Source organism: Parabacteroides sp. AF14-59, assembly GCF_003479515.1.
GTDB classification, from domain to species: Bacteria; Bacteroidota; Bacteroidia; order Bacteroidales; family Tannerellaceae; genus Parabacteroides; species Parabacteroides faecis.
The window spans coordinates 1-57,492 of sequence record NZ_QUHH01000031.1 but is presented as its reverse complement, the minus strand read 5'-3'; the positions used below and the strand labels follow the sequence as shown (position 1 = coordinate 57,492).

At 44.8% G+C, this 57,492-nt stretch carries 61 protein-coding genes and 1 pseudogene (1 of these 62 only partly in view); 19 read left to right on the top strand and 43 right to left on the bottom strand.

What is annotated here, in order from left to right; all coding sequences use genetic code 11:
- From DWW23_RS23505 to DWW23_RS23465, 9 genes are all read right to left on the bottom strand, one after another.
- Positions 1-2,224, bottom strand: the 5' portion of a protein-coding gene (locus tag DWW23_RS23505; RefSeq protein ID WP_122356791.1) for a hypothetical protein. It extends 1,817 nt beyond the left edge of the window; 2,224 of the gene's 4,041 nt are visible here — the first part of the coding sequence; the start codon lies at positions 2,222-2,224; the stop codon falls past the left edge of the window.
- Between the two features lies 1 nt (position 2,225).
- A complete protein-coding gene (locus DWW23_RS23500) occupies positions 2,226-2,366 on the bottom strand; it encodes a hypothetical protein (RefSeq protein ID WP_222941164.1) in 141 nt (46 codons plus the stop codon).
- Between the two features lie 83 nt (positions 2,367-2,449).
- A complete protein-coding gene (locus DWW23_RS23495; RefSeq protein ID WP_122356787.1) occupies positions 2,450-2,923 on the bottom strand; it encodes a hypothetical protein in 474 nt (157 codons plus the stop codon).
- A gap of 3 nt (positions 2,924-2,926) precedes the next feature.
- Positions 2,927-3,421, bottom strand: a complete 495-nt coding sequence (locus DWW23_RS23490; protein ID WP_122356785.1) for a hypothetical protein — start codon at positions 3,419-3,421, stop codon at positions 2,927-2,929.
- A gap of 1 nt (position 3,422) precedes the next feature.
- Positions 3,423-3,764 carry a hypothetical protein gene (locus DWW23_RS23485; RefSeq protein WP_147382645.1) on the bottom strand — a complete coding sequence of 114 codons (342 nt, stop codon included), beginning with the start codon at positions 3,762-3,764 and terminating at the stop codon, positions 3,423-3,425.
- On the bottom strand, positions 3,700-4,113 hold the full coding sequence (locus DWW23_RS23480) for a hypothetical protein (RefSeq protein WP_122356781.1): 414 nt from the start codon (positions 4,111-4,113) through the stop codon (positions 3,700-3,702). The genes DWW23_RS23485 and DWW23_RS23480 overlap by 65 nt, the downstream gene beginning before the upstream one ends.
- Before the next feature lie 14 nt (positions 4,114-4,127).
- Positions 4,128-4,532: a structural protein P5 gene (locus tag DWW23_RS23475; RefSeq protein WP_122356779.1), complete on the bottom strand. Its 405-nt coding sequence runs from the start codon at positions 4,530-4,532 to the stop codon at positions 4,128-4,130.
- A 2-nt stretch (positions 4,533-4,534) separates the two neighbouring features.
- Positions 4,535-5,755, bottom strand: coding sequence for a hypothetical protein (locus DWW23_RS23470; protein WP_187576761.1), 1,221 nt, complete (start codon positions 5,753-5,755; stop codon positions 4,535-4,537).
- 21 nt (positions 5,756-5,776) lie between these two features.
- Positions 5,777-6,826: a head maturation protease, ClpP-related gene (locus DWW23_RS23465; RefSeq protein WP_122356777.1), complete on the bottom strand. Its 1,050-nt coding sequence runs from the start codon at positions 6,824-6,826 to the stop codon at positions 5,777-5,779.
- A gap of 248 nt (positions 6,827-7,074) precedes the next feature.
- Here DWW23_RS23465 and DWW23_RS23460 point away from each other — a divergent pair, with 248 nt between their 5' ends.
- The 5 genes from DWW23_RS23460 to DWW23_RS23440 are packed head-to-tail and all read left to right on the top strand — an operon-like array spanning position 7,075 to position 12,463.
- Positions 7,075-7,479, top strand: coding sequence for a helix-turn-helix domain-containing protein (locus DWW23_RS23460; RefSeq protein WP_222941163.1), 405 nt, complete (start codon positions 7,075-7,077; stop codon positions 7,477-7,479).
- A gap of 1 nt (position 7,480) precedes the next feature.
- Positions 7,481-9,049: a hypothetical protein gene (locus DWW23_RS23455; RefSeq protein ID WP_122356773.1), complete on the top strand. Its 1,569-nt coding sequence runs from the start codon at positions 7,481-7,483 to the stop codon at positions 9,047-9,049.
- A 23-nt stretch (positions 9,050-9,072) separates the two neighbouring features.
- Positions 9,073-9,504, top strand: coding sequence for a phage protein Gp36 family protein (locus DWW23_RS23450; RefSeq protein ID WP_122356825.1), 432 nt, complete (start codon positions 9,073-9,075; stop codon positions 9,502-9,504).
- A gap of 2 nt (positions 9,505-9,506) precedes the next feature.
- On the top strand, positions 9,507-10,865 hold the full coding sequence (locus DWW23_RS23445) for a DUF935 family protein (RefSeq protein WP_122356771.1): 1,359 nt from the start codon (positions 9,507-9,509) through the stop codon (positions 10,863-10,865).
- Positions 10,865-12,463 (top strand): phage minor head protein, encoded by a 1,599-nt coding sequence (locus tag DWW23_RS23440; protein WP_122356769.1) that lies wholly within the window; start codon positions 10,865-10,867, stop codon positions 12,461-12,463. The genes DWW23_RS23445 and DWW23_RS23440 overlap by 1 nt, the downstream gene beginning before the upstream one ends.
- On the opposite strand, the gene DWW23_RS23435 is transcribed toward DWW23_RS23440, so the two are convergent.
- The gene (locus DWW23_RS23435; protein WP_122356767.1) at positions 12,460-12,702 is read right to left on the bottom strand and encodes a hypothetical protein; all 243 of its coding nucleotides are present in this window, start codon (positions 12,700-12,702) and stop codon (positions 12,460-12,462) included. The genes DWW23_RS23440 and DWW23_RS23435 overlap by 4 nt on opposite strands.
- A 51-nt stretch (positions 12,703-12,753) precedes the next feature.
- Between DWW23_RS23435 and DWW23_RS23430 the strand changes: the two genes are divergently transcribed.
- The 3 genes from DWW23_RS23430 to DWW23_RS23420 are packed head-to-tail and all read left to right on the top strand — an operon-like array spanning position 12,754 to position 14,094.
- Complete coding sequence (locus tag DWW23_RS23430; protein ID WP_122356765.1) at positions 12,754-13,011, top strand: hypothetical protein; 258 nt, start codon at positions 12,754-12,756, stop codon at positions 13,009-13,011.
- Between the two features lie 31 nt (positions 13,012-13,042).
- Positions 13,043-13,648, top strand: a complete 606-nt coding sequence (locus tag DWW23_RS23425) for a hypothetical protein (protein ID WP_122356763.1) — start codon at positions 13,043-13,045, stop codon at positions 13,646-13,648.
- A 2-nt stretch (positions 13,649-13,650) separates the two neighbouring features.
- On the top strand, positions 13,651-14,094 hold the full coding sequence (locus DWW23_RS23420) for a hypothetical protein (protein WP_122356761.1): 444 nt from the start codon (positions 13,651-13,653) through the stop codon (positions 14,092-14,094).
- Here DWW23_RS23420 and DWW23_RS23415 read toward each other — a convergent pair.
- From DWW23_RS23415 to DWW23_RS23325, 19 genes and pseudogenes are all read right to left on the bottom strand, one after another.
- Complete coding sequence (locus DWW23_RS23415; RefSeq protein WP_122356823.1) at positions 14,084-14,353, bottom strand: transposase; 270 nt, start codon at positions 14,351-14,353, stop codon at positions 14,084-14,086. The two genes, DWW23_RS23420 and DWW23_RS23415, sit on opposite strands and share 11 nt — an antisense overlap.
- Before the next feature lie 114 nt (positions 14,354-14,467).
- The gene (locus tag DWW23_RS23410; protein WP_147382644.1) at positions 14,468-14,938 is read right to left on the bottom strand and encodes a hypothetical protein; all 471 of its coding nucleotides are present in this window, start codon (positions 14,936-14,938) and stop codon (positions 14,468-14,470) included.
- 8 nt (positions 14,939-14,946) lie between these two features.
- Positions 14,947-15,591: a DUF3164 family protein gene (locus DWW23_RS23405; protein ID WP_122356757.1), complete on the bottom strand. Its 645-nt coding sequence runs from the start codon at positions 15,589-15,591 to the stop codon at positions 14,947-14,949.
- 22 nt (positions 15,592-15,613) lie between these two features.
- The gene (locus tag DWW23_RS23400; protein WP_122356755.1) at positions 15,614-15,817 is read right to left on the bottom strand and encodes a hypothetical protein; all 204 of its coding nucleotides are present in this window, start codon (positions 15,815-15,817) and stop codon (positions 15,614-15,616) included.
- Positions 15,818-15,835: 18 nt separating this feature from the next.
- Positions 15,836-16,720: a hypothetical protein gene (locus tag DWW23_RS23395; protein ID WP_158583236.1), complete on the bottom strand. Its 885-nt coding sequence runs from the start codon at positions 16,718-16,720 to the stop codon at positions 15,836-15,838.
- Between the two features lie 17 nt (positions 16,721-16,737).
- Complete coding sequence (locus DWW23_RS23390) at positions 16,738-16,956, bottom strand: hypothetical protein (protein ID WP_122356751.1); 219 nt, start codon at positions 16,954-16,956, stop codon at positions 16,738-16,740.
- 20 nt (positions 16,957-16,976) lie between these two features.
- Positions 16,977-17,342, bottom strand: coding sequence for a hypothetical protein (locus DWW23_RS23385; protein ID WP_122356749.1), 366 nt, complete (start codon positions 17,340-17,342; stop codon positions 16,977-16,979).
- Between the two features lie 496 nt (positions 17,343-17,838).
- Positions 17,839-18,252: pseudogene (locus DWW23_RS23375) on the bottom strand (hypothetical protein); the annotation flags it as partial.
- A 24-nt stretch (positions 18,253-18,276) separates the two neighbouring features.
- Positions 18,277-18,498, bottom strand: a complete 222-nt coding sequence (locus tag DWW23_RS23370; protein ID WP_122356747.1) for a hypothetical protein — start codon at positions 18,496-18,498, stop codon at positions 18,277-18,279.
- Entirely contained in the window at positions 18,495-18,716 is a 222-nt protein-coding gene (locus DWW23_RS23365; RefSeq protein ID WP_122356745.1) for a hypothetical protein, read from the bottom strand. Before DWW23_RS23365 ends, DWW23_RS23370 begins: the two co-directional genes overlap by 4 nt.
- A gap of 150 nt (positions 18,717-18,866) precedes the next feature.
- On the bottom strand, positions 18,867-19,316 hold the full coding sequence (locus tag DWW23_RS23360; RefSeq protein ID WP_187576760.1) for a hypothetical protein: 450 nt from the start codon (positions 19,314-19,316) through the stop codon (positions 18,867-18,869).
- A gap of 50 nt (positions 19,317-19,366) precedes the next feature.
- Positions 19,367-19,642: a hypothetical protein gene (locus DWW23_RS23355; RefSeq protein WP_122356742.1), complete on the bottom strand. Its 276-nt coding sequence runs from the start codon at positions 19,640-19,642 to the stop codon at positions 19,367-19,369.
- A gap of 4 nt (positions 19,643-19,646) precedes the next feature.
- On the bottom strand, positions 19,647-19,898 hold the full coding sequence (locus tag DWW23_RS26410; protein ID WP_147382643.1) for a hypothetical protein: 252 nt from the start codon (positions 19,896-19,898) through the stop codon (positions 19,647-19,649).
- 2 nt (positions 19,899-19,900) lie between these two features.
- Positions 19,901-20,158, bottom strand: a complete 258-nt coding sequence (locus tag DWW23_RS23350) for a hypothetical protein (protein WP_122356740.1) — start codon at positions 20,156-20,158, stop codon at positions 19,901-19,903.
- 29 nt (positions 20,159-20,187) lie between these two features.
- Positions 20,188-20,844 carry a hypothetical protein gene (locus DWW23_RS23345; RefSeq protein WP_370449328.1) on the bottom strand — a complete coding sequence of 219 codons (657 nt, stop codon included), beginning with the start codon at positions 20,842-20,844 and terminating at the stop codon, positions 20,188-20,190.
- A gap of 57 nt (positions 20,845-20,901) precedes the next feature.
- Positions 20,902-21,777 carry an ATP-binding protein gene (locus DWW23_RS23340; RefSeq protein ID WP_122356738.1) on the bottom strand — a complete coding sequence of 292 codons (876 nt, stop codon included), beginning with the start codon at positions 21,775-21,777 and terminating at the stop codon, positions 20,902-20,904.
- A 19-nt stretch (positions 21,778-21,796) separates the two neighbouring features.
- Positions 21,797-23,842, bottom strand: coding sequence for a DDE-type integrase/transposase/recombinase (locus DWW23_RS23335; protein WP_122356736.1), 2,046 nt, complete (start codon positions 23,840-23,842; stop codon positions 21,797-21,799).
- A gap of 21 nt (positions 23,843-23,863) precedes the next feature.
- A complete protein-coding gene (locus DWW23_RS26405) occupies positions 23,864-24,229 on the bottom strand; it encodes a hypothetical protein (protein WP_147382642.1) in 366 nt (121 codons plus the stop codon).
- The gene (locus DWW23_RS23325; RefSeq protein ID WP_122356732.1) at positions 24,226-24,639 is read right to left on the bottom strand and encodes a hypothetical protein; all 414 of its coding nucleotides are present in this window, start codon (positions 24,637-24,639) and stop codon (positions 24,226-24,228) included. The genes DWW23_RS26405 and DWW23_RS23325 overlap by 4 nt, the downstream gene beginning before the upstream one ends.
- A 160-nt stretch (positions 24,640-24,799) precedes the next feature.
- Here DWW23_RS23325 and DWW23_RS23320 point away from each other — a divergent pair, with 160 nt between their 5' ends.
- Positions 24,800-25,282 (top strand): transcriptional regulator, encoded by a 483-nt coding sequence (locus tag DWW23_RS23320; RefSeq protein ID WP_122356730.1) that lies wholly within the window; start codon positions 24,800-24,802, stop codon positions 25,280-25,282.
- 818 nt (positions 25,283-26,100) lie between these two features.
- Here DWW23_RS23320 and DWW23_RS26465 read toward each other — a convergent pair.
- Positions 26,101-26,271: a hypothetical protein gene (locus DWW23_RS26465; RefSeq protein WP_158583235.1), complete on the bottom strand. Its 171-nt coding sequence runs from the start codon at positions 26,269-26,271 to the stop codon at positions 26,101-26,103.
- A gap of 226 nt (positions 26,272-26,497) precedes the next feature.
- Between DWW23_RS26465 and DWW23_RS23310 the strand changes: the two genes are divergently transcribed.
- A complete protein-coding gene (locus DWW23_RS23310; protein ID WP_122356726.1) occupies positions 26,498-27,787 on the top strand; it encodes a serine dehydratase subunit alpha family protein in 1,290 nt (429 codons plus the stop codon).
- 78 nt (positions 27,788-27,865) lie between these two features.
- On the opposite strand, the gene DWW23_RS23305 is transcribed toward DWW23_RS23310, so the two are convergent.
- The 8 genes from DWW23_RS23305 to DWW23_RS23270 all read right to left on the bottom strand — a co-directional run bounded on the left by DWW23_RS23305 (position 27,866) and on the right by DWW23_RS23270 (position 41,131).
- Positions 27,866-29,497, bottom strand: coding sequence for a sialidase family protein (locus DWW23_RS23305; protein WP_122356724.1), 1,632 nt, complete (start codon positions 29,495-29,497; stop codon positions 27,866-27,868).
- A gap of 7 nt (positions 29,498-29,504) precedes the next feature.
- Positions 29,505-30,941: a sulfatase gene (locus DWW23_RS23300; protein WP_122356722.1), complete on the bottom strand. Its 1,437-nt coding sequence runs from the start codon at positions 30,939-30,941 to the stop codon at positions 29,505-29,507.
- Positions 30,942-30,948: 7 nt separating this feature from the next.
- The gene (locus DWW23_RS23295) at positions 30,949-32,076 is read right to left on the bottom strand and encodes an exo-alpha-sialidase (RefSeq protein ID WP_122356720.1); all 1,128 of its coding nucleotides are present in this window, start codon (positions 32,074-32,076) and stop codon (positions 30,949-30,951) included.
- Positions 32,077-32,153: 77 nt separating this feature from the next.
- Entirely contained in the window at positions 32,154-33,608 is a 1,455-nt protein-coding gene (locus DWW23_RS23290) for a RagB/SusD family nutrient uptake outer membrane protein (RefSeq protein WP_122356718.1), read from the bottom strand.
- A gap of 37 nt (positions 33,609-33,645) precedes the next feature.
- Positions 33,646-36,810: a TonB-dependent receptor gene (locus DWW23_RS23285; RefSeq protein WP_122356716.1), complete on the bottom strand. Its 3,165-nt coding sequence runs from the start codon at positions 36,808-36,810 to the stop codon at positions 33,646-33,648.
- 84 nt (positions 36,811-36,894) lie between these two features.
- Positions 36,895-37,806: a dihydrodipicolinate synthase family protein gene (locus tag DWW23_RS23280; protein ID WP_122356714.1), complete on the bottom strand. Its 912-nt coding sequence runs from the start codon at positions 37,804-37,806 to the stop codon at positions 36,895-36,897.
- A 4-nt stretch (positions 37,807-37,810) separates the two neighbouring features.
- Positions 37,811-40,300, bottom strand: a complete 2,490-nt coding sequence (locus DWW23_RS23275) for a sodium/solute symporter (RefSeq protein ID WP_233564433.1) — start codon at positions 40,298-40,300, stop codon at positions 37,811-37,813.
- A 117-nt stretch (positions 40,301-40,417) separates the two neighbouring features.
- On the bottom strand, positions 40,418-41,131 hold the full coding sequence (locus tag DWW23_RS23270; RefSeq protein ID WP_122356710.1) for a FadR/GntR family transcriptional regulator: 714 nt from the start codon (positions 41,129-41,131) through the stop codon (positions 40,418-40,420).
- Positions 41,132-41,547: 416 nt separating this feature from the next.
- On the opposite strand from DWW23_RS23270, the gene DWW23_RS23265 reads away from it, so the two are divergent.
- From DWW23_RS23265 to DWW23_RS23245, 5 genes are all read left to right on the top strand, one after another.
- Complete coding sequence (locus DWW23_RS23265; protein ID WP_122356708.1) at positions 41,548-43,092, top strand: acyl-CoA carboxylase subunit beta; 1,545 nt, start codon at positions 41,548-41,550, stop codon at positions 43,090-43,092.
- A 13-nt stretch (positions 43,093-43,105) separates the two neighbouring features.
- Positions 43,106-44,617: an acetyl-CoA carboxylase biotin carboxylase subunit gene (gene accC / locus DWW23_RS23260; RefSeq protein ID WP_075557578.1), complete on the top strand. Its 1,512-nt coding sequence runs from the start codon at positions 43,106-43,108 to the stop codon at positions 44,615-44,617.
- 15 nt (positions 44,618-44,632) lie between these two features.
- A complete protein-coding gene (locus tag DWW23_RS23255) occupies positions 44,633-45,157 on the top strand; it encodes an acetyl-CoA carboxylase biotin carboxyl carrier protein subunit (protein WP_122356705.1) in 525 nt (174 codons plus the stop codon).
- 96 nt (positions 45,158-45,253) lie between these two features.
- A complete protein-coding gene (locus DWW23_RS23250; protein ID WP_122356703.1) occupies positions 45,254-45,439 on the top strand; it encodes a CDGSH iron-sulfur domain-containing protein in 186 nt (61 codons plus the stop codon).
- A 213-nt stretch (positions 45,440-45,652) separates the two neighbouring features.
- Complete coding sequence (locus DWW23_RS23245) at positions 45,653-46,765, top strand: DUF4925 domain-containing protein (protein ID WP_122356701.1); 1,113 nt, start codon at positions 45,653-45,655, stop codon at positions 46,763-46,765.
- A 129-nt stretch (positions 46,766-46,894) separates the two neighbouring features.
- Here the strand turns inward: DWW23_RS23245 and DWW23_RS23240 are convergent, their stop codons facing one another.
- Positions 46,895-47,719: a DUF6261 family protein gene (locus DWW23_RS23240; RefSeq protein WP_147382641.1), complete on the bottom strand. Its 825-nt coding sequence runs from the start codon at positions 47,717-47,719 to the stop codon at positions 46,895-46,897.
- A 636-nt stretch (positions 47,720-48,355) separates the two neighbouring features.
- On the opposite strand from DWW23_RS23240, the gene DWW23_RS23235 reads away from it, so the two are divergent.
- Both DWW23_RS23235 and DWW23_RS23230 read left to right on the top strand, forming a co-directional pair.
- Entirely contained in the window at positions 48,356-49,360 is a 1,005-nt protein-coding gene (locus DWW23_RS23235; protein WP_122356697.1) for a hypothetical protein, read from the top strand.
- A 165-nt stretch (positions 49,361-49,525) separates the two neighbouring features.
- Entirely contained in the window at positions 49,526-50,995 is a 1,470-nt protein-coding gene (locus DWW23_RS23230) for a PCMD domain-containing protein (protein WP_233564432.1), read from the top strand.
- A 122-nt stretch (positions 50,996-51,117) separates the two neighbouring features.
- On the opposite strand, the gene DWW23_RS23225 is transcribed toward DWW23_RS23230, so the two are convergent.
- The 4 genes from DWW23_RS23225 to DWW23_RS23210 all read right to left on the bottom strand — a co-directional run bounded on the left by DWW23_RS23225 (position 51,118) and on the right by DWW23_RS23210 (position 56,032).
- Positions 51,118-52,203: an LptF/LptG family permease gene (locus DWW23_RS23225; RefSeq protein WP_122356693.1), complete on the bottom strand. Its 1,086-nt coding sequence runs from the start codon at positions 52,201-52,203 to the stop codon at positions 51,118-51,120.
- Positions 52,204-52,297: 94 nt separating this feature from the next.
- Positions 52,298-53,428: a tRNA guanosine(34) transglycosylase Tgt gene (gene tgt, locus DWW23_RS23220; RefSeq protein WP_122356691.1), complete on the bottom strand. Its 1,131-nt coding sequence runs from the start codon at positions 53,426-53,428 to the stop codon at positions 52,298-52,300.
- A gap of 40 nt (positions 53,429-53,468) precedes the next feature.
- On the bottom strand, positions 53,469-55,082 hold the full coding sequence (locus DWW23_RS23215; RefSeq protein ID WP_122356689.1) for a 4Fe-4S binding protein: 1,614 nt from the start codon (positions 55,080-55,082) through the stop codon (positions 53,469-53,471).
- On the bottom strand, positions 55,082-56,032 hold the full coding sequence (locus DWW23_RS23210; protein ID WP_255419624.1) for a DUF362 domain-containing protein: 951 nt from the start codon (positions 56,030-56,032) through the stop codon (positions 55,082-55,084). The genes DWW23_RS23215 and DWW23_RS23210 overlap by 1 nt, the downstream gene beginning before the upstream one ends.
- A 79-nt stretch (positions 56,033-56,111) precedes the next feature.
- On the opposite strand from DWW23_RS23210, the gene DWW23_RS23205 reads away from it, so the two are divergent.
- Positions 56,112-56,909, top strand: coding sequence for a hypothetical protein (locus DWW23_RS23205; RefSeq protein WP_122356685.1), 798 nt, complete (start codon positions 56,112-56,114; stop codon positions 56,907-56,909).
- A gap of 14 nt (positions 56,910-56,923) precedes the next feature.
- The gene (locus DWW23_RS23200) at positions 56,924-57,331 is read left to right on the top strand and encodes a secondary thiamine-phosphate synthase enzyme YjbQ (protein ID WP_122356683.1); all 408 of its coding nucleotides are present in this window, start codon (positions 56,924-56,926) and stop codon (positions 57,329-57,331) included.
- Positions 57,332-57,492: the final 161 nt, after the last annotated feature.

Sequence of the window (57,492 nt, the reverse complement as noted above, 5' to 3'; positions counted from 1 at the left end):
GGAGCATCTCACCGGCAGAACCGTCAGCATCTACACCGACACTGATAACGATACCTTTGGTGTCGGCGGCCAGCAGATCATCGGCACCATTCAGGACGTTATCAACGTATTCCTGCAGCTCTTTTTCTGAAAGCACGGTACCATCGGGCAATATCGGCGTGACAAGTATCTCCGTTTTCTTTCCGGAGGCATCCTCAATGCCATACTGGCTACTGAATACGGTAGCGATACCTTCACCGGCATCTTTCCAACCTGCTTCTACTAATTTGGCTGCGTCGATCTGGGGACGGGCGAGCAGGTCTACATTCCCGTTACCGAAAGCGGCGGTCATCTCATCGCCTATTTTTTTCAACCGGGCGGCAGAAGTTTGCGCCTGCAATTTGGCAATATCATCCTGGCTCTTTTTCTCAATATCCAGACGCTGCTGGGCGAAGTTGCGGTAGGGTTCCAGAAGTTTCTTTAAACTGTCCTCCCTGTCCTTCCGTTCCTTCTTATCCAGTTCCTCCAGTTCCCGGTCATACAACTGGGCGGCTTTCACCCGCTGGACACCGGCCTGGGCAGAGATAATCTGTTTTTCTTCGGGCTTGACTTTTACGCCGGCCTTTTTCAGCTTTTCATAGATGGCCAGGCGTTCCTTTTCTTCTTTGTCAATCCGTTGTTTCTCCAGTTCGAATTCATGCGCAGCCTGGGCACGCTGTTTGTCGTATCCGTCCTTTCGTAGAGCCAGGGTTTGCTCTTCTATTTTCATACGGGCTTTGACCTCCAGCTCGGCCAGATTATTGGCCGGTTTCTCCTTCGGGTCTTTCGGATCAGGCACGAAGTCGCCCAGTTTCGACTTTTTCTTCAGAGCGGCCAGTTCGTCCTGGAGCTTGGAGGCTTCATCCAGGTACGCTTGCTTTTCCTCTTTGGCAGCCTTGACGGCTTCCTCTTTTTTCCACTTACCGTTATTACTGTTTTTATAACCTTTATTGGAAGAGAAAAAACGGTCTACTTTACCTCCATATCCCCACCAGGTATCGTACTCTGCCTCCGGAGTGGCTTCGGCTTTATTAACCTTTTCATCTGCTTCGACGGCTTTATTCACGAGGCTCTGGGCTTTCGCCTGGAGGAACAGCATTTGAATATAGTCCTCACCCTTTTGCTGCAGCACGTCGTACCATTCACCTACCGTTTTGTAATAGCCGAACGTTTCGCCGTACTTACGATTTAACTCTTCAACCTTTACCTTTTCCTGCTCTTTGGTGCCATTAAAATCTTTTAGGGCACGTTTGGTATTATCAATCTCCACACGGGCTTTCAGCATCTCAGCACGGCCGTTCTTCTCAATTTCGACACGTTCGGCCGCTTTGGCGGCTGCTTTGGCCTGGGCATCGGAGTATTTGTCCCAGGCAATGATAAGACCGGTAACAACGACGGAAAGCCCCAGGGTAAGGGTTGCCATCAGCGCTTGTGCGGCAACGGTCGATATGCCCAGGGAAGCAGCTAACCGGGTATTGGCGGCCGTGAGCATGTTTTTCATTTTCACGACAGTCACCAGGCGAAATGCGGAGTCCTTATTCAGGGCATTCATCACCTGCTGGAGTCCCATCGTGATGGCCATGACGCTTTGCACCTTCGTCTGTATTTTGATCAGGTCTTCATTTTCGGAGGCAAAAACGCCCATCACGCCAGTAGCGACAGTAAAGCCGCCGGCCAGACCGTTCACGCCGGAGATGACTCCCTGCAAATTGGCGTCATCGTTGGCCAGGATGTTCGTTTGCGTCCGGAGATCACCGATCGTATCAGCCAGGTTGGCGGCTGCGGCTGCCATCTTCTGGTATTCCGGTGTGGTCTCTTTTCCTTCCAACCGCATTTTCGCCATCGCATCCTGCATTTCACGGAGCTGCATGGATAGACGTTTACCGGAGGCACGGGTCTGCTCGTATTCTTTCTCCACTCCCTGGAGCGCCGCTTTCTCTTCGTCCAGGCACTTTTTACAAGCGTTGATCTCAGCCAGCATTTCAGCCTGACCGGCTCCCGGCGCCATCTTGGCATATTGTTTTTCTAAATTCTTTAAATCCTGCTCTACCTGGTTGATGACAGACTTCTGCTCGGTGATTTTCGCTTTCACCTGGTCAGCGGTCTGGGCTACTTTATCACCCATAGACGTGGCTGCCTGGCCGGCTTTATCCAGTCCGTCAGTCAGTTTGTCTCGCATGATGAATTCTATCTCAACAGGTTTCATATTACTTTTTTAATCGTGATTGAAAATAGCCCAGGGCACCGCTGCCTTGACCTTTTTTATTATTCTCTTTATTTTTACCGCTGACATAACGAACGGCATCGGCCGACATCATGACCAGGGTTTGATAGTTTACTTTCCACATTATATAATATAAACTCCATCCGGTAGCAGTAGCAATCTGCCAGATGACACCAAAGGGGCTATGGGAGCCGACAACCCGGCCACTTAACTCCCCTTTCCTTTTTGGCTCAGTTTCGGCCGGAGCGGATTCGCTATTTCGGCTGATCTGATAATATTCATAAAATCCTTTGTCCCCAGCAGGGTGATAAAACGGAGGTTGGCACCCTGAATAAAAGCGTCAGGAACAAACCAACGGATAAACCAGGCCATAAAGGGCGAAAGGAACCAACCGGAAAAGGCGCCCCGGCAAATGGTTAGTGCTATCATCTTACTAACCCGTGCCCCATGTTTAGCCAGGAAAACCATTTCTTCGTGTTTGTTGAAGGCTTTCATTTCTTCGTAGGTGAACCCGATCTTCAGGTAGTGCCGGGCAATCCTTATCTGATTGCCCAGGCACGGCCGTTTCATTGTCATGCGTAAGGCGAAGCGCTTGCCGGTAAAAGGTATTCTGACCGCTTTTAAGGGTAGGGAAACACCTATATCCAGCAGCGCTTCCGCTGCTTCCAGTTCCACATTCATATTTTAAGCGCCTCCTTCAGCCGGAATGTCATCGATGGTGAATGGATCGCTACCATCGGCCGGTTCCGCAATACCCAGTTCGCACTTGATTTTAGACACGCTGGTCAGGTTCAGGTTCCCACTGATATACGCCGACAACATGCAGTTCGGGATCGTAACACGCTGTCCGGAGTCCGTATCAATAGTTACTTCGCCGGTAATGGTAACCAGCTTACTGGGAGCTGCCCAGCCGGTTGTCTTTTCACCCGTCTTTTTGAGGGTACCGCCCATTGTAGCCTGCAGGTTCTCGTAGTTGAATTCGATCAGATCAAATGTGGGTTTTACGGTACCGTTGCTCTTTGGAATGATTTTTACCGGATAGCCCTTTTTTTGGGCGGCTCTGATTTCGGTAGTCTCACCTTTGGCTCCACCCCAATCGAACGACTCATCTTCGATATAGCCCAACGACTTACCATTGAATTTAAACTCGTCCAGGCCGTACATGAATTTTTTTTCCATCTTATTTTCTCTTTAAAATGATTAGTATAATGATTGATAATACACCGGAAACAAAACCGATTGAACACCATTTGAACGCTGTTTGAACACCGTTCTTTTTCACTTCGGTGAGCTGCTTGTCTGTGTCACTCCGGATGCGGGTCAATTCCTTTTCGTAACGTTCGCACTGAAGCTGCAGGCTATCGCAGGATGCTGCCACGTAGAGGGTGTCATTCCGGGCGGTAACCTTTACCCCGGCCTGTCCTTCCTTTCCGGTAAAGGATGCGCCGGGAGGCAAGCTATGGAGGCTCTGCGTCGGTATCTTCAGCTCTACCCTCGATGCCGGTACCGGGATGTTGATCATCTGTCGGATTTCTTTCAGAAGCACGCTGTCTCGGACGACTCTGGTGTTTTCGGTCATTTTCTTCGTACTTCCGCAGCTCACCACGAATAGGGCAATCAGCGTAATGCTTACAAGTGCTGACCATCGACATAGCTCTCTCCAGACGGGAGATCGCACGGTATAATTTTCTATTTTCATTCTGTAACGATTCTAACGTGGTTTGTAAGTCCTCACTGGTGGACTTATAATAATCAAAAATTTCCTTTTTTTGCCTGGCCTTATTCACCTTCCTGTTTACAAGCCATGTGCCCAGTGAGAACAGGCAGCCGGAAGAAATAAAAGCGATCAGGAGTTCAAGCCATGTGTACATGATACTTTTCCCTTTCATTGTTTAATTAATAAATCCCAGCCGGCATTCACATCTGCCATGTTGGCCGGCACTCCGTTTTCGACTCTGCTCATGGCGGCAGCAATCCGGCACATAATATTCCGGTTATACACATCCACTACCTGGTCGGGCTGTACACCGGCACCGGCACAGACTGCCCGGATGTAATTGTCCGTATGGTTCTCGCAGGGAGGCGCCCAGCGGTTGATCATCTGACTCACTGTTTTGCATCCGTTCAACCGGGAATAGTTCTGCAACAGCTTCAGCATGGCACGGTAACCGTAAGCCATGCTGGTGAACTGCTTGAAGGCCGGATCAGTGGAGGGGACTTTCTCCCCTTGCCACTTGGTCGGACTTTTACGGATGTTGCCCGGATTGTTATTATTCAGTCCCCTGCTCATAATCAGTTACCGTCCTCCTCGTCGATGTGCTGAAGAACTTCTGCCGCTACACTGCCGGCATCCGGGTCGCTACTGAACCAGGCTTTCCCGTCAAAGTACAGATCAACCGTTTTGCCGCCGCCGATCATCACGTCACCGATCGTGATTGTTTTGTCCGCAGATTTATTTACGACTCTCAGGTGCGCTCCCAGGACAGCAGCGTCACCGGTGATGTTCCAGGAAGCATCGGCCGCCGGGGTGGCTTCAATAGCTGAAGAATAGGCGCTCACCGTCACAGTGGTACCGGTCAATTTCGCCGCCTTATTCTCACGAGTATCCATCAGGACAACCTCTTCACCGAAAGCGATGTTTGTATCGGCGGTCATCAACATCTTGAAGAAATAAAGCTCGCCGGCATTTTCCAGTTTGTCGATCTGGATCACGTCCATGTCGTCCTGAAGGTTTACGGCACCCCAGGTATTGGAGTCGATGTCCATCGTGGCGATAGTACCGATGATAACTCCGTCAGGCCATTGTGATAACGGCACAATGGTGGTGTTTTTGAAACGCTGGGCGTTTTGGTCTGTCCAGTTGGCGCCTTTTGCGGTCTGGGCGGTCAGTTCGTTATCATAGGTATCCGCATCGTTCACGCTCATGATATATTTGAAACGGGGATCATTACGGAGAACCTCCGGAGTAGCCTGGCGGATAGCCTGCATCTTTTTAATCATGCTGGTCTCTTTCGTTTTTACACGGATCACCTCCGGATCGGCAAGCATACGGGTGAGGATACCGTTAAACAGGTGGTCATCGTCATCACCGTACACACCGTTGATGAAGTGTCCGCCCAGTTCGAAGTTCACCACTTTGCCCATCTCATTCAGCAGTTCATTCTGCCCTTCAGGCGGAAGTTCCAGGAACACCAGGTTTCCTTTAGGCTGCCATTTACGCCAGATTTTCTGGAAGGTACGGGGATTAAACGTGGTAAAGGCCATGAAGTCCATCGGGATCAGTTCCTTTTCGTCATACTTGAAATCGCCTTTGGAGTCGGACAACTTCGGCATTTCTTTGCGCTTCTGCAACATCTTACCCGTTTTCATGCGGGGAATGGAGAATTTCTTCGTCACTTCCGGCTCCAGGCGGATCAGTCCTTTCTGGACGAGTTCATTACCGGTTGATGCTTTGGTGAGCAGCTTTTCCAGTACCTCACCGTCGTAATTGGTATTTACAATAATAATTGCCATATAAACATTTGTTTTTAGGGGTTACACTTCGTATCCGTTCTGCTTACGGATTTTGCTCATCTCTGCATCCCAGGGACTGGAACCGGAACCATCGGCAGGCTTACGCAGGTTGTTCATGACACGACGCTTTGCCGGCAGCGCTTTCAATGCCGCCTCGGCGTTTGTACGGTCGGATTTCAGTAAAGCCTTATAAGTGGCTTTCTGAGGTTCGGTAATGCGGCCTTCATCGAATGCGGTGGTTACAAGGGCTTCGATTTCCGCCTCTGCATCAGCGGCCGCTTTGTCCTCATACACTTTATTCTTTGCCTTCAGGGTGGTGACCTCGGTAACAAGGCCGGGAACTTTGTCCGCTTCTGTCTCCAGGTGAGTGATCTGGCGGAGTACGTCATCATCCGTCGCACAGTTCTGGAACGCCGGACGCTTTCTCAAATCATCTAAGTTCATTTGATTTTCATTTTGTGACTGGCTTTGCAGTCGGTTATTAAAAATGGTATATATCTGATCCGGCGTTGAGTCTTCCGGAACGGTTTCTTCCATGTCGTAGATGCCGTCAATCAACCCGGCATCAAGAGCCTGCTGGGCAGTCAGCCAATGGTCGGAGCCATCAAAGTACGCCGCTTTGATTTCTTCCACGCTCTTTTTACAACGGGCAGCGAGCATTTCGGCCAGGGTACTCTCCAGGGAGTCAATCTGGTTAATGACTTCGGCCAGTTCTTTCTTATTTCCGTAGGCACCTCCCTGGATACTATGTAGCATCAGTCTGGAAAAGCGGCTCATAAAAACCGGCTTCCCGCACAAAGCTATGGCAGAGGCAATGCTGGCGGCAATACCATCCACATACAGCGTTATATCCGATTTGCTGTTACGGAATGCGTTAAAGATGGCAATGCCGCTATACACGTCACCGCCGTTGCTGTTTATCCTGGCGTCTATCTTCTGATATAATGCCTCCATCTCCATCAACTCCCGGACAACGTCACCGCTGCGTACTTTGTCGTAATCACCGATATCGCCGTACAAGAGAATACAGCAGTCCGTCTTACCCGGTATCATATTAAAAAATTTGCTCATGCCTTATCGTTTTTAAGTGGTCATTTGCGGCAGTTTCCCTGCCCGATTACTGCGCAAATTTGAGCTAACTTTTACCGTTATGCAAATCGCAAAAGCATGATAAAACTTTAAAAATGAATGATATGAACATAGAGTTGCATGATGCGTATCCCGTTTTTTTTCTCCCCTTTATTATGACAATTTTGCCCTAAAAAAGAAGCTGAATATGGCAGAATTATCGAATAAGCAAAAAAAAGGAATGGGCAAAATTGCTCTTCATAAAGGAGAACCTTACACAGGCGGAAATAGCCGAACGTGTAGGGATTTCACGTATCACCATTAACAAGTGGATCAATACGGAAAACTGGGAACACCTGAAGGCGTCTATCACCATAACAAGGGAGGAACAGCTAAAAAGTTTGTACCGTCAACTGGCAGAGCTGAACACGGTTATCGGTGACAGGCCGAAGGGAGAACGCTACCCGACCACACCGGAGTCGGATACCATTTCTAAACTCGCCAATGCCATAAAAAAAATGGAAACGGAGGCCGGACTGGCTGATATCACGTCCGTATTCAGCGAATTTTTAAAATGGCTCAGAACTTTCGATCCGGAGCAGGCAAAACAAATCTGCCCGGTTCTGGATGCCTTTGTAAAATCTAAATTATCCTGATATGGCAAAAAAGAAACTCACACCTAAAGACCGGCAGGCGCTGGACGTATGGAATGAACTTGTTGCCTCCATCAAGGAAAGCTCGGACATTGATCCATCCGATTCGGTTGCTGAAATTGAGGCACGGAAAAAGCGGCTTGAAGCGGATGACGAAGCATGGTTCCAGTATTACTTCGCTCAATATTACACCTGTGAACCGGCCGATTTCCATAAGAAGGCTACCGCCCGGTTGATGTCGCACAGTCGTTGGTATGAAGTGCGTGCATGGTCACGGGAGCTTGCCAAATCGGCACGGAGTATGATGGAGATAATCAAACTGGCTCTGACCGGCAAAGTCAGAAACGTACTGCTTATCTCAAACTCGGCGGATAATGCCGAACGCCTGCTGCTGCCGTTCATGGCCAACTTCGAAGAGAACCAGCGTATCATTCAGGACTACGGGATACAGAAGAAACCGGGAAACTGGGAGACAGGAGAATTCACCTGTATGTGCGGATGCTCCTTCAGGGCTATCGGTGCCGGACAATCACCCCGTGGTACACGTAATAAGAACTTCCGACCGGACTTTATTCTCATTGATGATATTGATACGGATGAAGAATGCCGTAACCCGGAACGAATAAAGATTAAATGGAAGTGGCTGGAGGAAGCATTGATACCGACAATGTCCGTATCAGGTAACTACCGCATACTGTTTAACGGGAACATCATCGCTGCCGAGTGCTGCATCACCAGGGCTATCGCAAAAGCAAAAGAATTAAAGTCCAAAGGTATCGGACACGTTGATATCATCAATATACGGGACAAGAACGGCGTGTCCGTATGGCCGCAAAAGAACTCGGAGGAAGATATAGACCTGTTTCTTTCGCTTGTTTGCGCCTCGGCCGCACAAAAGGAATTCTTCAATAATCCGGTTTCGGAAGGGGAGGTATTTAAAGAGATCACTTACGGCAAAGTGCCTTCCCTGAAAAGATTTAAATTCCTGGTAGTATATGGTGACCCGGCACCGGGAGAGAATAAGACTAAAAAAAGCTCTACAAAAACCATCTGGCTCTGCGGGATGCTGGATGGCACCTTGTACGTGATAAAGGGATTCCTTGACCGGGGACTGAACAGCGGGTTTATAGATTGGTACTTCATATTGAATAAATATGTGGCAGGACGGACTACGGTCTATAACTACATAGAGAACAACTCCCTGCAAGACCCTTTTTTCCGGCAGGTATTTATGCCTTTGGTTGACCAGAAAAGGAAGGAAAGAAATGCGTCATTAAACATCACTCCCGATGAAGAAAAGAAAACGGATAAGGCGACCCGTATCGAGGCGAACCTGGAGCCTCTGAACAGGGAGGGATACCTGATCCTGAACATTGACGAAAAAGAGAACCCGCACATGAAACGCCTGGATGACCAGTTCCGGCTTTTCGACCTCTCCCTGAAATTCCCAGCAGACGGGCCGGACTGCATCGAAGGGGCAAAGCGGGTAATTGAACGGAAGATGGAACAACTCACGCCGGCCGTTGCAATACCGGTAAAAGCACTACGGAAATTCAACAAATACCGCCGATAATACTCACTTTTAAATATATGACAATGGGCAAATTCATTTCAAAAACAGACTTTGACGCCACCGTACATAGGGATATTCTGGAAGCCATTACACGCCAGGACGAGACGGTGGTTGAAATTTGTACGGAGAGGGCGATCAGCGAGATGCGCTGCTACCTCTCCGGACGCTACAACTGCGATGCGGTGTTCTCCGCTACCGGTACGGAGCGTAACCAGCTCGTACTGATGATGTGTACGGATATAACGGTGTATCACCTGTTCTGTATCCATAATCCGCAGAAACTCTCCCAGATGCGTAAAGACCGTTACGAACGTGCGGTAGAATGGCTAAAGGCCGTCCGCAGGGGAGATATCTCCGTCGATGGACTTCCGCCGGCCGAACGGACTCCAGAAGAAGCGGTGGCCTGTTCTCCATACCAGATGCGCAGTAATCCAAAACGTATAAATCACTTTTAATCATGGGAAAGAGTAAGAAGAAATTCAATAAAATAACCGTCCAGGGTAATGTCGGAAGGCAACCGGAAAAGGCCGGTACAAAAACCATCATACTGACCCAGGCACGTCGGGGGAGCATTGATGTAGGCGATTACATGACTGCTATCAGGGCGGCGGAGAATGTGGACTTCCCGTCCTGGTCTAAGCTGTATGACATCTACGATGACGTACTGACTGACGGGCATCTCTCCGCCGTTATCCAGAAAAGGAAATCGCCGATCCTGAACACGCCGATCGAATTCAAACGTAACGGCAAAGTTGATGAAAAAATCGGGGAGCAGTTACGCTCGCCCTGGTTTCGTAGTTTCCTCTCCGACCTGCTGGATACCGTTCAGTACGGAACATCCACAATGCAGTTCTTTCGGGATGGGGAGTGGATCGGCTACGACCTGATACCCAGAAAGCACGTAAATCCGGTAAAGCGTATCATCCTGCGCCGGCAAACGGATATCACCGGGGACAGCTTCGACGATTACGCCGACCTGGTGTCGATTGGTAATCCTCGTGACCTGGGATTATTGGCGAAGGCAGCTCTTTATGTGATTTACAAACGAAATGCGATGGCTGACTGGGCACAATTCATTGAGTTGTATGGTCATCCCTTAAAGGAGGGAATATATGACGGCTGGGATGAAGAGTCACGCAGGAAAATGACGGATGACCTGTTCAATATGGGCGGGTCGGCAGTCATCATGCACCCGAAGGGCACGGAAATAAAGATACATGATGCCGGCAGTAAAGCGGCCAGTAGCGATCTTTACAAGTCATTCCTGCAGTTCTGTAATGACGAAATCAGTAAGTTGGAACTGGGTAACACGCTGACCACCGAGGCCGGCGATAAGGGCACTCAGGCACTGGGTACCGTGCATCAGAATGTGGAGGACAAGATTGAAAGAAGCGACCGGGAAATGGTGTTAAACGTGCTGAACTACGAATTGACGGATGTCTTCACGAACCTGGGAATGAACACCACCGGCGGGGAGTTCTCTTTTGTGGTACCGCAAAATAAGGACTTGTCGGCACGTATCCTGATTGATACGCAGTTGAAAAACATGGGGTTGCCTATTTCGGACGATTATCTTTATGAAACCTACGGAATTGAAAAGCCGAAGAATTACGAGGAACTGAAGAGCAAAAAAAACATGCAGCCGGGCGATCCGTCTGAAAAGCCGGAGGACGGACAGGAGAAAAAAGAAGCGGAAGAGGATGACAGCGCCCAGGAGAAGATAGACAAGAAAAAAGAAAACTTCTTCAAAAATTTGTTTTCCGGTTTTTTTCCGGACGCCCCCAAAGGAGACCAGGGGGCAGCTTTAGAGTTTTAATGAACGATCTGTACCGGGATGCCAGGAAGGTTAAACCGGTTGAGAGCAGCTTTACCTTTGATGATGAAGCCCTAAAAAAAGCCCTGAAGCGCATATATGAAAAGGACGTGAACCCGATGGGCGACATTGAAGAGAATTTATTCAATGCGGTATTTGATACAATGTCATCGGCTGTGGATAAAGGGTTCGGGGTTCCGGATGCGACTGATCCGGACATAGACTTTTATAAGGCTCTCAAAAGTGATGCCGCCGTGTTCTCCGCATTCAAGACACACCGGTGGCAGAACGACATCGCCCGGCAGATGCTCGATGAAAAAGGGAACCTGAAAAGTTTCGATCAGTTTAAGAAGGATGTGGCCAGCCTGGTAGACCCGCAGCATAAGGACGCCTGGCTCAAAACGGAATATGACACGGCCATACTCCGGGCACGCCAGGCAGCGGAATGGAAACAGTTCGAACGGGAAAAGGATATACTTCCGAACCTGCGCTGGATAGAGAGTACCAGTATCCATCCCGGAGCGGATCACCGCCAGTTCTGGGGGGTGATACGTCCGATCGACGATCCCTTCTGGAACCGTCACCGGCCGGGTGACCGCTGGAACTGCAAGTGTGGCCTGTCTGCTACGGATGAACCGGAAACGCCTGAAGCAAATCTTCCGGCAGGTGGGGCTGATGATAAACCGGCATCCGGTCTGGGTGGTAATCCGGGAAAGACGGGGAAGCTCTTCAGCCGTGATCATCCCTATGTTACCGGGGCATACAAAGGAGCAAAAGAGGCGGTTGAAAACTTCATCCGGGAAATGGAAAAGAAGATGGTATCACCCCAAATGCCGAAGGCTCTCCGGACGGATGGCGAGTACCTGAAGGATAAGAAGATCGTGTTTAAAAAGAAATTCTTCGACCTGATAGACAATACTCCAGGTAAGGATGTACGCTTTCAAATTGATAAAAACGGCAAGGGATCGTATTATATGCCGGACACGACGCATGTACAGGAAGGGCGTAAGGTGGTCTCTGTACCGGAACCGATGCGGCGCATGGTGCATATTGCCGAAAATGCAAGGAACCAGGCGAGCGACTGGCACCGGGAGAGTGTGGTCTATCACGAATTCGGGCACGCCATCGATGCGCAGCGCAACATGTATAAGAGCCGGGAACTTCTGGAGTTGATGGAAAGGCAAAGGAATTTTATGAATGAAAGGCAGACCTACATGGTTCGGAAAGAAACGTATAATCCTGCCACGAACCGGTATGATAAAGTACTCACAAAAGTAAGGATGTCACGTATTGCCTATGCTGACGAACGCCTGAAGGATTTACAGCGAAAACTATACCGGATGGATATCAAAACATTCACCCGGCGGGGTATTACTAAAAGCGATGTAATGGAGCAGATCGGGTCTGCCAGGGATACCATAAAGGCTCTTAACGTGAAGTATGGCTTCGGTCATGACACCGCATATTTCAAAATACCGGGAATGGCGGAGAAGGAATTTATAGCGCACTGCTTTGAAAACACGTTTGTCGGGAATAAGGTCTTTGAAAAGTGCCTGCCGGAATTATATGCAGAGATGGTGGAATATATAAAAGGACTTTAGGCAATGGTAACCTCGAAAGGACAATCAAGAACACCGGCGGCCTGCAGGGCGTCGTCATATCGCAGCACGATACGTTTACCCTCACGCTCGCATTGTTCAAGCATAGGGAAAAGCGCATCATTGAGTTCCATATATGCCGAAAGCACCGTGTTACGGTACTCCTGGTCTTCGCCGTCGAACGCATAATGTTCGAACAGAGCATCACCAGACATACGGGATGTGTCGATTTTCTGCTGCATATCTATTGATTTTTCGCAAATATACAATAATTATTTTATAAACAAACGCTTATGAACTTAGAAACATTAAAAAAGGGCAATACGATCCAGGAGAACATTGTCTATCTGACTAAAAAACTGGCTCTGTTGACAGAGGCCATTAACGGGATCACTGAGGAAGATACGCTTTATACGGATATCAGGTCAAGTGCGTGGAATGAAAAAATTATCATCGGTGATTTGGTGCCGGGCAAGGAAATATTAATCCTGTACCGGGATAGGGTCAGGAAGAAAATAGATTCCCTGGAGACGGAATTCGCAGCTCTTTAATACCGTTCAAACACTATTCAAACGCTGTTAAATGGAGATAAAAGATTTCGTCAGGCAAATAAAGGAAAAGCGCAGGGAACTGGATGAACTGATGCGCCGGAAGATGCCGGTACATGCCGGGCGGCTGGCTAAAGACCACTACCAGGAGAACTTCCGTAAAGGAGGGTATGTCAATGGTGGCCTGAAGAAATGGAAGCAGGCCAGGCGGCTCTCTTCCGGAGGAAAGGATGCCGGCAGCAATTACGGCACGCTACTCAGTTCCCGGAACCTGTTGTACGGCTCAATCAAGTATATACCATCGGCCGGAAAGGTGAAGGTCTGCAATGACCTGGTATATGCGCCGGCGCATAATTGGGGAGAAACATTGCATCCGACGGTTACGGCCAAAATGCGGCGCTTTGCATGGGCGAAGTATTACCAGGCCGGCGGAGGCAAGAAGAAGGGCACAGAGGGCACGAAAAACGGCGAGGAAGCCGACCCGCCGGAGGCTGTCAATTGGAAGAGGTTAGCGCTTACCAAAAAGACAAAACTCTCCATTAAAATGCCGAAACGCCAGTTCCTGGGAGAAAGCAAGGAACTGGATGAAAAGATCGCTAACAAAACAGAAACGGAAATCCGTAAAATTTTAAATTCTTAAAAATGGAAGATGTATTTTTATCAATCCAGGAAAGGATTGCGGAAAGCCTGCCGGAACTTTCACTCGTGGACGAGGATTACGGCCAGTTGATTACTGACGAGGACACATATCCGGTTACCTTCCCGTGTGTGCTGATGGGAGACATTGAAGCTGACTGGGAGAATATTGGTGCCGGCGTGCAAAAAGGCGTCTGCAGTATTACCGTGAAGTTGGCTATCGACTGCTACGATGATACGCATTATACCTCCGGAACGGCAGACAAGATCCGGGAGCGTCTGGCGCTGAACAAACGATTATATAAAATGCTTCAGGGGTTCAGGAATTCCAGGGAGATGAGTGCGCTGATCAGGACGAAAAGCACGGATTACTCGCTACCGCACCAGGTGAAGGTTTACGAGACCACATTCCGCTTTACCTACCATGATGACAGTGCGGCTATTCGTTAGTAAAAAGGGTAAGTTGTTCAGCCGTAAGACGGGGTTTCTTTACTCTGGGTACAGGCTGGACAACGATATCCGTAAGTTTCCGGCAGTTGTTCCGGATGATGGCCATGATACGTTCCTCGGAAATGAAAAATTCCTGCTCGGACAATACCTTCAGGGCATCATCGAAACGCAGGCGTTGCACTTCCGTCCAGTAGTAGTACCGGCGGAGTAACTTTTCGTCCCGTTTTGCTATCAATTCTTTATTCCTTCCTTTTGGCATCTGGCTGTAAATCTTATACAAAAGTATGTTTTTTATGTGAGAAAGCTGAATGATGCCCATTAAAAAAGCCTGTAAACATCAAATTTACAGGCTCTTATTAACCGGGTTAAGTTACTACATCGTAAGCGGCTCACATTTATCATCCCTCCCTACTACAAACGGCCTTACTTTTGTGACAACATGGCTACTTACTTTTACTTTACCGGTTCCCTTACAAAACCGGCACTCACATGGAGGCTGGCTTTTGTCCGTCCGATTGTACTGGAGACCGGTACCGCCGCAGCTCCGGCAGATCGTAATGTGAGGCGCCACCCTCCGGATCACCGTCCGGACTTCCGGGTCGGTCATTTCTGCCTGCTTATCCAGGTACCGCTGTTTCATTTGGCCGATGACGCAGTATTTATACGTCTTAGCAAATCGTTTCTCAGGGACTGTCCCTCTGTTTTCTACCATATCGGCAACAAACAGGAGCGTTTCTTCACCCCATCGCCTGGCGTTGGCAAGCTGCTCCGGGGTTTCACAAGAGTCCAGCACCCGAAGGATGGGTGCCAGTTTCTCGTTAAACATTTTTTCAATCTGTACCATACGCAACATTACATAGCCGCCAGGGAAAGCGGAAGTTTCACTTCGTTGCCCTTTTCATCCTTCAGGGTTACTTCGATGAACTGGCAAGATGGAATCGGACGATACGCCGCTTCTATAATACTAATGCCGTCCAGGAACATCTCATTCTGCTTTTTGGCTGCCAGCTTTTTCAACTCCAGCACTTTGCTCGCCTTCAGGTTGCCTTTGCGGTCTTTGGCCAGCAAACCCATCACCGTGTCGATCAGGTCGGCGGAGTCTTCGTCTTTCGCCAGGGAGTTCAGGTACTCCTTAACCTTCGCAATACCGTTATTAACCGTATCATCCCAGCCTTCGTTAATGCGGTTTCCCAGAGTGATGGACATCAAACCATCCTGAGTGGTAAAGGTGTTGCTGCGACGATCGGCTTTCGTCTTGAAAAGATCATCTTTCATGTCGATCAACGTGTCGGCAGCCTCAAAAACGGCTTGCTTGATCAGTACCATCTGGCTGCTCAGGTTCTGTAACTTTTTCACATTACTGACTACAAATTTATCCACGAGTTCTTTGTAGGTTTCACGGTCTTCCTGAATTTTCAGTTTCGCTGCTTTGTCCTCTGCTTCAAGTCTGGCACGGAGTTCAGCTTTTTCTTTGTCTGTCAATTTTTCGTAATCCATAATCTTTGTTTTTAAATGGTTATTAATCTTTTGTCACTTTGTATCCATTTTCTCTGAGATATATTGCTACATACTCATCGTTACCGACATCCTTAAGAACATCAAAAAGGTAAGATTCTACATATTTGGCAACTGCATCAGCATTTGCGTAATCAATATTTTGCGAAATAAACTTCGCTTTCTCTGTTCTTCCTAAACCTCTAAAGGCTTCTTCTATTTTGCTCATATTTTCTTGTTTCGATTATTATAATGTACCTACAAACTCACGTAATTGGTTACGATAAACCTCTCTCTCTTTCTCTTCCTGATCGTTTAATTCGGAATAAAGGTCATGGTCGAAAAGTTCATCAATTGCATCCCGACACATCTTTTGTAGTTTCTCAGGTTTAACCGCATCTAACTCTACTTGACCTAATCCATCCCAATTGGCGGTGCGACTATCTGTTTCTTTAGCCGGTGCCGATGGCAGTTTCCATTCAATTACCTGATGTTCCATTAAAGCAATTCGACGCACTTCAATACTTTCGCAACCAAGACGGCGAATGTTCTCTTCAATAGCACGAGGGATATCTTCACCGGATGGATCGTAGTCTCCGAAATAGATTATTACAGGTATCTTCCCTCGTAACTCAGCTTCTTTAAAACGCTGTGACGCTTCGTTTAAGAATGTTAGTGACGGATAACCTTTGCAAGCTCCAAGTGCGACATAGCTACGTGTACATGGACTTTGGAATACCCCTTGAAGGGCTTTCTTTTCGATGAATACTTCTGGGTAATAAAGCTGATTCTCCCATCGGTTTTTATAGTAGATATCCATCCAGTTCTTTATCGCCTCTTTGCCTTCTTCGATTGAGGAGTAGAGGTCTGTTTCCTCATACTTCGTTTTTCCAACCATTGTACGGTCAAGGTCGGAAAACGTATCAAAGTCTACCAATCCAGCCCAGCGTGCGTCAATCATGGCAGATACAACACGTTTATAGTGCTTAATGCTATTTGTCATTCCAATTGATACAAGTTGGTAATGAAGACCACGAAGAGTCAGTACTCCTTTCTCATAACGACTAACAATTTCTATGGCATTGTCCGTTATCCACTTTCGTGTAAATTTATCTTTCGTTATTTTACTCATTCCCCAATAGTTATTAGTTAATCCCAAAATCCTATCTGTATCAATTCGTCGCCATTCTTAACAGCTATAATGCCTTTGCCTTCCTCCGTCTTTTTGAAATTATAATCATCATCTAATATCCGGAGGAACACTTTCCCGTAATCAGAGAATTGAGAATGCTGCTCATCATTGAGAGCAACGGCTTTCACCGTTATTCCATTCTTATCCACATATTTAAAAATTACACCTTTGCTCATTTTTATTCAGATTTAAATTATTATTCATCGTCGAAATCTTCATGATGCAAATTATATCCAGCCAGAACAGCCTTCTTTAATTCTTCCCGGAGATCGCAGTTTTCAGACCCAGACGAAAGCATCCGGTCGGCTATTTCGTATGCACGTTCTTCCAAAGTTTTTTCACCAACTTTGGAATATTGGATGGTCATGCGTGTATTATATTTCTCGCCTTCGCAATCCATAGTTTGACTTAAAGCTATTTCTGCAGCATTCATCCGGATAGCTTCTTCTGATAGCGTCATAAGGATAAATTGCATCAACGTAAACCTTTCTTTACCACCCTCTTTCGCTGCATTATTTAAGAACTTGCAGACCACTTGGTCTTCTTCTTTTGTCAATTTCATAAATTCATTTTTTACTTTATAGAATATTACTAAAAACCGGTCTTTCCCGGCTGTCAGCCTTAGCTATGCGATAACTTCAACACTGGTGTAGGCATACACAAGACACCCTCTTAATGCGGGCAATGGTGTCCTTAACCCGCCCCGTTCCTTTCATTTGTCAAATGTTCCTTTTTGCTTTCACTATCACGTCGAACAACGTGTCATATACAGCGTCATCCGGATCGAAATAAGGAAGGGCATCTTCGCAGGCGTCGAGCAGTTCTGGAGCAGCCGCTATCAATGCTGCATTTTCCTTCTGAATTTCGGTTCCTCTTTCATGACCACCGACCGGCATGGGGACGATGGCGACCGGGCGTTCTATGGCGTCATCCACTTTTATCATGATGGCGCCATCCGGGAATACCGGAGTATATGTTTCCACGCCTTTCCACTTCTCTATTTTATACTCAGCCGTTTTCCCTTCAGCAATTGCCTGTTCCTTTTCAAATGTTTCCAGAAACAAACAGATTTCACCGGCAGTGGAAAAAACACCGTCAAACAGTTTGTACATCAACTCTGGTTCCTCCTGCCATATTTGGTAAGCTATCACCTTTTTGCCGGCACCTTTCATCCAGCCAGCTTCTGCATGTGCAGAGCGTCCGCAGGGAAGCATCAGGACGCACACGTCAGCCCACTGCATAGCGTCAAAGTCCGATTTGAACCCGGCTTCAGCGATAGGATGCGTGAGAGCTTGTTTGTACTGATCCACTCCCCACTGCTGCCAGTCCTCATCTATATCCGACCACTGGAACCCAGTGTGTCCGGCCGGGTGTCTAAAGTCATATACCTCATGTCCCCGTTCCCGAAGAAAGCGGACAATGTCCGGCTGGTATTCGTTTCTCCAGCTACTTGCTACATAAATCTTTGCCATAATCACTTTTTTTAATTGTTAAAATCACTTTTGATATAATTTGCACCCGGTTCTTTCCTTCGCCTTCAGTAAAAAATCAGCAGCCTCGTTACTGTCTATCGTTATCCTTATCGCCGTCAGTCCTGCCGTTTTAGGCTTTTGAACCTGGAAAGAGCAGGGCTTATCGTAATACGTCCACCAGTAGAAGAACTCCGCCATCAGCGAGTCATCAATGCTGACAATGAAATTTACCGGGTCTCTTTTCACGGCTCCTTTGTTGCTTTAATCGCCTCCAGCAACATGGAGTCAGCCATGAAAACATGTTCCCGTAAAAGGTCGATCCGGGAACTCTGAAGGGAGTCCATGAACTGCAAATATTCTACTTCGGACTCCAAGGCACCGACCCTTGCACCTTGCTTAAAACCGAAAACAGCCATTACAGCACACATCACAATGAAAGCCAAAACTTTAAAACCTTTTTTCATACTATTCTTTTTTATCTGTTATTAAAATCAATCCTATGCCTCCGCATCGGGAACAGGCCACCAGGATCGGATCATCTGTCTTTATTATTTCACTCCACCAGTCCAGGATCAGTCCCCTGCCATTGCAGCAGGGGCAGATACACAACCTCATCAGTTTAGTGACGTACTCGGAAACGTTAGAAGGCTCGCCAGCAGCTCCGCTGAAATGTCTGGTTCTGGCTCCGGTTGTTTTACCGGTACCGGCTTTTCTTTTGCCTTACGGGCGATAGCTTTCAATTTAGGCACCAACGCTTCCAGCTCCGGGATAGTCAGTTTCCTGAATACTTTACCAGCGATACGTGCGTTGGAACAATAGGCATCCACCCGATCCCAGTCCGTTGTATCCACCCCGATTACCTGAAGCCAGTGTAGTACTTTTGAACGGTAACCTTTAATCCGGGCGGTGAACTCTGCCTCACCGGTACTGCCGTCAATCGTTTGCTGCATAGAGGCGCACATCGCATCATATTCACTTTGCTTCATCTCCCGCACAGAAGAACTTCGGTTCCCGGTATATGTAAGTACCAGTTGTTCCTTCAGTCCGTCTTGGTAACCGGGCATACGTTTTAATAGCGTGTAAAAACGTGTAAAATTGGTAACCTTAGTCATTGTTATTCCTCCTTGTTACATTCATTTATAATCGCTTTTGCCAGTTTCACGGCTTCACTGGCTATCACCTCCCGTGCAGCATCAGCATCACGGTTTGTCCGGTTGTCAATGTTTGACATCATAGGAGCATTCGACACCATCGCCTGGGCGATACGCACGGACATATACTCCAATTTTGTCAGTCCTTCATAGTCCAGAAGTTCCTCACCAATGATAATCGGTTCCCCTCCAGTCATGTCTTCATTACTTCGTCTAAAAAATCCTTCGTCTGGGTTCATACGTTTACTTTTTATCAGTTTGTTTACTATTATCCGGAGACCAGTGTATCGTAATTTCCGCTTTCAACTGACCGGCTCCGCCACATACCGGGCATGGGTTGTCTATGTACTCATCGTATCCGACCTGTGTAGGAGTGAAAGCTCCCCGACCATTACAGTAGCTGCATTCATGCCCTTCGCTTGTACAATGCTCATCATGTAAGCGGCCTAAAAATCGGCCAGGCTCAATGGTCAACACCTCACTTTTCCGGCTCATCGTTAGTCCAGATCAGGGGTTTCACAATCTTTCAGCTCCTGCATGGTGTACATGTTATCAAATGCCGGATCGCATTCGTCCGACTCATATACATCGTCATAGGCTTCCTGGCAAAGTTTTCTTTGCTCGGTGCATTTAGAGTCTGCGTAGTTCTTCATTGCGTCTACCATTTTCTTTAGGACTTCGGGCGGAAACTTCCTGCCCAACTCCTCATTTTTCTTCAGGCTGAATGCCTGGCGTAATGCTGATAATGCTTCCATAATCTTTCTTTTATATGGTTTATATTCTGTTATTCTCCCCAGTATTTGGAGGCACCCGCCTCCCAGATAGTGTAATAATCCGCAGTTCCAAAAAAACGGCCTTTACTGAAAGCTCTATATCCTTCGACCCATATTTTCAGGGAAGCGTCGTACATTACACTTTTGGCACTTCGTCCGGAGGGGTTCTTTCCGTCAGCATGACTGATAAAGATTAGCAGCTTATTACGATGTTTCGCTTTTAGCTTCAGGTATCCTTTGTAGGTCAACTGCGTATATTGAAAACTGTCGATGATGACAAAGTCCGCACTTTTACGATCCATCAGCCGGTCGCTCAGTTCCTCTATTGGTTCGCAGTTCAGTATCTGCAGACGGCCGTTTGACTGGATCATATTAAGCCGGCGCAGCGTATTCTGCATCGTGAGGCTGGTGCCTTCCTCCAGGCTGTCGTACAATACCTTCCCATACTTACAAAGCTCTGCGCACAAAGCCATCACGAAGGTACTTTTCCCGTTTCCGGAATTCCCCCAAATAAACCAGACACCATAAAACTCCGTTATGCCAAAGGTATCGTACCAGGCTCCTGTCATGGTTAGCAACTTCTTTTTCATCAGAAGTATCTCCGACACAGAGAACGCACGCTGACGCTTCTTCTTAGGGGCTTCCTGGGGTGTTTCCGCTTGTTTCATTCTTTACTACATTACCCGTTCAAACGCTGTTTGAATAGCGTTTGAACGACGTTTCTTTTATGCCGAACGGCGTTTCTTTTCGATCTTTATTTTCTTAGCTACCCGGCGCATATCATTACCATAGGCATCGGCATCTTTTACAATGGTATCCAGTGCCTTCTGGTCATTGATACCGTTACCCATACATACGGCATATACATCCTTGGCCGTGTTGGCTGAAATCTCGTAGAACTTCCTGCCGATGCGGCTGTTTATTTCCTGGTAACCTCTTTTATTATGGTTCAAGCCACTCTCCATGCGTTTTTTGATATAAGAGGTTGAGAGGAAAATGATACCGGCTTTATCCCGGAGCTGATTGTATATCGTAATGAAGTAATGAAATACCAGGTCTGTCAGCTTATCGCCTTCATCAAAAATAAGGAGCGGACTATCCATCTGAATAATGCGGTCAATGATGGCCTTTAATGTTTCACGGATATTATGCCCGTCCGGACTGATCCCGACCGTAGCGGCCAGTTCACGAACGAAATCACCCTTTTTCATGTCTTCGCTGCAGAGCAGGGTAAACACCTCTTTATGATTACCCTGGTACACGCTGGCTGCTGTCGTTTTTCCGCAGCCTGAGTCACCTACTACCCAGGTGACATCCTGCCATTCCTGCGCATCCCTCATAGCTGCTATAATTTCATGAAGTGCGGTCGTCTCTACGATCTGCATACCGGTGGTCTGCTGGGGTGTACCTACCTGTGCGAGAATGTTCCGGAACATGTCATCCGAAATATTGTCATACTTGCTATGCAGTATCGGAGAAATGGTTCCAGCGCTCACACCTCTCAGGCTGGCGGCTGCTTTATTATTGCTTGGATATCGTTTGCAGTATGCTGCCAGCATATCCCGGATAGCGTCTTTTTCGTTCACTGTTAAATCTTCCATGATGGTAATTATTTAATTGTTAATATTTATCCAATAATGCTACATCGTTAAATGTGAGGTTGCTTACCTGTTTACCCAGCAATCCGACATCTACCAGCTCTTCGTGTGGTTTGGCCTTCTTTGTGGCTTTATCCATTAAATTCTCGGTTGCTACCACACTGAGACCCCGCATCTTCGGGCGATTCAATCCGAACTGTTCTGGGGCTACGCCGTGCTTCGTTTCCAGTTCAGCAGCGGCCAATTGAAGATTGACACGTTCCTGCTTGTTTCGGATATCCATGTTTCGGATAAAGTCCATCTCTCCGGGCTTTTGCTCCTGGATGTTACGGTGTATCGTGACATAAGGCTCTGCCGTAGCCACGTACCTCATACCGCTGGTCTCTTTTGTGTAGAGCCGTACCTGGGTCATGTCCTCCGGATCGTACATCGTGTAGAACTTACGGAAGGTGTTCTTCCGGCGGAACTCCAGGTCTGGCATTTTGTCTGTGCCCAGTACCTCGTAAGTATATTCTTTCTTATTGATCGTGATGGTGATCCCGGAGTCTGTAAAGAGGGAGGGTTTCGGGGTGGTAAGCCAGAACATCTCTATCATATCCAGGTAGTCCACTGCTGTAGTATCCGGGTTCACGGAGTTCTGGTACATTTCAATCCTGGCAACGCCGGTAGCCGGATGTTTGGCATGGTTCCACTTATCCCTCGCAATGGCATAAGCGACTTTTAGCTCTTCCAATGTGTAAAGGCTCTCCTTATTGGCTGCGACCCGTTCCAGGTTCGGACGGCTCTCTTCTCTTTTGGCAGTTATATTCTGGCCGGTGAAGCGCCAGTCCTGATGCAATATTTCAGCCTGGAAGCGGCCGAAGGTACTCTCTATCGTTTTACTCTGACCGGAGTAAGGGGCGGTAAATCTGAAAATGTGGCAAATACGTTTGAAGAAGTCCGTAGCCTCCAGTTTTTTGTGACCTCCCTGGTTATCAGTGACGATCTCGTAAGGGCGGCAACCAGCCGTTTTAATGGCCATACGGAAAGAGTTATATTGTGCCTCGTAGTTCTCGCTATCGCTGATGAAATATCCCAGCATGGTCTCGCTAAATGCGTCCATGACCTCATACACCTGTGTGGTACAAACTTTCAGTTTCCCGTCTTTGTCATAAGCCTTATAAAAGAGGTTCACCTTCGTACCATCGGCGTACCAAAGGGAATCACGCATGGACGGGAGGATCGTTTTGTTTTTCCGGGAATACTTCTGGTGGGCTGCCAGTTCTCCATGCACTGCATCGTACCACATGCGCTTCACCTCCGGACGTTCCAGGAATGTAACGAGTGAATTTATGCTTTTAAGCGGTTTCCAGCCCTTCTCTAAAGCAATCCGGTTATACTCCCTGAATATCTGGGCATTGTTGTACACGGGCACCATACTGCGCTTTAATGCGATGATTTGGTTTCCGGCCTCTTCTGTGATCTTCAACGTATTCTCATTCCCGTCCTTACCGGATATCAGGGAAACGTAACCGTTACGCTTATAGGCATTCACCTTTTCACGTAGTCCTTTTACCTTGCCTGGCAGCGTATGGTTATAATCCGCCCGGTACGATTCCACAAAATCCAGGGCTTTCACCCATAAATCTTTCGGAATGCCACCACCCAGGGATTTGACCTTTGCGGTACGTTCATTCAGCGCAGCTATTAATGCGCCCAAAACAGAGGCGTTAATCGTGTACTCTTCTATTTTTGTATCTACCAGGTTTTTGCCGTTAGGCAGTATGTGTGCCATGTAGAAATCACGTGCATCCTTATCTATTTTCAATACTTTCTTGTCCATATTTTCTTGCTTTAAAAGTTCATCGGGATTCCCGTGTATTATTTCAAAACGTTTCCGGAAACGCTCCGGGAGCGAGGAATACACCACGAGAGCATACACACCCAGACCTCCCGCTTTACGAGCGATGCACAAGCGCTTACGAGCGCATAGCTGCTTGTAATTTGCAAGGCTCATCACCTTTTCGTCATTATAGGTGTCAGTCAATTCCTCGACCGTTACGCATATCATTTTATTGTAGTATTCCATCTCTTTACAATTTACTTCCCGTTACCGGGTGCTGTCTGATTCGCTATCTTCAAAGTCTGAAAAGTACCCCCATTGATTATTCATGTAAATAAACAGGTAGTCAGTTTCTCCGCTACTCGCCTGATAACTGCTCCGGCTTCGGTAGCTCTGGCAGGCATTCACTTCTGCATTTTGTCCTCTGTCCCTTATTTCAAAGACACAGGTTTCAATGGTACTATCAATATCCAGGAGGTTGCCACCGGCGAGCAAAGCATTGATTTTATCTTCAGTCCGGTAATGGAGGCTTAATATCCTTCCAGCGTATGCTGGATCGCCGTCACGGAAACAGGTGATACAGTCAACTGATCCGTTCTCCCGGAGGATTCCTATTTTACATGTGGTACTCATAGCATCAGGGATAATTCGTCAGCCAAATTTTGAGCAGTAGCCTGGATGGTTCCCAGTTCGACGAGGGTAGGGTTCTGATAGGTTGTTTTCAGATCGCCACCAACATACATGCTTACCTCTCCATTCTCCAGGTTTCCTAACAGTCTGACCTGGGCACCAAAATTCTGGATCATGGTGCGATCGGCTGTATTGAATATTGTATCGCAGGATGGTACCGCACCTGGTTTACACTTTGGATCAGGATACAAAACGCCACCACGTTCGTATGCGGCAGCTCTTAATATCCGGGCAAAGCCGCTGTTTGTCGTAAAGTTCAATGCAGACCACAAAGTCTCCTTCGTCGTCTTAAAGGTTTCAATCATTTCTTTCTTGACTTCCACCGGAAGAAAAATCTGTTTTTCAGTTTTCATATTCCTATATGTTTTTTCGTTAGTCATTATCAATCCATTGTCGGATAAATACTTTTCCGTATATTTGGGGCGCCTTAACCGGGTTAAGACGTTGCAAATATAGTATGAAGATTTCATACTACAAAGTAATAATCGTAATATTTCATACTAAAAGTGCTATATGTCGGAAAATATCAGATTTTTTAAGATTGTAGAAGCTCTAAAAGAACAAAACCTGCTTACGGACTACGTACAGCTTGCACAGATACTTGAGACAAACAAAGCAGGTATTAGTGATATAAAAAAGGGGAGGAAGAAACTCTCTATTGAAACACTTAGGAGTATGAAGAAATCATACCCACAGATTAGCATTGAGTATATAGTCATGGGAGATGGAGATATGTTTGTTACTCCCATATCACATGCCGTGCAGGAAGATGTGATAAGTGACAGCCCTATTATTGATAAACTATTTGTAACTATTGAAAAAAAAGATGCAAAAATAGAGGAGCTATTGAAAGAAAACGCCCGATTGGAAGAACGACTCCGATTAGTAGAACATGATACAGATTTTGGAGATTCTGCAGAGACTCCTGCTTCTACCGAAAGCAGTTTGTTGCAGAACATCCCTGTAACATCTGCCGGTGCCCGTTTAAAGGAATAACAAATGAAAACTAACAGGATACAACATACCTCAAATACCCACCTAAAAGGCGCTATTATTACTAAAAAAGTGGCATCACGCACGTTTTTAGTGGATGTTTTACCCGTGCTTTATTCTTTATTGCACTATAAATCAACGTTATACATCAGGAATTTATGTGCAAAACAGTCTATTTTTGTGGCATTTTGTACCCTTTTAAGCTGTATTTTGTATATCTTAAAACATAAAAAAGAGGTATTTAACCCCTATATATGTACCTTTTCTATCTATGAACCCTGTATTTTTACTGTAAAAAGTGTAACCCCAAACGTAACCCCAAATACATATTTTCGTTTTGAGTTTTAAAAACATGTAACCCCAAACTGTAACCCCACATGTAACCCCAAACTGTTTTTTGACCGTTTTGAACTGTTTTAGGAAATATCCATAGTAGCTCCCATTTCTCTCCAATTCTTCAAATCTATCTCCAGGAATATGGCATGTAAGGCTTTTCTTTTGTAAGGGTAGTCAATCCCTCCACTACAATAATAAAAGCCGTTGTAAGGCCAGAAAATAGGCTCTACAACGGCTTTTAGCGATGCTCCAGTATAAAACTACCAGTTCCTCTTGTATTATATATCTTTTTTCGTATCTTTGAATAGTGGAATACTTCTTTCCAATGCGCTGATGTAAGCACATTCATTCAAACAGGTGTTCAAATAGGCCATAAGTGTAAAGCAGAAGTAAAGCAAAGTAAACCATTCGTTTTGAGGTCTCATGCACTACAGTCGTGCAATATCTGTTTAATTATCAAACCATTACGCCTCAAACACTCACATTCAAACTTTCCCATTTCGTTCTGTGCCCCTTACCAGAAGATCATCGTTTTCAGACAACAGGCTTTCCGGCGGCGAAGAGGAGGGCGGTGATGCCGGTATCAATATTTTAGCCACTAACAATAACGCTACGAGCATCGCCAACCCGTAGAAAATAAATCTTTTCCTTTCCATAAACAATCTTTTATTTTTAATTCATTCAGTTTTCCCCGCTATGGCGTTGGACGCTGCGAATTTATCATATTCATTCTAAATTTAGCGAAACGTATAACATAAATTACAAATCATTTTGTATCTGCCTTTTCTGCCTGAAAACAAGTGATAATTTTGATCATATAAAGTCCGGTAATTAATTAAATCATTACCTTTGCCCCAATCTAACGCATAAAACATAGTTTTCATGGATAATACGACAAAATCACAAATTATATCCCTCATACATCAGGAGGTAATTCCTGCTATCGGCTGTACTGAACCTGTTGCTGTCGCTTTGGCTGCTGCCAAGGCTGCCGAAGTTTTAGGACACCGTCCCGAAAAGATCGAGGTGTTACTTAGCGCCAACATTCTGAAGAATGCCATGGGCGTAGGAATTCCCGGAACCGGAATGGTAGGATTGCCCATTGCCGTTGCTTTGGGTACGCTGATCGGAAAGTCTGCTTACGAACTGGAGGTGCTGCGGGATATAACGCCGGAAGCTCTGGAGTTGGGAAAGGCCATGATAGAGAATAAGATTATCCATATTGCTTTAAAGGAAAATGTCGACAAATTATATATAGAGGTTATTTGTACTGCCGGCGAAGAGACGTCGAAGGTTGTCATCTGCCACGAACATACGCATATAATTTATGTGGAAAAGGATGGGGTGGTACTGACCGATCTGCGGAAAGAGTTATCCGGCGATACTATCTGCCACGAGGAAGAATTAAAATTATCTTTTTCTACCGTTTATGAGTTTGCGATGGAAATGCCGCTCGATGAAATCCGTTTTATCCTTGAAACTGCCGATCTGAATAAGAAGGCTGCACAAGCCTCTATAAAAGGTCATTACGGGCATACTGTCAGCAAAACCGTATCCGGAGAATACGGACGGAAATATATGGGCGATTCGGCCTATACACATATGTTGGTGATGACGGCTGCTGCCTGTGATGCCCGTATGGATGGAGCGATGATCCCGGTTATGAGTAACTCTGGAAGCGGTAACCAGGGTATTGCGGCCACGTTACCGGTTTTATCTTTCGCCGAAGACATCGATTGTCCGGAAGAGCAGTTGATACGCGCCCTGACACTTAGCCATCTGATGGTTATTTATATTAAGCAGAGCCTCGGACGATTGTCTGCTCTTTGTGGTTGTGTGGTTGCGGCTACCGGTTCCAGTTGCGGTATTACTTATCTGATGGGCGGTAATAAGGCACAGATTTCGTATGCGATCAAGAATATGATCGGAAATATTACGGGGATGATTTGCGACGGGGCTAAGCCCAGTTGCGCCTTGAAGGTTTCGAGCGGTGTCTCTACGGCAATGATCTCCGCTTTGATGGCGATGGAGAACAAAGTGGTGACTCCTGTGGAGGGTATTATCGACGAGGATGTGGATAAATCGATCTCGAATCTGACAGCGATAGGTTCCCGTGGAATGGAAGAAACAGACAAATTGGTATTAGATATTATGACAGGCAAGTCTTGCTAAAAGATTGTTTTTGTTCATTACTTTGGCCTCCCAACTGTTTCTTTGCAGTTGGGAGGTTTTTTGTGATTCATATCATTATCATTCGATGATTTCATTTAGTTTGACTTGCTGGAATACCATGTCGGCCTGACTGCTTTCATACAGGATTCCAATTGTACTTTCATTGACAGAAGTGATACAAGAGTACCCCCGGCAGTTATATTCGTCTAACAGTATTTTCTTTTCATCAGGCCATGTATTACCGTCATCGAAACTGACTTTCAGTGTCATATGATTCCGTTCCGAATGCGATTCGGGATTAACGAAAAGCAAGATAGATTTCTCTTTCCCTTCTTGCCGGTAAACATGTTTGTGGATACTGGCCATACAGGTCGGTTCTATCAGTGCTTTCCGCGAAGTCGAATGTTCAGTCCAGCTTTGTCCCAGATCGGTAGTGATGCAAATCCGCCGTCCGTTTACCTCCATATTCCCCCGGTTACGATTATCACGCATATTTAACATGATACTGCCATCAGACAATTGAACGGCCATACATTCCGTAACATTATCGAAAGCCGGATTGCTGGCTGTCCATGTTTTTCCGCCGTCTTTACTCCAGGTGATATTGGAAAACGCATGTCCGTCCTTATCGCGTCCCTGCGTTGGAAAGACAAGTGTTCCATCGTTCAACGTAATGCCATGACCCGGAGCAGGGGCATAGAGCCACCATTCTTCTCTTTTTGTTTTAGCTGTGATATTGACTGGTTCATTCCAGGTTAGACCGTCATCCGTACTTTTCGTTATCAGGAACTGGCTGGTCTCTTTTACTCCGAATCCGGGTTGTGAGCCTTTTTCCCGCCATTGATGCATCCAGCGGGTACTATCTTTAGTCATACCAGGAACCCATTTACCGGTTTGACCGTCAAGAACGCCATACATCCAAAGACCGGCTACATAAATATCACCGGAGTTTTCATCTACCAGGATATTAGCATCGCTTATCCCGTTATATTTTTCAGGTAGACCACCCCATTCTTTTCTGTCTAAAACAACTTGCATAGGTTCCCAGGTTTGTCCGCCATCCGTACTGCGGTTCAAGCAAATGTCGATGTCTCCCTGAAGATCGCGTGAATTGTCGTAACGAGCATCGTAAATAGCCAGTAATGTCCCGTTCTTAGATGTAGCCAATCCTGGAATACGTGATGTATGCACTCCATCCTGCCTATGCTGCCGTACTGCAACTCCGGCACGTAATCCGTTTGATGTGCTTACAGGGATATCGATATATCCTGTATTTGTTTTCAGGGCGGTACAGGAAATATTGAACCGGTGGTCGAGCTCAATTTTGTTTTTCAACTTAAATGAAACCCAAAGTAAGGTTGTATCTGTCTCCAGGGAGATATCGGTATTGAATGTTATATTTTCTGATACAGGGACAGGTGTGAGTATAGGTTTGTCTGTATCGAGCATTCCTTTGGAATTAGCCTGATAAAGACCGATACTCTCGATATCGTCGATATCTGTTGTTCCCGATAAATCGAACGCTAACTGCTGCAAAGAATAATTACCCGGCTGTTTCCGGATCACTTCGATTTTCAGTACAGGATTGGCCTCCTTCATGGTAAGGACCGGTAATACCGGTTGTTCCGTAGATACGAATAGTTGGTCTGTATAATTTTTACAGGATGTAGCCAAGACTGATATGATTATAAATAATAGTGCTTTATTCATGGTGTTTTTATTTATGATGAGAATTTTTATACTCCTGAATCAACTCTTGTAATTCATTTTCTATATGGGCATATTCCGGTTTTCCGCTTATATTTTCCTCTTCCGGTTTATCACCGTTCATCCGATAGAGTTCCCGGTCAGTGATCCGATCCGACGCTTTTTCATACCACAGGATGTAGCGCCAATTAGTTGTCCGTACCGTATAGCCCATATGAGTTTGATGTTTATGCGAATTGATTGCTTTATATGGCCTGGGAAACTGGCTGAATGCCCTGTTTTTCCAATTGGCTTTACCTTCCGCCAGATAGCGTAAAGACTGTCCGGATAATGTGTGTTGAGGTTTGAGTCCGCATAAATCGATAAGGGTAGGATAGATGTCGATTAACTCGACTATCTTGTTTATCTCGCGCGGACAATTCTGATATTGGGGACTGTATATGAGCAACGGAACTTTACAGTCGAATTCGAAGTTGGTCGATTTCCCCCACAATGACTGCTCTCCTAAATGAAAACCATTATCTCCCCAAATGACTACGACTGTGTTCTTATCCAATCCAAGTGTCCTGAGCTTATCGAGTAATTGCCCGATCTGAGCATCTATAAAACTTACACATGCGTAATATGCCTTAGATAGTTCTTCTTGCTTTTCCGGCGAAAGATCTCCTGATTCGGGTATGTCCGTATATCCCCGGAGTTCTTCCCAGTTATGATAAGCAATAGTAGGAGTATGAAGTGGTCTATCATAACCGGATTTATTTCGAACGATCGGTCTGTCTTTGTATAAGTTCCAATATTTCAGCGGCATACTGAAGGGCAAATGAGGCTTGATGTATCCGACTGCCAGAAAAAAGGCTTGTCCGGATACAGACAATTCGTCAAGAACTGTCAGCGCTTCGCGGGTTACTTTTCCATCCATAAATGAAGTTTCAGGTGCATCGGCTATTTCAACAGCCGTTGCTTTTTTACCATGTCGGTTGTCAGGTAGTGTATATTCTTCTTTTTTTATAGACAGATTGTATACTGGTGGCCGTGACCAGGAAATGCTATCCTGTGTTTGAAGACTTCCATGATAAATCTTGCCTATACCGATTGCTTCGTAACCGTTTTTTTTTAAAAGCTGTGGCAGTGTTGTTATATGCGGGTCTTTTTCTCTGAAATGTGTGCTTAGATCGGTTACTCCGATCTCGTCCGGACGTAATCCTGTCAACATGGAAGCACGGGAGGGACCACTGACAGATTGCTGACAATAGGCATTCCTGAAAAGAAGACTTTTTGCAGCAAAGGCATCGAGATGAGGTGTTATCGCATATGAATCGCCATAACACCCTATGGTGGGACGTAGATCGTCAATTGCAATAAAAAGTACATTTTTTATATCTTCTTTCCCTTGCAGGCAAAGGGGTAAGAAGAGCAATGGCATGACCAGCTTTTTTCCCCGTTCCATATATATTTTATTTTTTGAGTTTATCAAAAGGTATAATAGTGAAACCTATTTTTTCGTACGGATCATTTATCCCGTATTCATATAGTATACCAATCTTACTATCCGGTAGGTTTACTAAATCAGAATAAGCACTTGGACCGGAATAAACCAGATAGGTACAGGGCCATGTTTTACCGTTGTCTTCGCTTAATTTCAGGGTCATTTTCTCTCTTTTATCCGTTGAGGCAGGATTGGAAAACAAAATGTAGTTGCTGATTTTTCCTTTTTTCATAAAATTAAGTGTGCTTCCCTGGCAAACCGGTTCTATCAATTCGGGCAGGTAATACATTTCTGAAATTGTTTCTCCGCCATCTTTACTGATCGCACAGGAACGGGTTTTACTTTCTTCCCGGTTGTAGTTGCGCATATTCAGCATCAGGTCGCCATTTTCAAGTTCTACGACACTACTTTCGTTTCCTCCGTGTTTTTTTACCACACCGCCCAGTTTCCATGTATCCCCTTTGTCGTCAGAATATATGAGTTGGGAATGGTATGATTTTGTTCCTGTTACCATGTGATTGGCAGAAACAACTAAACGGCCTTTGTGTTTTTTGTTTTGTAACTGGATGCCATGACAAGGGCCTGTTGCATACCAGGTCCAGTCCGATCGTTTGACGGAAGAGGTTATGTCTTTAGGGGTTGACCAGCTTTTCCCGTCATTATCCGAATAAAGGACGTAAATCCGCCGGCTGTCTTTACTCGTTTTGTCAATGATCTCTTTTTCATGGTCTTCGCCGAGATTCCAGCAGGACACTAATAGGATACGTCCGGTTTCCTGGTCGACGACAGGTGCAGGATTGCCACAAACATTATCGCCATCGTCCCAGATCGTGATTGTGGAACTCCAGGTTTTTCCTCCGTCTTCGGAACGCTTTAATACCAGATCGATATTACCCGTGTCGGAACAACTGTTCTTACGAGCTTCAGCGAAAGCGAGGAGAGTACCGTTTTTACTTTTAACAATCGCAGGGATGCGAAAACAGGCATATCCATCCTGTCCTTTCTGAAAAATGTCTATTGTATTTTCTTCCTGTGCCTGAATGAAAATACCTGATTGCATCAACAAGATCAGGCTCATAACTATTAACTTCTTCATGATCGTATGTTTTTGAGACACCGGAGGATGAAGCTTTTATAAAATATCGGTTTCATCCTCCGGATGTTCACAGTTTATTATTTATCATATCCCGGTGTCTGCGTGATATTCGGATTCTTATTGATCGATGTCTGGGATACCGGCCACAGAAGAACGTTCTGTTCGTTATCGCGTCCTATCAGATAAGGTGCTTTTTTGAATACGACTCCCAGGCGAATAAAATCCCACCAAAGTTTACCTTCGGCTGCGAATTCTTTCATACGTTCTGTGACTATTGCTTCGTTGAGGTCTGCTACAGACATGGAAGACGGATAAAAGTCTTTTTTCCTGTAGGCCCGTTCGGCAATCTTATTCAAAGATGTGATTGCTCCGCTTATATCATTCTTCGCCATTTTGATCTCTGCGTCAAACAGAATGGCATCTGCATAGCGATAAACAATGACATCGGAATCAAAAATACGTGTGCCGTTCGTCCATGTTCCGGCAAATTTGTTGATCCACTGAAATGTTGCGTTTTTAGGTTCGTCGAAATAGGTCTCGAAGCTGATAACAGTTCGTTGGTCATCTTGATTCTCAGAAAGTAACTTCTTGTAATCTTCCGTATAGAAGCACCATTGCTGATGGCTGCCGACTTTTACAGGATTTTCGATTGCTTCCGTAGAAACATACTGGGAAGGAACAAGATAATCGCCCGCATATCCATCTGTGTATTCATCTTGTATATAGCTCCAGGCAAAAATGATCTCATTTCCCAGTTCATTATAAAAGATGTTGCCGAAATCCTCTTCCAGTGAATAATCGGAATTACTTAAAACTGCCTGTACCGCATTGTTGGCATTATTCAGTGCTGTTTCTCCAGCATTCCGGACTTTGTACATCCATAAGTTGTAATCAGCTTTCAACATATTGATCGAACCTTGTGAAGCCAGATTTCTGTCTGTAACCGAAACCGGCATTAAAGCCAGGGCGTTATCGATATCTTCACCTACCTGCCTGAATACGTCATCAGCCGGTTGCCGTGTCGGAAATAAACCTTCCTGCTGATCGGATTCGAAACCTTCCAGTAATATCGGAGCATCTCCCCAGATACGTCCGATCCAATAATAACAGAAAGCTCTTACATAATAGGCATTTGCCAGAATTTTATTTTTAGCTTCTTCACTGTTAAATGCAATATCGGGAGTATATTTCAGAATCAGATTTGCATTGTTGATCGTTGTATACAGATCTTCCCAGTTAGCATAACCGTGGCTGGTCGGTATCTGATTCTGATAGACCTGATCGCGCGCAGTCTGACCGGCCAGACCGTCCGCCCATAATCCGGTTCTGTATTCACCCCAGTAAACATAACCGGTACTGAATGCAGCCCTGAATTTGTTGAACATACCGTACATGGCCGAAGATGCATCCCCCTCGTCCTGCCACATGGAGTTGGCAGATACTTCACTTTTCTGGATAATGTCCAGGTCCCCATGACATGAAGAGAGTAGGGTTCCTGCCAGTAATATTGATATTATTGTTTTGATTTTCATAATACTATTCTTTTATAGCTTATAAGATCCTTTTAATTTAGAATGTAACTTTTACTCCTATGGAATACTTTCTGATAGGAGGATAGTTATAATAATCTTTATTGTAAGTAGTAGAGGCTCCTACTTCCGGAGAAACACCTTTCACAGCTGTGAAATAATGCAGGTTATTACCGGCTAATGTGATAGCCAAATTCTGGATACCTAACTTTACCAACTTATTCGTGGGGACAGTATATTGAAGACTGATCTCCCGGATACACAAATAATCACCTTTATAATTGAATATGTTCGAAGTCCGGCTGAAATTTGCATTTCCATCGTCCGGATCGTTTGCTGTAAAACGAGCATATTTTGTGTCATCACCCGGTTGTTTCCAACATTGTTTTACTTCATCGATCAACGTGTAGTTATTAGCAAATGTATTCATGAAATAACGCATTTCCGAATTGTTGTTGATAGAGTGTCCGAGCGCCCAATCCAGGAATATATTCAGGGTAAAATTCTTATAGGTGAAATTATTGTTCAAGCCTCCCGTAGAGTGGGGAACGGTATAACCCAGCAAGAATTGGTCCTGACTGTCGATATAGTCTTTTCCATCTTTGGTCTGACTGCCTTCACGGTTCTTCCATTCGTAGTCTCCCACATCTTTACGACCCGCGATTTTCTTTCCGTCAGACTGGCGATATCCTTTGGCCGAACTGTCATACATGGCATTATCGGCCTGTTCCTGAGTTTCAAGAATACGATCCACGACATACCCATAATAACGATACAGTGATTCTCCTTCTGCTGTTCCGCCAAAAGCAGTTCCGTCTGCCAATGTTATACCGCCGATACGGTTTTTATCACGTCCGTTATCCGGCAGTTTCAATACTTTATTCTTTACAAAACTCCAGGTGAATTTGGATGTCCATACGAAGTCTTTGGTTTCGATATTTGTAGAACCGATTTCGATATCAAAACCATAGAATTTGACTTTGCCTATATTCGTTTGTACGTCCTTAAAACCGGAAGTGTTGGGCAGTTCTTTACTGAATAACAGATTGTCGGTCCTTTTGTCGAAATAGTCGGCATTAATGTTTAGCCGGTTATTGAACATCGATAAATCGAAACCAGCATCCAACTGTGTCGAAACCTCCCAGGTCAATCCCAGGTTCGGCATTGTAGAAGGGACAATACCGGCAACTCCGTCATACTTGGCATCCGTAGAATATTTTCCGTATGCATCATATAATCCGATAGCATTATTACCTGTCTGACCATAACTGATACGCCATTTGAGGTTATCGATCGGCTTGATGTTCTTCATAAAATTTTCATCAGACATAACCCAACCGACAGAAGCACCGGGAAAGAAGCCCCATTGATTTCCTGAAGCAAAGCGGGAAGAGGCATCTTCTCTGAATGTGGCAGAGAATAAATATTTTTTCTGAAAGTCATAGGATAGACGTCCAAAGTAACCGATAGTAACATCGTCTGTAAAGTCACTTTTTGCGTCTTTCTTATTCGGACCGGCCGTTAATGTCGGTACTTTATCGGAACTTGCGCCCGTAACGGTTGCCTCCATCGTCTGGTTTTTATCCTTTTGATATGAATAACCGGCCATAACAGAGAAAGAATGATCTTTAATCGTCTTGCTATAAGTTCCGTATGCTTCCAGTTTGTTTCTTTCCAATTCTCCGTATTGGGCAGTGGTGGTCCGCAAACCGCTGAACTCATTCGCTTTTTCGAAACTGTCGCTTCTCCAATGATGATTGTAGGTAGACATTTGGACATCTGCCTTTAAACCATCGATAATATGGTAAGTCAATTTCCCGAATGCCGACAGGCGTTTTTCCTCTTTGCTCTGATCGTTATAGTACTGGTACCATAACGGGTTAGGAGAGGTTGCGTTGTAACCTTTTGTCGGTGTACCGTCAGCATTGTATTTTTTCTGCGTAGGAGGGGTTGCCAAACCTCTGGATATAACATTCATCTGGTTAGGATATTCTGCTGATTTTGTCTTCGAATAATCGAAACCTGCAGCAAAAGTCAGCTTACTGTTAATCTTTACATCCAGGTTGTTGCGCATGCTTAAACGCGAATAATCGGTCGCTAACGCAACACCGCCGTCATCGGTATAACCTGCGCTGGCATTATATCTTATTGCATCGTTTCCGCCGTCGATCCCGATATAATAGTTTTGCCAGAGGGCGTTTTTATAAATTTCATCCTGGAAGTTATTATCCTGGAAAATCAGAGTTTTACTCGGATCGAGCGGATCGGGCATGGACCGGTATCCTGCAGGAACACTTTCTCCGTCTTTTAGATAACGAGTGGAATAGATAGAGGATTCCGTATTTCCAGAACTGGCAGAGTAGCCGTCCATCCAATTATATTTGGCATTTGGACCAACTGCTACAGCCGGGCGAACCGTATTTATATAATCTTCCGCATTCATAAAGTTATATAGTGTTTCTGCTTGTTGCAAAGCCAGATTCGCCTCGAAAGTAATTCGCGGAGCCTGGTTGGCAGATCCTTTCTTTGTCGTGATCAGGATAACACCATTGGAAGCTCTTGATCCGTAAATGGCGGTAGAAGCCGCATCTTTTAAGACTTCGATAGATTCGATGTCATTGGGGTTGATACCGGAAAAGGCCCGTTCGACACCATCGACCAAAATCAGCGGATCATTACTTTTATTTATGGAAGATCCTCCACGGATACGGATGGTTGCATCGGCTCCCGGTGTATTATTATTGGAATATAATCTGGCACCGGCTATCTTGCCTTTCAAGCCTTCACCGATGGTATTGACCGGAACATTCTTCAATGCATCTCCGCTTACTTTTGTGATTGCCGACGTGATGGTTCTTCTCGATTGCGTACCGTAGCCGACAACTACAACTTCATCGAGGCCGACAGTCGAAGCATTGAGGGTGATATTTAAAATAGATGTATTTTCGATCTTTATTTCTTTCGTCGTGTATCCGACAAATGAAAAAATAAGTGTAGTGCCTTTGGACACATTAATACTGAAATTACCGTCCACATCGGTAATTGTTCCTGTCGGTGCTCCTTTTACAGCTACGGAAACTCCCGGCATAGTTAATCCTTCATTATCCGTCACAGTACCGGAAATAGACATTTCCTGTGCAGAAATTGAGCTTAAAGGGAATAATAAAAGGACAAACAGTAGACATAAATAATTAATTTTATTCATCTTTGTACTGGTTTTAAAATAGTGTTATTTTAAGATCGACACGGGGGAATAGCACCGTCCAAAGTTTTATTCCCCGTGTCTTTTTTATTTTGATAAAAAACCGATTTTAAGCAAATCGTTCTTCAGCATGTTATATTCTTTATCGCTCACAGGCGAAATGGGTAATCTGCATGGTCCGCATTCGATTCCAATCAAATTCATAATTGCTTTTCCTCCTCGTACACCTCCTCCGTATTTAATGATTATTTCTACAATTTCTATCGATTTCTTTTGAAGATCCCTAGCTTTCTGAAGGTCACCGTCCTGCATCGCTTTCAGAATGCCGTGGTACACATCCGGTAAGTAATTATAAGTACTACCTACGCCTGCAACGGCACCGAAAGCTAATCCGGATATTAATATTTCGTCATATCCGTGAAGGACCTCAAATTCGCCGTTATGTAAAGTCAGACATTCTCCCATTTCCATCAGATTATTATGGGTGAATTTAGTTCCGACAAGATTAGGGATTACTTTTTTACCTTCTTCCAGGAATTTTGTAACCGATAAAGAAACACCGGTCATAGAAGGCATGTTGTAATAGTAAAACGGTAAATCTTCCGCGCTTTTTGCTATCGGGGCGAAGAAGGCAATCAGTTCGTCCACTGTTGCCGGTTTGAAGAAGCAAGGTGCCATGGATGCAATAGCATCCGCTCCTGAACGGGCTGCATGCGATGCCAGATCGATGGCTTCAATCAGCGAATTGCTTCCGACATGTGCGATCACTTTAAAACGCCCATTTGCTGATTTTACCCATTGTTCCAAAATGCTTTTACGCTCATCGGTGGTCAGGGACAGGGATTCTCCCGTTGTTCCGCAAACAAATGCTCCTGTCATCTTCGAATCAGCCAATAGGTCGGCATACTTGTCGATTGCGGAAAGATTTACATTTCCGTTCGCATCCATGGGAGTAAAAGATGCGGCAATCAATCCTTTCAGACGTTGATAATTTTTCATGTTGTTATTTTTTAGAAAATATTTTGTAAATGGTCAGATGATCGATATTCTTTTTATGACCGGGTATGATCAGGCTGGCAATATATCCGATGACGAAGCAAGAGATGAATCCTGTTGTCGTATATAATAATAAATGGACATATTGAAAATGGATCATTACCAGTTGGACTATAATACTACCGGCTATGCCACATACAGCACCGGTTGCATTAGCCCGTCGTGTTATCATTCCTAATAAGAACAGGCCACCCAGGCTTCCCAGGATGATACCTAGTATTTTATTAAATTCATCCCATAATGATTTTATTTCCCAGGTAGCCATCATATAGGCGAAAGCAATACCAGCAATACCTAGCAGTAGGGTGGCTGTTTTCGCTGCAAACAAGCTATTCATTGAATCTCTTTTTACGATCTTACTATGGATATCGACGATATAAGCCGTTGCAGCAGAGTTCATACTGCTGCTGAGCGTTGACATGGCGGCAGCGAAAATGCCTGATATCAGAAGACCGGTTATGCCTTGAGGTAATTCAGAATAAATGTACCAGGGAAGGATCGCGTCTCCGTCAGTAATAGTCAGACTCAGGTCTGCCGGATTATGTTTGTAATATACATAAAGTACCGTGCCGACAAAGAAAAAAAGTAATGTGGCAGGTATGGTCAGAACGGCATTTGTCAGGACACTTTTTTTAGCCTGCTTTTCAGTTTCTGTGGTCATATATCTCTGTACCATTGTCTGGTCAGTCCCGTAAGTTGTTAAATTGGTAAAGAATGTTGCGATCAATACAGTCCATAAAGTCGATTGTTTCAAATCGAAATTCAAACTGCCCAGATCGAACTTGTTGTCTGATGCGGCTTCCTGTATAACGCCGGAAATACCATCTGGAATATTGAATATCGCTATGATAACAACTAAAATAGCTCCTCCTAATAAAACGACAACCTGTAAAGCGTCTGTCCATACAACAGCTTCAATTCCTCCCATCATGGTATATATCAAACTCAATATACCCATTAGTCCGATACAGAGAAATATGTCGAATCCTGTTACGACATTTAGTGCGATTGCCGGCAGGAATAAAACAATCCCCATTCTTCCTATCTGGAACAAGATGAACGCCAGACTGCAGATAACACGGATCAAAGGATTGAACCGTTGCTCCAGGTATTCATAAGCGGTTGTTACATTCAGTTTTCTGTAAAAAGGAATGAACAGATATAGAATAAAGGGAACAACCATCAGGATTCCGGCATTAACCAACATATAACTCCAATCGGATGAATAAGACTTTGCCGGAATGGACATGAAGGTTATAGCACTGAGGCTAGTCCCGAAAATACTCAAGCCAACAGCCCACCAGGGAAGACGACCTCCTCCTTTAAAGTAATCGTCCGTATTCTTTTGTTTTTTGGAAAAGTAATATCCAATCCAGGCTAAGGATGCAAAGTATAAGATGATAACTATGGTGTTGGTTGTTCCGAGTCCTTTTTCAAAAGGTATAATTTCTCCTTTTAACAACAAAGGCGTACGGATACCGGGTTTGATCTCTCCGCTGGTCAGATAGAATGTATTCTCTTTACGGGCAATGTTCGTTGTGACAGGAATAGGATAGGGTACAACTTCTTTTTCTATCAGTGTGTTTGTGATAGTATGATATGAACGGATCACGTTATCGAATCCCGGATGCTCGTCAGAGCCTGGGATTAATCTGGAGACACCGCCTGGAAAAAGAATATGGTTAGCTCCTGTCGGTATTGCGGTACCTGCCATGACCGGAAATTGACGGTCTAGTTTTTTCCAGTTGTTCAGGCGGGGATTATATACAAATCCGTCTGTGAGAACTTCTACATATCCGTCCGCTTTATAGTTCCGCCCGCTGAAAAGGTAGAAGCATTTATCAAATCCATCGCTTTGAGCAGCACTGACAGCATATCCACGTGGTGCTCCCGGCCAGGTCTCCAGGGTTTTCCAACCCTTTTTACGATTTGACAAATCGAGAACAAAAAAGTGTCCGGTTGCTTCCTGCATAACCATACTTTCCTGGCCTCCGGCTATATATACCTTATTATCTAACAGTACACCGGCCGCATTGGCTAACGGTACAGGTAAAGAAGGCCAGTTCGTATCGACTTCGATTTTCCCATTTTTAATCTGAAGTAAAAAGACATCCTTGTAAACATGACTGTCATCACATCCTCCAATACACAATAATCCGGAAGGTAATTCAATAGAAATTCCGTAAGCTAATGCTTTAGGCATACAATCCCGGACAATATTCCATTTTGCGGTCGGATCGGAAATGTCTATATAATATAATGTATTCCACCATGTTTTATGCCCTCCGTTCCAGGGAGTCATATCCGGGAAATTGGCTCCTCCGGCTATAACCAGGTTATTGCCGATAAATCCTGAAAAAGCACCGGCAACACCTATGTTGGCTCGTCCGTCTATTTCTGGTAAAGTCAAACTGTTGTCCCATTTGATCTTTTCCATCTCTGTACTTTTTGAAGTATCATGGACGTTTGCTTGCAGGCAAGGAAGATTTAAGAGACAAGCAAGAAATAGGATTGTTATTTTAGATGTATTAGACATAAGATGAAATTTTTTTGTTTACGTTTTACTGTTTAAGAATCTTTTGTAGACCTCAAAGTGTTGCTCTATGGCTTTCCGGTAACCTGTTTCATCTTTTTTCTTCAGATATTCGAGCAGGTCGGCATGGGTAACGATCTGGCCTTTTTCTTTCATCTCGATATTGATAGGTTCAAGCAAGTCTTTGAATTTATTTTTTACGAAGATCATGACGGGATGTATGATTTCCTGAAATTCGGAAATGGTTTTGTTACCTGTTATCTCGTATAATTTGGCGTGAAAAGTAAATTCGCTGACCGGAGCATATTCGTTATTTTCGAAAACGATCCCCATCTTTACAATTTCTTCCAGTTCGTGGATATCCCTGGTTGTGATATTACGGAACAGATCGCTGCACATACCTATTTCAAGAGCGATTCTGAAGCCTAAGATATCGAAAAGCGATTCTTCACTTAAAATACGCGGATCGACAACCCGTTTCATACCTCCAAGTATGGACGGTTCTCTTAGGATCATTCCTCTACGAGTACGACTTTCTATCATCCCCATCATCTTCAGGCGGCTTAATGCTTCGCGCAGAACACTACGGGCAACGCCCAGGGCAGCCGCTAATTCCAGTTCATTGGGAATAGGATCTCCAGCACGCAAATCCTTTTCCTTTAAGTAATTAAGGAGCTTATCTTCAACTTGATCGACCAATGTAATGGTCTGACTGTGAACTTTCAGTGAATCCATGATATAGTAGGTTATAATTCTTATTAATCTTATTTGTCTGACAAATAAAGAGAAAAGATTTTTTATATACAATAAATGACTTATTATATTTATATAATTTAACTTATTAGTCGCTTAGTATATAGTCGGGAAGAAAAAAACAGGAAATTTTCGCAGGATAGAAGCGGTGAAAAAGCAACGGTTTTATGGAGTAGATAGAACATCGGAGATAAATAGAATCGATAACTCTATCGATAAATTCGATTAGTTTCCGTAACAGTTTCATACTTTCAAATGTTTATCTTGTAAAGGCGTTAAGATCATGGAATATTTACTGTGTAATATATAATACAGTTTAAGATAGTTGTTACTCTTACTTTTGTATATATCACCAGTAGTAATAAAATAAAGTTCATCAATAAAAACCGACAATCGCCATGAAAGAAAAAATTGAACAATTGGCAGCTCTGAACCATCAGGCAGAGCTGGGAGGCGGCGAAGACCGTATCGCAAAACAACACGCAGCGGGTAAACTGACTGCCCGTGAAAGAATCGAATTACTTCTTGAAAAAGGAAGTTTTGTGGAAGTCGATAAATTTGTAACCCATCGTTGTACAGAATTCGGACTGGAGAAACAGCGTCCGTTGGGCGATGGGGTAGTGACAGGTTACGGTTTGATAGGTAAACGTACGGTATTTGTATTTGCCCAGGATTTTACGGTATTCGGTGGTGCTCTTTCCGAGACATATGCACGGAAGATCTGTAAGATTATGGATATGGCGATGCAACTGGGTGCACCGGTGATCGGTCTGAACGATTCAGGCGGAGCACGTATTCAGGAGGGTGTACGCTCGCTGGCAGGTTATGCAGAGATCTTTTTACGTAACTCGCTGGCTTCGGGGGTTATTCCACAGATCAGTGCGATCATGGGGCCGTGTGCCGGAGGTGCAGTCTATTCACCGGCTCTGACCGATTTCATCTTTATGGTGAAAGATTCCAGCTATATGTTTATTACGGGGCCGGAAGTGGTAAAGAGTGTGACGCAAGAAGAGGTGACAATGCAGGATTTAGGCGGCTCGGAAGTGCACAGCAGTCGTTCCGGAGTAGCTCATTTCACAGGGGATAACGACATGGATTGTATTCTGAAGATACGCGAACTTATGTCATTCCTTCCAAGTAATAATATGGAAGAACCTCCGTTCATCCCGACGACCGACAGCGCGAACCGGATCGATGAACAATTGAATAATCTGATTCCGACCAATCCGAATCAGCCTTACGATATGAAAGAACTGATCGAATCGGTTGCCGACGATCATAATTTCTTTGAAGTACAGGAAGAATATGCCAAGAACATCGTTATCGGCTATATCCGGTTGAATGGAAAAACGATCGGTGTTGTAGCCAATCAACCGGCCGCTCTGGCAGGGACGCTGGATATAAATGCTTCCGTGAAGGCGGCCCGTTTCGTCCGTTTCTGCGATGCTTTCAATATTCCGTTGCTGACATTGGTGGATGTGCCGGGATTCCTTCCGGGCGTTAACCAGGAATATGAAGGTATTATCCGCCACGGGGCAAAATTGCTTTATGCCTATTGTGAAGCGACGGTGCCGAAAGTAACAGTCATTACCCGTAAGGCATACGGCGGAGCCTATGATGTGATGAGCTCCAAGCATATCCGCGGTGATATCAATTTCGCTTATCCGACTGCCGAGATCGCTGTGATGGGACCGGACGGTGCCGTGAATATCCTTTTCCGTAAAGAACTGAAAAAGGCCGAGGACGTAGAGAAGAAACGCAAGGAATTGCAGGATGATTATCGTGAGAAATTCGCTAATCCCTACCGGGCAGCCGAACTGGGCTATGTGGACGAGATCATCGAACCGTCGGGAACACGTGCCCGCCTGATCCGCAGCTTCGAACTGCTGGCTAATAAACGGCAATCCAATCCGCCGAAGAAACATTCCAATTTACCACTTTAATACGCGAACGATTATGATAAAGAAAGTATTAGTAGCCAATCGCGGCGAAATTGCGATGCGAATCTTTCGTACCTGCCGCGTAATGAATATACCGACCGTTGCGATCTATACACATGTAGACCGGGGTGCCTTGCATGTACGATATGCCGAAGAAGCCTACTGTATCTCGGAAGATGAAACAGACACTTCTTATCTGAAACCCGACCTGATCCTGGCAATCGCCAAGAAGACCGGTGCCGCTATCCATCCGGGATACGGTTTTCTATCTGAAAATGCAGATTTTGCCCGCAGATGTGAAGAAGAAGGTGTCATATTTATTGGTCCGAGTGCCGATGTTATTGCTAAAATGGGGATTAAGACCGAGGCCCGCAAGATCATGAAAGCAGCCGGTGTACCTGTCGTTCCCGGAACAGAAGAGCCGGTTAACAATATCGCAGAAGTCCGCAAAGTCGCTAAAGAGGTCGGTTATCCGATCATGCTGAAAGCATTGGCTGGCGGAGGTGGTAAAGGCATGCGTCTGGTCCGTGATGAAGAAGGGCTGGAAGAAGCTTTCCGTCTGTCGCGCTCCGAAGCCGGAAATTCATTCGGGAATGATGCTATTTACATTGAAAAATATATTGAGAATCCGCATCATATCGAAGTACAGGTTTTGGGTGATAAATATGGGAATGTGATCCATCTCTATGAACGTGAATGCTCTATTCAGCGCCGTAACCAGAAAGTGATCGAGGAATCGCCGTCACCTTTTGTAAAGGAAGAGACACGCAAGAAGATGCTGGCTGTGGCGGTGGAAGCCTGTAAGAAGATCGGTTATTACAGTGCCGGAACGTTGGAATTTATGATGGATAAAGACCAGAACTTCTATTTCCTGGAAATGAATACCCGTCTGCAGGTGGAACATCCGGTGACGGAAGAGGTTACGGGTGTCGATCTGGTACGTGATATGATCCTGGTGGCTGCCGGTAATCCGTTGCCATACAAACAGGAAGATGTAGAGTTCAGAGGAGCGGCCATCGAATGCCGTATCTATGCGGAAGACCCGGAGAATAACTTTATGCCTTCGCCGGGTGTCATCAAGGTTCGTGAAGCGCCCGAAGGACGTAATGTACGTCTGGACAGTGCCGCGTATGCCGGATTTGAAGTCTCTTTGCATTACGACCCGATGATCGCTAAGCTGTGTACTTGGGGACGTAACCGCGAATCAGCCATCTCCAATATGGCACGTGCGTTGCGGGAATATAAGATTCTGGGAATTAAAACGACGATCCCGTTCCATCAGCGTGTCTTGCACAACGAGACGTTCCTGAAAGGGAATTACGATACGACTTTCATCGATACCAAATTCGATAAGGAAGATCTGAAACGTCGTCAGAACAACGATCCGCTGGTTGCCGTGATTGCTGCGGCCATCAAGCATTTCGAACAGGAGAAGGAGGCCTCTGCCCGTATGACAACAGTCCCGTTGGTAGGCGAGTCTTTATGGAAATATTACGGTAAACTGCAGATGACTGCCAATAACTATTAAAAGGAGGATCTGATTATGTCAAAAGCATTAGCAACCTATTTTGCAACAGTAAATGATATGCCCGACACCGAATTCAAGGTGGAAATACTGGAAGACGGCCCGGTAAAGAAAGTCTCCGTAAACGGCAAGATATATAATGTAGATTATAATGTGGGAGGGGATAGCATCTATTCCATCATCCTCAATCATAAATCGCACGGTGTCCAGATATCCAATATATCCGACGATGTGTACGAAGTAAAGAATAAAGGCGATTATTTCCAGGTACAGGTAATCGACGAACTGAAGAAGATGCGCCTGTCGCGTATCCAGTCGGTGGCTGTCGGCCGTCAGGTGATCACTGCACAGATGCCGGGCGTGATCCTGAAAGTGAATGTGAAACCCGGTGATGAAGTAACGGCGGGAACTCCGCTTTGTGTATTGGTCGCCATGAAAATGGAAAACGAGATACGCAGCCCGATAGACGGGATAGTGAAGGAGGTTTATATTACCGGTGGCGATAAAGTCGCTGTCAATGATAAAATGTTAGTGGTAGAATAAGTGCTATTTACTGTTTTTACTAAACAAATGTAAATTTGTCATTGTTCTTATATAAAGCTTACATAATATAAATAAAAACCAATAGAATTAGAAGTTATGGAAAACAAAGAACAACCTTTAGTAGAACTGAAAGCAATGGATAAAGGTCCGTTGTTGGTGAAAGGCCCGGTAAAACTGATCACACCCGATGGAAAAGAAATGATTATGGAAAGAACGGCAATTTGCCGTTGCGGTCATTCAAAGAACCAACCGTTTTGCGACGGATCACATATGAAACTGTGACCTGGTAATAATAGATATACATTTACATTCGGAAAATCCGTAGCTCTTGAGGAGATACGGATTTTCTTTGATTATAAATGCTAAAGATTTGGCCGACGTAATGTTAAGCCTTTAATTTTTAAATCCGCTTAATGAAATAATGCCTATCTTCGTGGCGTTTGAATAAACTATTTTATTCTCAGTTAGAGACGTTTGTTTATAAAAAAGAGAGTTATGAAGAAAAGTTTTTTGTATTTGTTTACTATGTTGTGTGCGCTGAGCTTTTTTACAGCTTGTGACGATGACGATTCGAAAGACCCGAACGGGTTGGATGTAAACACCACTTATTCCGGTGATAAATTGGACTTGAAAAATGGAAATCTTGCTTTGTTAGGCAAAGAAATCATCTTTGATACACAAAACGGAAAAACGGCTACGATCACGATGAGAGGATCGGCCGATTATCTGGTCGAGCTGCTGGGATTGTTCTCGAAATCTAGCGCACCCTTTCTCGAGGTAGCACCGGGCGTTATTCCGGGTGAAACATACACCACCTTGTCGAATGTCCCGTTAACACTGTCGGGTGAGAAATATACGTTTGAGGGCACCGATTCGTCTAACGGACGCGAATTTAAGTATTCAGGTAGCGTTGAGAAAGACAAACTGACCATGACAGTCGATGATATAAGAATGCCGCACAACGACCTGGTTGGCAACTGGAATCTTCAGCCTGCCAAACCGTTGAATATTGTCTGGAAGTCTGATTATATGATCGATTTGTCTGCTTTGGGCAAAGGTAAACTGCCAATCTCGGTTGTTGCCCCTGAATTGGACGTTTTGGTCGGACCGTTGCTGCAAAGCGTGCTTCAAATGGTTGTTTTCGGAGGCGATGGGAATATCGTTGCCAGCTATAAGAAAAAAGGTTCATCCGAATGGTCATCGTCACCGCTTAACTTGGCGCAGTATTATGTAAAGGACAATGTGATGTATGTGCAGTTGAATATCGCTCAAATCCTGGCAACAAGGTCGAAAGCGGAAATGCCCGGATTTGATTTATCCCTGATCAAGTATCTAGCCCAATATCTTTCGAAAGGAATACCTTTGGACTATAGTGTTACCGGCGGCAACGCTCGGATCACGGCAAACAAAGAACTGTTGATGCAGCTGTTGCCTGTGCTGGCAAACGAAAAGATACAGCAGCTCTTGCTTCCCAAATTGTCGGAGATTATTCCCAATGAGATTAAGCCTGTATTGCTGCCGATTGTACAGGAACTGTTTACCAACCTGCCCGAGATTTTGGAAAAGACGGAAGATATCAGCGTAACGTTGAATCTGCTGGAGAAGTAATTTTCTATAAAACATACCTGTGAAGAGGGAGTTTCCGTACCGAAATAAACCCTGAAAGTTGGACAAAAAACTTTCAGGGTTTATTTATGTCAAGACATTACACATTAAAAGATGGGAATAAAGACGGATTTATTCTATCTCCGGTCGGTCGCCACCACCTTCACCACCACCTTCTTCGGGAGGAATGATCGGCTTATCATCCGGCTCGACCTTCGCTTTCTTCCCTACACCACGACGCGACAGCGTTTCCGAGAATTGAACGATCTCTGCATTCACGGCATCGATCACAGTGCCGATCGCCGTTTCTTTCGCCTGATCTTTATCGACCAACTCATTCACGAGATAAAGCGCGTTGATGGCATCGAACAATTTGCGAGCAGCTTCATCCGTCACCGGGCGGAGTTTTTTCAGGTTGTCGCTGACAGAGCGGATACGTTTCTCATCGGCACGGCGTGAAAAGGCGGCCACAAAATCATTGTTAGCCGTTTTGAGAGCAACGACGGCATCAGTCAATCCCAATGCCTGCATGTAAGATGTATATTCGGCCGACTGTAATTTTTTCACCATATCTTCCACCATCGCCGTATTTTCGGCGAAAGGTTTCGATGCGGCACCCGCATACGGAGCGATCGCAAAAGCCACTTTTTCAGCAGCCTTGGCTTCAGCTTCCACCAGGCTGAGCTCCTTGCTTTCGGTCGTGAGGAAGATAAAACGGAAACGTTTGTCGCGCACGGCGTCTTTCTCATCGATCTCTTTCGTATCGGCAAAGCTTCTCGACTGCAAATACGCATCATCTTCGCCATCGAAAGCAGCGGCTAAGGCATCGCGCAGGGCAGTCAGCTTATATTTTGTCGCAAAATCGACAGTGATGATTTTCAGGGTTTGCAGGTACAGGTTGTAATGCTCGGCGTTACGGGCCTGCATTAAGTAGTTGATTTTTGGAATTTGCTTCATAATCAGATTATTTTTAAGATTCATATTTAATAAAAAAATCTCGTTCATATTTTTAATATCCTTCGGAATGCTTTCTCTCCATGAGAATGTTTCAAAAGTTGCCGACAAAGGTTTCTCACAGTGAGAAATCTTCAAAATAGCTCGGTAGAGTCGTCTCTCCGTGAGAACTCTTCAAATCCGGGAAAAAGACCTTTTCTCACACAGAGAAATCTTCAAAACGGGAAAAAAGCGATTTCTCACTGTGAAAAAGTTCAAAATCGCTTTTTTCAACTATCCTCACAGTGAGAAGTCTCCTCCGGTTGCTTTTCAAGCTTTCTTACAGTGAGATGCACTAAAAGTAGGTAAAAAATGGAAGAAAAGTGTTTTTTCGGAAGAAAATATGCTCCTTAGAGCAGATAAAGGAAGATAAAAGGTTTATTATGCTTTGTTTGACGATGTTTTTACTGTTTATAACGGAAAATATGAAAATATGGGGAGATGTGTCCATTCTTTGTTTAGATTTAGTCCCGGGAAATATTTTATTAATAAAGAATGTTCTATTTTTAAGAACAGCTAGATAAAAGTGTATTTACAAAAAAAATGTTCTTATCTTCGCGACTCATTAAACATTAAATATTAATATTAAACGTATTTATCATGAGTAAGAATTTATTCTATTTTTTTACATTGATTTGTTGTATTAGCTTATTTACAGCATGTAGTGACGATGAAGAAGAAAAGGTTGACAACAGTTGGCAAGCTATTTCTGGTACTTATGAAGCAGAAGCATTAGTTTTAAACGGAGAAGCTCAAAAAGAGGAATCAATATATTCAGTAAAAGTAGAAGCTGCTTCTGCAGAAAAAGCTTCTGTTGTTCTTAATAATATAGTGATCGGTGAATCGGAAGTAAAATTAGATGCTAAATTAGCAAAAGTAGCTAATACTGACAGTTATACCTTGACTGGAGAAAGTACAACAGATGACCGTGTTGTATCAATTGAAGGTTCTGTAAAAGAAGGCATATTAACAATTAAAACAACACTCAAAATAACTTCATCTGCTATAGGAGCTTGGAATTTGAAAATCGAAGAAGATACTAATAACAGTAATGCTCTGACTGCTGATGTGATAGTTAATATCGAAGGTGTGGAAGGCTCTGACTTCTTGGTACCAATGATGAAATCGATGATTGGTCAGATGATTGCTCAGAAAGTAGAATCAGTAACCGTTAATTTTGCAGAAGACGGTAAATTAGGTATCTCTTTCAAGACTACAGCTTCAGGTGGTAATGCCGAAGAAATTATGGCCATTATTAACATGCTTGATCTTCGTTATTATGTACAAACGAAAGATGGGAAGAGTCAATTATATTTGGCCATTAGCAAAAGTTTCTTAGAGATAGGAGGTGCAGTAATGGGTGAGGAATTGTTGACTGCATTAAAAGGTCTTTTACAAGAAACAGGAAGTTATTATGCTTTACCATTAAATATGACAATTGAAGGTAATTCAGCACAGTTCTATGTATCTAAAGATCTTCTTACAAAAGTTGTACCAATCTTAAAACCTTTGGTTCCTGGTGATTTTGCATCATTGATGCCATGGTTGGAAGAAATGCTTGCAGCTTCAACAATCTTCGATTTTGGTTTAGGTTTTACTAAATAAAATAAATATTTTATAGATTAGAAAAGAGAGACTATATTTAATAGTCTCTCTTTTTTTCTTTATAAATTCTCAAGTGATCGTTTTTCTCAAAAATGTCCTTATCTTCGTGCTGTTTAAAAAAACTTTATTTTAATAATTAAAAGGTATTAGTTTACTAACAGATTTATGAAAACAAAACTAATGTATTTATTCAGCATGTTCTGCATGCTAAGTTTGTTCACGGCTTGTAGTGATGACGATAAGGCAGGACCTATCGGAACAGAATTTGACGGCGTATATAAAGGAACGCTCGATGTAGATCTGGACGGAACTAAAGTCGGTGAAAATCTTCCCCAGAAAGTGTATGTGACCAAAGTCGGCGACAACCAGATCAAGATGGAACTGAAAAACTTCAGTTTCGGGGCTATGGCACTCGGAAACATTTCCGTAGACAAATGTAATGTAGAAAAACAAAGTGATGACGCTTGTAAGTTCGATGGCGAACAAAAGTTGACGTTACCTATCGTCGGCGATTGCGATGTGGTAATGAACGGTACTATTGCCGGTGAAAAACTCAATATGGTGATCAATGTAAAAGCTACCCAGTCAGGTGCAGCCATCACAGTGAAAGTCGATTTCACGGGTACGAAACTGGCTACCGACCAGAGTTCGGAGGCTAAGATCACAGAATTTACTTTCGACAGCAAAGAAGTCGTTTCACAGCCGGAAATTGACGGAACAAACATCACCTTTATGGTAACAGACACCATCAAAGCGGAAGAATTGGCAGCTTTAGTTCCAACAATCAAAATTTCCGATAAAGCAACAATCACTCCTGCAAGCGGTGTAGCGCAGGATTTCTCTAAACCTGTCACTTACACTGTGACTTCGGAGGATGGAATTACGACCACGACTTATACTGTTTCCGTAGCTGGCAAAATGCAGAAATATTCACTAGACGAATGGGTTGACAAAGGAACCGGTAAGGCTGCCTATAAAACGCCATTCCCCGATGATAAATTGGCGACCAGCAGTGCCGGTGCCAGCTATTTGGCATTATTTGGTTATACAGACGAATTTCCGGTTGTTCCAACAGAGGATGCTGTTAAAGGTATGGCAGCTAAACTGACAACTAAGAATACATCGGATATTTCTTTAGCACCTGCTATTACTTCCGGTTCTCTGTATACCGGACGTTTTGCGGTCGATCCTTTTAACCAGTTGAACAGTACGAAATTCGGTATCATGTGTGATAAGAAACCGTTGCTCTTTAATGGATATTATAAATATACTCCAGGTGAATTATTTTTAGATGGTTCTAAAAAAGCAAATATTATAGAACATCCGGAATTGACGGACGAATGTAGTATAAAAGGTGTTTTATATGAAGTAGCTAACGAAAACGAAACGTTGACAGGTCTGAATATCGGCGATTCTGACAAGATTGTAGCAGTTGCAAGCTTGGCCGACGGTACGGCGAAAGCGGAATATACTCCGTTCAGCCTCGAATTCAAATTTGAGAAAGGCAAAACGTATGATACAACCAAATTGTATAAGTTAGCTCTCATTTTCTCTTCCAGCAGTAAAGGTGATGCTTTCCAGGGAGCACCCGGAAGTACCTTATATATAGATGAACTGGAAGTCGTTTTCGAATAATACACGATTCGTAAAATCCATATAGTGAAAAAGGAATGTATCAAAGTTAGTTTTGATACATTCCTTTTTTATTTTTCAGCTACCACAAACATTTCATGGCTCATAAGCGGGGATACCAGTGATTATCTCGGTGCTTTCCGGTACAGATAAATGGCAATGAACGTATAGAGAATATTCGGGATCCAGGCGGCCACCATCGCACTTACATATCCGTTGATCGCAAAGGTCGATGTAACCGTGGTGAACAGGATGTAAGAGAAACTCAAAGCCAGTCCGATACCGATATTCATACCCATACCTCCCTTGATCTTGCGTGAGGAGAGAGAAGCCCCGATAGAGGTCAGGATAAATGCCGCCATGATGGAAGCGAAACGTTTATGATATTCGATCTGGAATGTCTGGATATTACCTATACCACGCGTTTTCTGCCGTTCGATATAAGTTGCCAACTGTGGGGAGGTCATCGTCTCACAATCGTTTACCGAGATCAGGAAGTCGGACGGAATGATCGTCAGCGTCGTGTCTTTACGGGAGCCTTGGGTGATATGTTCGCGCATTCCTTCAAAGTCGCGGATCATATAATCGATCACGGTCCATTTGTATAGCGAGTCGTATTTGATTGAATTGGCCGTCAGCTTGGAGATCAGCTTCTTTCCTTCGAAATGTTCGAGTGAGAAACGATAACCCATGTTCGGGCGTGCGTCATAACGGTCGAAATAAGCGAACACACCCGGTTCCACTTCAATCTGTATGTTTCGGGCATATTCCACTTTTTTGTTCCTGATATATTTGTTCTGAAAATCGATACGCGTCACATTGGCCGGGGGAATGATGAAAGCACTCAAAACAAAACTGGCTATCGCAATGATCGCAGCCGAGATCGCATAAGGCAACATCAGCCGCCGGAAACTCATTCCGCTTGCCAACATGGCGATAATCTCCGAATTGTCCGCCAGCTTCGAGGTAAAGAAGATGACCGCGATAAACGTGAACAGTGGACTGAACAAGTTGGCGAAATAGGGGATAAAGTTCATATAATAATCCAGAATGATCGCCTGCAGGGGAACTTCGGGTTTCAGGAACTTATCGATCTTTTCGTTTATATCGAATACGACGGAGATAGAGATAATCAGCATGATCGCGAAAACATACGTTCCGAGAAACTGCTTGATGATATACCAGTCTATCCGTTTTAATTTGAATTTCATGCGAATGTCTTTTTAGTTGACAGTTGACAGTTGACAGTTGACAGTTGGAATAGAGTATAAAATCTGTCAACTGTCAACTGTTATCTGTCAACTTTTAGAGTCGATTATTTAGTTGCTGCACCATACCGCTTTTCCAGATAGCAAAGTCACCGGCGATGATATGCTTTCGTGCTTCCTTCACCAGCCACAGATAGAAGGCGAGGTTATGGATGGAAGCAATTTGCAGACCCAGGAGTTCGTTTACTTTGATCAGATGATGCAGGTATGCTTTGCTGTAAAGCGTATCTACGTATGAGTGGGCATCCGGATCGACAGGGGAGAAGTCGTCCTCCCATTTCTTATTGCGCAGGTTGATCGTACCGTATTGCGTGAAGATCTGCCCGTTACGTCCGTTACGGGTCGGCATGATACAGTCGAACATATCCACGCCGCGCTCGATCGCCTCCAGCAGATTGATAGGAGTCCCGACCCCCATCAGGTAGCGAGGTTTGTCTTTGGGTAATATTTCATTGACAACCTCGATCATTTCGTACATCTTCTCGGTCGGTTCGCCGACAGCCAGTCCGCCGATAGCATTTCCGTCAGCCCCTTTCTTTGCTATGTTCTCTGCCGCATGACGGCGCAGGTCTGGATATACACAACCCTGTACGATCGGGAAGAGGCATTGGCTGTAACCATATTTCGGCTCCGTGGAATTGAAACGGTCGAAACAACGGTCCAGCCATCGTTCGGTCAACCCCAGCGATTTCTTTGCATAATCATAGTCGGCATCTCCCGGACAACATTCGTCGAAAGCCATGATGATGTCGGCACCGATGATACGCTGGATATCCATTACCTTTTCGGGGGTGAAAAGATGCTTTGAACCGTCGATATGCGAACGGAACTCGGCTCCTTCCTCGTGCAATTTGCGGTTGTCGGAAAGCGAGAATACCTGGAAACCTCCGCTGTCGGTCAGGATAGGGCGATCCCATGTATTAAACTTGTGCAATCCCCCGGCTTTCTCCAGGATTTCAAGACCCGGACGCAGGTATAGATGATAGGTGTTACCCAGGATGATCTGTGCCTTAATATCCTCTTTCAGTTCGGTCATGTGGACGCCTTTCACTGTGCCTTGTGTTCCGACAGGCATGAAAATGGGCGTCTCGATTACCCCGTGATCGGTTGTAATCAAGCCCGCCCTTGCATTTGTCTTAGTATCGTTGTGTTGTAATTCGAATTTCATTCTTTATCTTTGCTTTGGGCGCAAAGGTAATATAATTCTATCAGAATCCGAAGTCATCTACTTCTACGTTTTTGACTTCTTCCTCTTCCGGTAAAACAATGGTTTGATGCACCACATTCGACCTCACGATAATGGCCCGCATCGGACGTGCCGGACAGATCGATTCGCAGCCGCCGCAACCTACACATAAGTCGGGATTTACCTGAGGGATCGTCAGTGTTCCTTCGTAAGGCACCATGTGTACAGCCTGTGTCGGACAGTGTTCGGAGCAAGCACCGCAATCGGTCCCTTCCGTCTTCACAATACATAGGTTGATAAAGAAGGTTGCGATACCTACCTGCAACGATTTCTTTTCTTCCACCGTAATAGGCATAATGGCACCGGCCGGGCAAACTTCCGAGCATATCGTGCATTCGTAATTACAATAACTACTGAGATAGGCCATGCGCGGCTTCAGCAGATAATCGAAACCATATTCCAATCCGGCCGGACGCAATACCTGGCTCGGACACTTCACCACACAGATATGGCATCCGGTACATTTGTCTTTGAAACGTTCCAGGCTCAGTGATCCCGGAGGTGTAACGGGCGGCCATTTTTTACGGCCTTTTCTCTTTCCGTGACCATTCCCATGTCCATTACCTTTGGCTTGTTCGACACCTTCTGCAATAGCCGAAACGATCGGGAGGGTAGCGGCAACAGTAGCTCCGGTAGCCAGAAAAGTACGACGGCTGTTCACTGCCGGTTGCGGTTCTGCTTCCATATTCATGGCAGCTTCGGCGATCTTCTTTTCTTCTTTCCTGAAAGGAGGGTTGAAACGGTATTGCAATCCGCCTTTGGAGCAGGATGAAACACAGTTGAAACAATCCACGCAACGCGATGTGTCGACCGTCAGATTTTTAGCGTCGATCGCTTCTGCTTTACAGGTATGTTCACAGTTCCCACAATGAGTACAAGCCTCTTTGTCGAACGAAATACGGAAGAATGAATAACGCGAAACCAGACTAAGCAAAGCTCCAACCGGACATAACGAGTTACAAAACAGACGGCCGCGGAAAATAACCATCACGGCAAATACAACCAATGCCACGATGCCGGCCACCAGACCTGCAATGCTCACGGTACTGATCGTTACATGAAACAACGAGTAGTTATCCATTTTCATCAACCAGTCGGCCAATATGTTATTTCCCCACATGACGGAAGGGCGGAACAAATTCGCCGCGATGCGTCCGAAGTTACTGTACGGATCGAGTAACAGGCACAGACCGGAAAATCCCAGTGCAGCCGTTATCGCTGTTGCCGCCAGTAGAACATAACGTACCCAGTTCAAGGGTTTATGATATTTGAACCGTCGTATCCCTTTTTTCTTCTTTTTGCCTATACAGAACAGGCGATTGATCATATCCTGGAAAACTCCGGCCGGACAGATTACCGAACAGTAGATACGCCCGAAGAATAACGTCAGCAGAAGTAGAACGGCTACGATCCCGAACATACTGCCCAAAATAGCAGGCAGTAACTGGACATGCAGCAGTTTATGTATATCCATCGGCATCTTATTCGTAAAATCCAGGAAGAAAAGAAGGATGGGTATAAAAAACAGGACTGCGAGCAGAACTCTCAGTCCTTTTAAATAATTAGGTCGCTTCATTAAATCTTAATACGTTTGATATTGACTTTCTTTAAATCCGTTGTTCCCAGTTTTAATTCTTCTCCTTTACCGATGTGTCCGACAGCTTCCATATCCAGTTTCTTTACCTGGTTGAACAGAGCCAGAGCGGCCGTGTCGATCGCAATGATATTCGGAGAGACGATCATGGATTTCAATGTAGCTACGTCGGCAGCGCTTTTACCCTGCGGCCCGTTTTGGTGCATCATACGGTAAGCATCCACGATATTCAGTACCGGTTTCTTTTGCCAGGTACAAATATCGGCGATACATTGCTGCAGGTCGTTCTGATGAAAGAACCGGCGGTCCCAAACGATCCCCATATAATTCTTCATGGCACAGGACAGTTTTGCTCCGCCATGATTCTTCAGGATAGGAACGTTGATCCAGGCATCCGCTTCGATCAGTGCTTCGTGTATCTTGGCTGATTTTACTTTTACTCCGTTGGGGATAGATACTTCTTTGAAATACTTTTCGTCATTACCCGGCATGATAATACCTCCGGCTTCTTTTACGGCTGCAGCGATACCACTGCTTTCATAACATTTCTGCCAGTTATCGCAGGTATGGTCGAAAACGGTTACTTTTTCTGCTCCGGCATCCAGGCATTTCTTTACCAACGCCTTGATAAGCTGTGGGTTGGTATTTCCTGCCAGTTCCGGTGTACGGTCCCATCCGATGTTCGGTTTGATAACGACTTTTTGCCCTTTTTTGATATACTTTCCGATTCCCCCCAGGGTCTCCAATGCTTTGTCAAGCATGACTTCAGGCTCGCCACCCATAACGGCTACCATTTCAGGGGCTTGTTCCACTGCCATCGTATTGGTTGATAAGGCAGCTTGCAACCCTTTAAAGTCTATTGAAAGAGCGGCACCAGCTACTACACTGGTCTTTAAGAAATCACGACGTTTCATCTTGTTGTAATTGGTTATTAGAATTATTGATAGTTGAAACAAAGGTAGCAATTCTCTGAATTATAGTGTATCTTTGCCCGTAAAAAATATTAATTTAATGGAATTATATACTTATATATCACTGCATTCCTTTGTCGAAGGTTGCATGAAACCGGCTGGGGAACCGGCATTTATCTTACAAGCTGAAAATTTATTATATACCGTTGCCAGGGAAGAATATCAATATGGATTGTCGTTGCTAAGGAAAGCCATAGGTGAGTATGAAGTACAGAAAGGAATTCCAAAGGAAGAGAGTAAACAAGCCATTCCTTTTTTTCGTGAAAAGCGGCGGATGCTGATCGGGCCGGAGATGGATCTTTATAAATTATCTTTTTATGAAGACGGCACTTTTCTTCCCGGGAAAGTAAAAGACTCCGGATTGCCATATCTGCGTTTGTCACTCGATTATGAGCAATTGGCAGAACATTGTCTTTTTGAAAACATGTTCCTGATCCGCTGTAAATACGATGAAGGGCAGGTGCTCGCCAATTTTGTTACACAGATGGAGCGTGAATACGATAAGTTCTTTTTCGATGAAGAGCACAGTGGTTTTACGGCTGATTCGCGTTTCTTCTCACTTTTATGTAATGCTTGCCTGGAAGTAAAGAATCCGGCATGTGCACCGGAGAAAGAATGGCGGTTGACAGTCCTTCGCAATCCTGCCGATGCCGGTTACCGGTACGAGGACGGGCAATTGCGACCTTTCGTTCCCATCTCTTTGCCTCTGAATGTCATCCGCAAAGTAACTTTACTTGACAGTGAGACTGAAGAACTGAACTTTAGTGCCCTTGCCGGATTCATGCAACAGGTCGGTTTATCACCGGAACGTTATCTGGAAGGATTACTGGAACAATAAACCGGAGATTTATCATGGCTACAACATTCGATATACAATTGCCTCATTATAACCGGGGATTCCATCTCGTCACGCGGGATATTGTTTCCCGTCTGCCGGAACTACCGGAAAGCGGCCTGTTATTCCTGTTTATCAAACATACTTCTGCCGCGCTTACCCTGAATGAGAATGCGGACCCGTCTGTCCGTCACGACTTCAATACCTTTTTCAATAAATTGGTGCCCGACGGAGCTTCTTATTTTACCCATACGCTGGAAGGAGACGATGATATGTCTGCCCATATCAAGGCTTCGCTATTAGGATCGTCTGTAACTATTCCGATAAAGAACCATCGTCTGAACCTGGGGACCTGGCAAGGTATCTATCTTTGTGAATTCCGCGACGGCGGGGACAGCCGCAGGTTGAGTATTACAATTATATAGTTAGTTTCCGTAAATTTCCTAAGTAGGAAACTCCAGTTCCCTGCCTGGGAAATTACAGTTTCCTGCGGAGGGAACTGGAGTTTCCAAAGCAGGGAATTACGAGGAAACTGTAGTTTAACGATTTTAGTTGACTACTTTCTGCCTAATCAATAAAAAGGGTT

Bases quoted from the DNA above. Each gene is read 5' to 3' on its own strand.
- DWW23_RS23500 (WP_222941164.1), bottom strand. From the start codon at position 2,366: ATGTGGAAAGTAAACTATCAAACCCTGGTCATGATGTCGGCCGATGCC.
- DWW23_RS23495 (WP_122356787.1), bottom strand. From the start codon at position 2,923: ATGAATGTGGAACTGGAAGCAGCGGAAGCGCTGCTGGATATAGGTGTT.
- DWW23_RS23490 (WP_122356785.1), bottom strand. From the start codon at position 3,421: ATGGAAAAAAAATTCATGTACGGCCTGGACGAGTTTAAATTCAATGGT.
- DWW23_RS23485 (WP_147382645.1), bottom strand. From the start codon at position 3,764: ATGATCAACATCCCGGTACCGGCATCGAGGGTAGAGCTGAAGATACCG.
- DWW23_RS23480 (WP_122356781.1), bottom strand. From the start codon at position 4,113: ATGTACACATGGCTTGAACTCCTGATCGCTTTTATTTCTTCCGGCTGC.
- DWW23_RS23475 (WP_122356779.1), bottom strand. From the start codon at position 4,532: ATGAGCAGGGGACTGAATAATAACAATCCGGGCAACATCCGTAAAAGT.
- DWW23_RS23470 (WP_187576761.1), bottom strand. From the start codon at position 5,755: ATGGCAATTATTATTGTAAATACCAATTACGACGGTGAGGTACTGGAA.
- DWW23_RS23465 (WP_122356777.1), bottom strand. From the start codon at position 6,826: ATGAGCAAATTTTTTAATATGATACCGGGTAAGACGGACTGCTGTATT.
- DWW23_RS23455 (WP_122356773.1), top strand. From the start codon at position 7,481: ATGGCAAAAAAGAAACTCACACCTAAAGACCGGCAGGCGCTGGACGTA.
- DWW23_RS23450 (WP_122356825.1), top strand. From the start codon at position 9,073: ATGGGCAAATTCATTTCAAAAACAGACTTTGACGCCACCGTACATAGG.
- DWW23_RS23445 (WP_122356771.1), top strand. From the start codon at position 9,507: ATGGGAAAGAGTAAGAAGAAATTCAATAAAATAACCGTCCAGGGTAAT.
- DWW23_RS23440 (WP_122356769.1), top strand. From the start codon at position 10,865: ATGAACGATCTGTACCGGGATGCCAGGAAGGTTAAACCGGTTGAGAGC.
- DWW23_RS23435 (WP_122356767.1), bottom strand. From the start codon at position 12,702: ATGCAGCAGAAAATCGACACATCCCGTATGTCTGGTGATGCTCTGTTC.
- DWW23_RS23430 (WP_122356765.1), top strand. From the start codon at position 12,754: ATGAACTTAGAAACATTAAAAAAGGGCAATACGATCCAGGAGAACATT.
- DWW23_RS23425 (WP_122356763.1), top strand. From the start codon at position 13,043: ATGGAGATAAAAGATTTCGTCAGGCAAATAAAGGAAAAGCGCAGGGAA.
- DWW23_RS23420 (WP_122356761.1), top strand. From the start codon at position 13,651: ATGGAAGATGTATTTTTATCAATCCAGGAAAGGATTGCGGAAAGCCTG.
- DWW23_RS23415 (WP_122356823.1), bottom strand. From the start codon at position 14,353: ATGCCAAAAGGAAGGAATAAAGAATTGATAGCAAAACGGGACGAAAAG.
- DWW23_RS23410 (WP_147382644.1), bottom strand. From the start codon at position 14,938: ATGGTACAGATTGAAAAAATGTTTAACGAGAAACTGGCACCCATCCTT.
- DWW23_RS23405 (WP_122356757.1), bottom strand. From the start codon at position 15,591: ATGGATTACGAAAAATTGACAGACAAAGAAAAAGCTGAACTCCGTGCC.
- DWW23_RS23400 (WP_122356755.1), bottom strand. From the start codon at position 15,817: ATGAGCAAAATAGAAGAAGCCTTTAGAGGTTTAGGAAGAACAGAGAAA.
- DWW23_RS23395 (WP_158583236.1), bottom strand. From the start codon at position 16,720: ATGAGTAAAATAACGAAAGATAAATTTACACGAAAGTGGATAACGGAC.
- DWW23_RS23390 (WP_122356751.1), bottom strand. From the start codon at position 16,956: ATGAGCAAAGGTGTAATTTTTAAATATGTGGATAAGAATGGAATAACG.
- DWW23_RS23385 (WP_122356749.1), bottom strand. From the start codon at position 17,342: ATGAAATTGACAAAAGAAGAAGACCAAGTGGTCTGCAAGTTCTTAAAT.
- DWW23_RS23365 (WP_122356745.1), bottom strand. From the start codon at position 18,716: ATGAAAAAAGGTTTTAAAGTTTTGGCTTTCATTGTGATGTGTGCTGTA.
- DWW23_RS23360 (WP_187576760.1), bottom strand. From the start codon at position 19,316: ATGCCCGGTTACCAAGACGGACTGAAGGAACAACTGGTACTTACATAT.
- DWW23_RS23355 (WP_122356742.1), bottom strand. From the start codon at position 19,642: ATGAACCCAGACGAAGGATTTTTTAGACGAAGTAATGAAGACATGACT.
- DWW23_RS26410 (WP_147382643.1), bottom strand. From the start codon at position 19,898: ATGAGCCGGAAAAGTGAGGTGTTGACCATTGAGCCTGGCCGATTTTTA.
- DWW23_RS23350 (WP_122356740.1), bottom strand. From the start codon at position 20,158: ATGGAAGCATTATCAGCATTACGCCAGGCATTCAGCCTGAAGAAAAAT.
- DWW23_RS23345 (WP_370449328.1), bottom strand. From the start codon at position 20,844: ATGAAACAAGCGGAAACACCCCAGGAAGCCCCTAAGAAGAAGCGTCAG.
- DWW23_RS23340 (WP_122356738.1), bottom strand. From the start codon at position 21,777: ATGGAAGATTTAACAGTGAACGAAAAAGACGCTATCCGGGATATGCTG.
- DWW23_RS23335 (WP_122356736.1), bottom strand. From the start codon at position 23,842: ATGGAATACTACAATAAAATGATATGCGTAACGGTCGAGGAATTGACT.
- DWW23_RS26405 (WP_147382642.1), bottom strand. From the start codon at position 24,229: ATGAGTACCACATGTAAAATAGGAATCCTCCGGGAGAACGGATCAGTT.
- DWW23_RS23325 (WP_122356732.1), bottom strand. From the start codon at position 24,639: ATGAAAACTGAAAAACAGATTTTTCTTCCGGTGGAAGTCAAGAAAGAA.
- DWW23_RS23320 (WP_122356730.1), top strand. From the start codon at position 24,800: ATGTCGGAAAATATCAGATTTTTTAAGATTGTAGAAGCTCTAAAAGAA.
- DWW23_RS26465 (WP_158583235.1), bottom strand. From the start codon at position 26,271: ATGGAAAGGAAAAGATTTATTTTCTACGGGTTGGCGATGCTCGTAGCG.
- DWW23_RS23310 (WP_122356726.1), top strand. From the start codon at position 26,498: ATGGATAATACGACAAAATCACAAATTATATCCCTCATACATCAGGAG.
- DWW23_RS23305 (WP_122356724.1), bottom strand. From the start codon at position 29,497: ATGAATAAAGCACTATTATTTATAATCATATCAGTCTTGGCTACATCC.
- DWW23_RS23300 (WP_122356722.1), bottom strand. From the start codon at position 30,941: ATGGAACGGGGAAAAAAGCTGGTCATGCCATTGCTCTTCTTACCCCTT.
- DWW23_RS23295 (WP_122356720.1), bottom strand. From the start codon at position 32,076: ATGAAGAAGTTAATAGTTATGAGCCTGATCTTGTTGATGCAATCAGGT.
- DWW23_RS23290 (WP_122356718.1), bottom strand. From the start codon at position 33,608: ATGAAAATCAAAACAATAATATCAATATTACTGGCAGGAACCCTACTC.
- DWW23_RS23285 (WP_122356716.1), bottom strand. From the start codon at position 36,810: ATGAATAAAATTAATTATTTATGTCTACTGTTTGTCCTTTTATTATTC.
- DWW23_RS23280 (WP_122356714.1), bottom strand. From the start codon at position 37,806: ATGAAAAATTATCAACGTCTGAAAGGATTGATTGCCGCATCTTTTACT.
- DWW23_RS23275 (WP_233564433.1), bottom strand. From the start codon at position 40,300: ATGGAAAAGATCAAATGGGACAACAGTTTGACTTTACCAGAAATAGAC.
- DWW23_RS23270 (WP_122356710.1), bottom strand. From the start codon at position 41,131: ATGGATTCACTGAAAGTTCACAGTCAGACCATTACATTGGTCGATCAA.
- DWW23_RS23265 (WP_122356708.1), top strand. From the start codon at position 41,548: ATGAAAGAAAAAATTGAACAATTGGCAGCTCTGAACCATCAGGCAGAG.
- accC (WP_075557578.1), top strand. From the start codon at position 43,106: ATGATAAAGAAAGTATTAGTAGCCAATCGCGGCGAAATTGCGATGCGA.
- DWW23_RS23255 (WP_122356705.1), top strand. From the start codon at position 44,633: ATGTCAAAAGCATTAGCAACCTATTTTGCAACAGTAAATGATATGCCC.
- DWW23_RS23250 (WP_122356703.1), top strand. From the start codon at position 45,254: ATGGAAAACAAAGAACAACCTTTAGTAGAACTGAAAGCAATGGATAAA.
- DWW23_RS23245 (WP_122356701.1), top strand. From the start codon at position 45,653: ATGAAGAAAAGTTTTTTGTATTTGTTTACTATGTTGTGTGCGCTGAGC.
- DWW23_RS23240 (WP_147382641.1), bottom strand. From the start codon at position 47,719: ATGAAGCAAATTCCAAAAATCAACTACTTAATGCAGGCCCGTAACGCC.
- DWW23_RS23235 (WP_122356697.1), top strand. From the start codon at position 48,356: ATGAGTAAGAATTTATTCTATTTTTTTACATTGATTTGTTGTATTAGC.
- DWW23_RS23230 (WP_233564432.1), top strand. From the start codon at position 49,526: ATGAAAACAAAACTAATGTATTTATTCAGCATGTTCTGCATGCTAAGT.
- DWW23_RS23225 (WP_122356693.1), bottom strand. From the start codon at position 52,203: ATGAAATTCAAATTAAAACGGATAGACTGGTATATCATCAAGCAGTTT.
- tgt (WP_122356691.1), bottom strand. From the start codon at position 53,428: ATGAAATTCGAATTACAACACAACGATACTAAGACAAATGCAAGGGCG.
- DWW23_RS23215 (WP_122356689.1), bottom strand. From the start codon at position 55,082: ATGAAGCGACCTAATTATTTAAAAGGACTGAGAGTTCTGCTCGCAGTC.
- DWW23_RS23205 (WP_122356685.1), top strand. From the start codon at position 56,112: ATGGAATTATATACTTATATATCACTGCATTCCTTTGTCGAAGGTTGC.
- DWW23_RS23200 (WP_122356683.1), top strand. From the start codon at position 56,924: ATGGCTACAACATTCGATATACAATTGCCTCATTATAACCGGGGATTC.